This window comes from Stenotrophomonas sp. GD03794 (assembly GCF_029842145.1).
Lineage (GTDB): Bacteria > Pseudomonadota > Gammaproteobacteria > Xanthomonadales > Xanthomonadaceae > Stenotrophomonas > Stenotrophomonas riyadhensis.
Genome location: NZ_JAOCFV010000002.1, coordinates 57,672 through 115,342, shown reverse-complemented (window position 1 = coordinate 115,342; position 57,671 = coordinate 57,672). Strand labels below are relative to the sequence as shown.

The following is a 57,671-nucleotide window of genomic DNA, read 5'->3' as shown; positions in this document are numbered from 1 at the left end:
CGCGTGCCCGCAGGAGATCGACCAACGCCGGCCAGGCATCCATCACCCAGCCGTCCTTGCCCCTCTCCAGTACGAACACCACGCGGGTCTCCGCATGCCCCCTGATCAGGCTGCCGTCGCGATCCCGGCACCCGGTTCCGATGTCTCGGGAAAACGCCGGTTCCAGATCCAGCCGGGCGGCAATCCCGGCGCCGACCTCTGTTGGGTGCTGCACGCGCAGCGAGATCCTGTAGTCGTAGCAGTACATATCGGTTCCATCCGAACGGAATGGCCATCATGCCGCACACGCCGTCGCAGCGACTTGGAGGGGGCCATTTTGCCGATTCCGCTGCCATGACCTGTGGCCCCTGCCCCCGGCCCTTGCGGCTGCTACGCTTGGCCGGTTTCCTCTTCTGGTGCCGTCCGCCCATGTCCCGAGTGCTGCCCCTGTCCCTCCTGCTGTCGGCCGTGCTGGCCGCACCGGCTGCGCATGCCGCGCCGACGCCGATCACCATCGAACAGGCCATGGCCGACCCGGACTGGATCGGTCCGCCGGTCGAAAAGGCCTGGTGGTCGTGGAACAGCCAGCAGGTGGAATACCAGCTCAAGCGCAACGGCAGCCCGGTGCGCGATACCTTCCGCCAGCCGGTGGCCGGTGGCGTGGCCGCACAGGTGGCCGATGACCAGCGCGGCACCCTGGACGTGGCCGAGCCGGTCTACGACCGCAGCCGCAGCCGCAGCGCCTTCGTCCGCAATGGCGACGTGTTCGTACGCGACCTGCGCAGTGGCGCGCTGACCCAGCTGACCCGCAGCAACGAGCGCGCGGGCAACGTGAACTTCGCTGCCGACAGTGGCGTGATCTGGCGCGTCGGCCAGAACTGGTTCCACTGGACCGCCGCCAGCGGTGTGCAGCAGGTGGCCAGCCTGAAGGCCGAGAAGGATCCGCGTACGCCGCCGAAGGCCGACGTGCTGCGCGACCAGCAGCTGCGCACGCTGGAAACCCTGCGCCGCGACCGCGACCAGCGCGAAGCACTGAAGGACCAGGACCAGCGCTGGCGCCAGGCCGACCCGACCCGCGCACCGGGTCCGGTGTACCTGGGCACCGACGTGGAGATCGCCGACAGCGTGCTGTCGCCGGACCTGACCCACCTGATCGTGGTGACCAAGCCGAAGGACTTCGATGACGGCCGCGGCGGCAAGATGCCGCTGTACGTGACCGAGTCGGGCTACGAGGAAACCGAAGACACCCGCACCCGCGTCGGCCGCAACGGCTTCGAGCCGCACACCCTGTGGTACGTGGACGTGCGCACCGGCAAGGCCGAGAAGGTTTCGCTGGCCGGCCTGCCTGGCATCAGCACCGATCCGCTGGCCGAGCTGCGCCGCAAGGCCGGCAAGGACGCGCTGAAGGGCGAGCGCAGCCTGCAGGTGATGAGCGACTTCATGGGCGGTGGCATCCGCTGGAGCCCCGATGGCCAGCAGGCCGCGGTGATGCTGCGTGCCAACGACAACAAGGACCGCTGGATCATCAGCGTCAACGCTGCCGATGGCCGCGTGCAGAACCGCCATCGCCTGACCGACAACGGCTGGATCAACTGGGGCTTCAATGATTTCGGCTGGATGGCCGATGGCCGCACGCTGTGGCTGCTGTCGGAGGAATCGGGCTTCTCGCACCTGTACACCCAGGCCGGCACCGCCAAGCCGCAGGCACTGACCAGCGGCAAGTGGGAAACCTCGGCGCCGGTGCCGTCGGCCGATGGCAAGGGCTTCTACTTCCTGTGCAACCAGCAGGCCCCGCATGACTACGAAGTCTGCGCGGTCGACACCGGCAGCCGCCAGGTGCGCGAGCTGACCAGCCTCAACGGCGTGGAAGACTTCTCGCTGTCGCCGGACGGCCAGCAGCTGCTGGTGCGCTACTCCGGCGCCTACCTGCCGCCGCAGCTGGCCGTGCTGCCGAGCACCGGTGGCCAGGCCCGCGTGCTGACCGACACCCGCACCGCTGACTACAAGGCGCGCCAGTGGATCCAGCCGAAGCTGGTGGCAGTGCCATCCAAGCATGGCGCCGGCGTGGTCTGGGCCAAGTACTACGAACCGGAAAACAAGGAACCGGGGAAGAAGTACCCGATCGTGATGTTCGTGCACGGCGCCGGCTACCTGCAGAACGTGCACCAGCGCTACCCGGCCTACTTCCGCGAGCAGATGTTCCACAACCTGCTGGTGCAGAAGGGCTACATCGTGCTGGACATGGATTACCGCGGCAGCGAGGGCTACGGCCGCGACTGGCGTACGGCGATCTACCGCAACATGGGCCACCCGGAACTGGAAGACTACAAGGACGGCCTGGACTGGCTGGTCGATACCCAGCAGGGTGACCGCGATCATGCCGGCATCTACGGCGGTTCCTACGGCGGCTTCATGACCTTCATGGCGCTGTTCCGCTCGCCGGGTACGTTCAAGGCCGGCGCCGCGCTGCGCCCGGTGGTCGACTGGCACCAGTACAACCATGGCTACACCAGCAACATCCTCAACACCCCGGACATCGATCCGGAGGCGTACCGCGTGTCCTCGCCGATCGAGTACGCGCAGAACCTGCAGGACAACCTGCTGATCGCCCACGGCATGATGGATGACAACGTGTTCTTCCAGGACTCGGTGAACCTCACCCAGCGCCTGATCGAACTGCACAAGGACAACTGGTCGATCGCACCGTACCCGCTGGAGCGCCACGGCTACGTCCGCGCCGATTCCTGGCTGGACCAGTACAAGCGCATCCTCAAGCTGTTCGAGCAGAACCTGAAGTGAGCAACGCCGCGGCCACGATCCACATCGTGGCCGCGGTCATCCTGGATGACCGCGGCCGGGCGCTGGTGGTGCGCAAGCACGGCGCCACCCGCTTCATCCAGCCCGGCGGCAAGCCCGAACCCGGCGAAGCGCCACTGCAGGCGCTGGCCCGTGAGCTGGACGAGGAACTCGGCGTGCAGCTGTGCACCGATGCCTCCATCGCGCTGGGCACGTTCCAGGACTGGGCGGTGAACGAGCCCGGCCACCGCGTGCAGGCCCAGGCCTGGTGGGTGCAGGTGGACGGCATGCCACAGGCACGCGCGGAGATCGCCGAACTGGCCTGGGTGCCGTTGCAGCCACCGCACGGCCTGCCCTTGGCACCGCTGAGCGAACACCATATCCTGCCGGCCGTCGCCACCCGGGTGACGGCCCGCTGATCGCGCGGGCACCGATTGCAAGGACACCGGATGTCAGTGCCGCTCCCGCCGCCCTCGTTGCAGCCTTCGCCCTACCACGCGTGGATTCGGCCACTGGTCCAGGCCTCCTTCTGGCTGTCCGCGTTGCTGACCGGCTATTTCGCGCTGCAGGGTCTGCTGGTGTGGCCGCTGCACGACGCTCCACTCTGGCAGCAGCTGGCGGGTGAAGCACAGCATCGGCAGATGCACAGCCTGACCTGGCTGCTGGCGCACCCGGTGGGTGCCTCGATGATCACCGCACTGCTCTGCCTGGTCTCGGCCGTGGCCAGCTGGGGGCTGCTGCGCGAGCGCCGCTGGGGCCTGTGGTGCTTCGTGGTGATGCTGCTGGTGAGCGCACTGGCCAATTTCGCGATCACCTGGTGGTTGGACGTGTTCATGCGCGACATGATCGTGCTGCTTGCCGACGAGCCGGAGATGCAGCAATCGCTGCAGCCGCGTCGCTGGATGATGACCTTCACCCTGCTGGGCACTTCGGTGCTGTTCCTGGGCCTGCAGGGCTGGCTGGCCTGGCGCCTGTTGCGACCCGACATCCGCTCGCGCTTCCACTGAGCCCCGTCCCCTTCTCGCACGACAAGGACCGTCGCATGCGCTTGCTGACTCTTTTCCCTGCCCTGTTGCTGTTCGCCGCGCTGCCTGCCAGTGCCGATGCCCTGCGCTGCGGCGAGTACCGCAGCGTCGACGACGGCATGGCCCTGGTGTTCACCACCCCCAGCAGCGGCTACCGCGACAACGGCATCGGTGAGCCGGAGCCGCTGTGGGTCGATCGCAGTGCGGCACAGACGCGCCTGGTCATGCTCGACGATGGCGTGGCGGAGCCGATCCGGATCAGCGCCGATGGGCGGCGCATCGAGGACGACGTGTTCGTGGTCTATACCCTGCGCCAGCCCAGGGCCTGCGCTGTCGAGCCCAGCGCTGTGGCCGGCAGCTGCCGCGCTGCTGGCAGTTACTGCATGGTGCAGCTGCCAACGGCCTCGCCCGGCCAGGCCCGGCGCGCCTGCGACGAGGGTGTGGGCGCCGGTTGCTCGGCGCTGCTGCAGCAGAGACTCGAAAGCAACACCGCGGCAGCGACCGATGGCGCCGGCAGTGCGCACTTCGAGCGCCCGCCAGCCTGCCGCGAGCACGCCCCCACCCACGATCCTCAGGTCTGCGAAGCGCTGACCGACGATGATCTGGCTGCCGCCATGCGACGGGTTGATCAGCGCCTGGAACAGGCCGAGAAGGCACCGAAGGGACCGCCGTTGCCCCTGGCGGCGCTGCAACAGCTGCAGCAGTTGTGCCTGCAACACCGTGGTGGCCGCTTCTGCATCGAAGTAGCCGCGCAACAGTTGGACGCGCTGCAACCTGCGTTGGCGGTGCAGGCCCTGCAGGTGGTCTGCGATGCTGGACGCGTCAGTGCCTGCGAACGTACCGCACCGCTGCGTGAACTCGGCGCCGACCTGCACCTGGTGGCGCTCCAACATGTGCCGTGTGGCCGCTACCAGGCCGACGGTGGCCAGTTCGACAGTTTCGACTTCGGCAATGGCACGCAGGCCCGCCTGCACGAAGGCGCCGTCCAGCTGCAACAGAACGGCGAAACGTTCGTACTGCGCCAGCTCGGCAACGGCGACCTGCTCGGCATGGACAACCAGACGGCCTACCAGCGTTACCAGCCCGTGCCAGGCACGGCACAATGCATGCCCCCGCGCGAGGGCCGTGGTTCGCCGTAGCGCCTGGAGTTTCCCGTTCGATCGTCAAGGAGACGACATGCATTCACCCGCACCGCGCCGCCGCTGGCTGGCCTGGGCGTTGCTGCTGGCCGCGCCGATGGCCTCCGCACAGTCACTGCAATGCGGCCTGTTCAAGGCTGATGAAGGCAGCAGCACGCTGCGCATCAGCTCACCCAACCGTGGCGAGCAGAAGCACTTCGGCAGTGCCCCGTCTCCGGTCGTGTTCCAGCAGATCGACGGGAAGCTGCAACTGGTGAATCTGGAGTACGGCCTGCCCAGTGCGCTGCAGGTTCGCGATCGTGGCCGCACGGTCGAGGTGGATGGCACGGTCTACCTCCTGCAGACCCCCGCACAGTGCGCCGCAGCGGCCATGCCGGCTGAAGGCAGCTGCCTGGCCGATGCGGCGGCGTGCCTGGACAACCGTCGCGAAGCGACCCCGACCGCGCAGGAAGCGGGGTGTCGCGAGGGCGTGCCCGGCATGTGCCTGCAACTGGCTGATCGTTGGCACGAGGAGGCTAAACCCACGGTCGAGGCCGATCCCGCCCTGGCAAAGGCAGCGCTCGACGCGGCCCTGTCGGGCATCAAACTCCCCGCCGCCTGTGACGATGGCGGCTTCGAACAGGGAACCCCGGCGTGTGCAGCCGCACTCGAGGCCGACCCCGCAGTGCAGGAGCAGCTGGTCAAGGCCGCGATGACGGCCGCCATGACCGAAGCCATGGTGACGATGGCTGGCCCGGACTCACCGGTGATCATGCCTGTACAGCGACGCCAGCAACTGCTGCAACTGTGCCGGGAGACAGCGCAGGCCGGCTTCTGCGAGCGCGTGGCCGAACTGTCCTGGGAGTCGGGAGATCTCCTGCAGGCGGTGCAGGCCCTGGCGGCGGCCTGCACCGCCGGCAACGAGCGCTCCGTCTGTGAGCGTCTGCCCGCACTGCAGGCGGTGGGCGCATCGCTGCGACCGCAGCCCGCGACTGCATTGCCCTGTGGCAACTACCGGGCCGATGGCGGCCTGATGGACACGCTGGATTTCGGCGATGCCGGCCTGGTTGGCGTGGGCTGGAGCAGCCATCTTCGCGCACGCGTCGAAGAGGGCGACATCCGCATCCGCCACGACCGGGGCGGCGACTTCGTGCTGCGCCCGCTGCCTGGCGGCCAACTGCTGGGCCTGGATACCTGGACCCGCTTCCAGGTGTTCGTCCCCACTGGCGAGGGCTCGAGCCGCTGCAGTGCACCGAAGCAGTTCAAGGTGCTGCCACTGCCACAGGATTGCCCGCTGGCGTTGGCCAACGAGGATGGGGCCGAAGCCTGCTGCGCACAGGGCAAGCTGCAGGGCTGCAACATTCTCGGCAACCGCCTTGCGCTGTCCGGGAACTGGCTGCAGGCCGCCGAGCACTACACCACGGTCTGCCGCGCCGGCGTACGCGAAGGGTGCGAGAACCTGGTGACCGCGCAGGGCAACGGCGCGGAACTGGACGCACGGGCAACCCTGGAGCAGCTGTGCAAGGCCGACCGTAGTGGCCTGCATGTGGCCTGCGACGTGCTCGGCACCCAGAACTGGGAGCTGATCACGCTGGGCGGTGCTCTGCAGAAGGCGGTTGACGAGGCAGCCGAGGACGACGCTCCGGCGCCGCGCAACTCCAACCGCAAGCGCTGAGCCCGCCAGGGCCTGCCCGCAGCTTTGGGCAGGCGCTGCGGTAAAGTACGCGCCATGAACGAATTCGAGCGCGTGCGCGCCTACCTCACCGACCTGCAGGACCGCATCTGTGCGGCGATCGAGGCCGTCGATGGCCAGGCCCGCTTCCAGGAAGACCTGTGGCAGCGTGCCGAGGGCGGTGGCGGACGTACCCGCGTACTGCGTGATGGCGCGGTGTTCGAGCAGGCCGGCATCGGCTTCTCCGACGTGGCCGGCAGCCGCCTGCCGCCGTCGGCCTCGGCCAACCGTCCGGAACTGGCCGGCGCCTCCTGGCGTGCCACCGGGGTGTCGCTGGTGTTCCACCCGCTCAACCCCTACGTGCCGACCACCCATGCCAACGTGCGCTTCTTCCAGGCGCAGCGCGACGGCGAAGTGGTGGCCAGCTGGTTCGGCGGCGGCTTCGACCTGACCCCGTTCTATCCGTTCGACGAGGACGTGCAGCACTGGCACCGGGTTGCGCGCGACCTGTGCGCACCGTTCGGCGATGAGCGCTATGCCGCACACAAGCGCTGGTGCGACGAGTACTTCTTCCTGCGCCACCGCAATGAAACGCGCGGCGTCGGCGGCCTGTTCTTCGACGACCTGCACGGCGATTTCGAGCGCGATTTCGACTATCTGCGTGCGGTCGGCGATGGCTTCCTGGATGCCTACCTGCCGATCGTGCAGCAGCGCAAGGACACCCCCTACGGCGAGCGCGAACGCGAGTTCCAGCTGTACCGTCGCGGCCGCTATGTGGAATTCAACCTGGTCTACGACCGCGGCACGCTGTTTGGCCTGCAGAGCGGTGGCCGCAGCGAAAGCATCCTGATGAGCCTGCCGCCGCGGGTGCGTTGGGAGTACGGCTTCAGTCCGGAAGCGGGCAGCGCCGAGGCACGCCTGGCCGATTACCTGGTGCCGCGCGACTGGCTCTGATCTTCCAGCGCTACGCCTGAGGCGTGGTGCTTTCCCCTACCTGGTCCGTCCTGTATCGGACCGGTCGTGTTTTTCTTCTTCAAGGATGACGTCATGCCTGCTGCTGTTCCCCTCCGTCCCCGCGCTGCGGGCTGGCGCTTCCTGCTGTCGCTCGCACTGGCCTCGGCCAGCCTTCCGGCGGCCGCGCAGTCGATGGCCTGCGGCACCTACAAGGACAGCGGCGGCACTATCACGCTGACCATCGAGAGCGAAGGCCACGCCTTCCTGTCCGGCCCCTACCAGGCCACCGAGGAACTGCGCATCGCCCGCCAGGAAGACGTGCTCGGCACCGGCAACCTGTCCACGGGACGCCTGGAAAACTGGTTCTTCTCGGACAACGACCGCACGATCAACACGCCCTACCGCGAGTTCACCCGTGATCACGCCGCCGCCTGCAAGACGATGCCCGAGCCCATCGAAGATGGTTGCGTGATGAACACCTCCGAGTGCCTGGAGGCGCTGCCGGAGGCCGCACCGGTGAAGCTGCACGCGTGGTGTGCTGAGGGCGTGGGCGCGGCCTGCACGCAGCTGCTGGAGACCTACCAGCAGCAGGCCAAGGACGCAGCGCCGAAAACGTCCGAACCGCCGATGCCCGAGATCTGCAAGGAGGAGTCACCGTCGTTCGACGCCGAGGGCTGCACCGCAGTGGCCAGGAAGATCGCTTCGGAAATGATGGGCAAGGCCCTGCTCGGCCTGCAGCATTCGGTGGATGCGCCGCTGCCGCCCGCACAGCTGGATGAGCTGACCGAGCTGTGCCGCGTGCAACAGGGCGAAACATTCTGCGCCGACGTCGCCGAAGCCTTGTGGAGCGGTGGCCGCCTGCAGCAGGCCCGCGATGCGCTGCAGCGTTCCTGTGCTCAGCGCGCGGATGCCCCGGCCTGCGGGCCTGCCAAGGACCTTGCCGTTCTTGCCAGCGCCTCCGCGTCCGCGCTCACGCCAGTGCCAGCCACCGCGATGCCCTGTGGCAGCTTTGAAGCCGAGCGCAGCGTGCTGTCGCAGCTGCGCTTCCTCGAGGATGGCGTGGTCGAGGCCGGAGGCCGCGAACAGCCACTGCGTGCGAGCCTGCGCGAAGGCCGCATCCTCATCCATCGCGATATCGGCAGCGACTTCGTGCTGCAACTGCTGCAGAACGGCAACCTGGTCGGCATCGACAGCGGCAACCGTTTCGCCTATTACGAGCGCAAGCCTGCTGCGGGCAACGCCCGCTGCACGCCATGAACGATGCCGCGTAGCGCCGAGCCCATGTTCGGCTGAAACCCAGTGCAGCCGAGCATGGCTCGGCTGTGCAAGGTCAGGTGCTCTTCCTGGGAATGATGGTGATGTGCCCGTTGATCTCCAGCAGGGCCAGCTCGACATCTTCCACGCCAAGGCAGCCCTGCTGGCGCATGGCGGCCTCGAAATCCGAGCGGGTGACCTGTTCCCGCCGCAGAACGGCGTCGAACAGGCGGCCATCGCGTGCGATCACCACCGGTTCTCCTTCTACCAGGCGTTCAACCCGCCGGCTGCGGGTACTCACCCAACCCACCCCGTAGTTGAGCAGGATCAGGGTCGCCGCCAGCAGCAGGCCGCCGCCCAGCGAGGTATCGGTGCCCAGCAGCGCGTTCTGCACCGCGTTGCCCAGCAGCACCACCAGCAGCACGTCGAACGGGGTGATCTGCCCCAGCGGGCGCTTGCCACTGAGCCGGACCATGCCCAGCACCACGACATACACCACCACCGCGCGCAGGATGAATTCCCACCACGGCATCGCCAGTGCGAACAGGTCGGGCATTGTCTTCCCCTGCGGATCGGTGGCCCAGCCTAGCATCCGGGGTCAGATCCCTTTGCCCGATGGGCAAAGGGATCTGACCCCATCCGAGGTTGTGACAGCACAAATAAAAAGCCCCGCTGACCAGGGGGAGGTCAACGGGGCCGGGGAACGGGCACTTGGGGAGGAGTCCCCGTTCCGAGATCTGCTCCAGGGGATGGGAGAGATCCACAACAGGCGTTGCGCCTGTCGAGAGTTATAGAAGCACTCCGAACACTAACGGTTCGTGAAGGGGCCCAATTTAATGAACTTCCATCAGGGCAACATTCATGATCGAGTCAGAAAGCTCCGACGGATGAACGAATTCACGTCGTTTTCGGCCTGAAGTGCACTCAGTGGGCTTCGTCCCAGTTGTTACCGACACCGGTATCGACCACCAACGGCACCCGCAGTTTGGCCGCTTGCGACATGCGCTCGACCACCTGCAAACGCAAGTCTTCAACGAAACTGCTTTCGGTTTCGAACACCAGTTCATCGTGCACCTGCAGGATCATCCGTGCCGGTGCGCCGCTGTCACGCAACCACTGGTCCACATCCACCATCGCGCGCTTGATGATGTCGGCGGCGGTGCCCTGCATCGGTGCGTTGATCGCAGCGCGCTCGGCACCGGCGCGCAAGCCCTGGTTGCGGGCATGAATGTCGTTCAGGTACAGGCGGCGGCCGAACAGGGTTTCCACGTAGCCCTGGTCGCGGGCCTGCTGGCGCATCCGCTCCATGAAGTCGCGAACGCCCGGGTAGCGACTGAAGTACAGCGCCACGTAGTCCTGCGCCTGGCCGCGGTCGATGCCCAGGTTGCGGGCCAGGCCGAAGGCGCTCATGCCGTACATCAGCCCGAAGTTGATCGCCTTGGCCGCGCGGCGTTCGTTCGGGGTCACTTCCTCCAGCGTGCGCCCGAACACCTCGGCGGCGGTGGCGCGGTGCACGTCGGCGCCCTGTTCGAAGGCACGCACCAGGCCCGGATCCTCGGACAGATGCGCCATGATCCGCAGCTCGATCTGCGAATAGTCGGCCGCCAGCAGCTGGAAGCCCTCCGGGGCGATGAACGCGCGGCGGATGCGGCGGCCATCCTCGGTGCGGATCGGGATGTTCTGCAGGTTCGGGTCCGAGGAGGACAGGCGGCCGGTGGCAGCACCGGACTGGTGGTAGCTGGTATGCACCCGGCCGGTGTCCGGGTTGACCATCTCCGGCAGCTTGTCGGTGTAGGTGCTGCGCAGCTTGGCCAGGCCCCGGTAGTCCAGGATCACCCGCGGCAGCTCGTGCTGGTCGGCAATCGCCTCCAGCGCCTCTTCATTGGTGCTGGGCTGGCCCTTGGGGGTCTTCACCACCGCCGGCAGCTTCAGCTCGTCGAACAGCACCGCCTGCAGCTGCTTGGGCGAATCCAGGTTGAAGCTGCGGCCGGCCAGCTCGGTGGCCTTCTGCTGCGCGGCCAGCATGCGCGAGGACAGGTCCTGGCTCTGCCGGCGCAGTTCGTCGGTGTCGATCCGCACGCCATTGGCTTCGATCGTGGTCAGCACCGGCACCAGCGGCATCTCGATGTCGCGGTACACGCTGTCCAGCGCCGGCTCGGCCAGCAGCTGCGGCTGCAGCGCGCGGTGCAGGCGCAGGGTGACGTCGGCGTCCTCGGCCGCATAGCGGCTGGCTTCGTCGATGCCCACCTGCGAGAACGGAATCTGCTTGGCGCCCTTGCCGGCTACGTCCTCGAACTTGATGGTGCTGTAGCCCAGGTAACGCAGGGCCAGCGAATCCATGTCGTGGCGGGTGGCGGTGGAGTTGAGCACGAAGCTCTCGAGCATGGTGTCGTCGTGGTAGCCCTGCACGTCCACGCCGTGGCGGCGCAGCACATGCAGGTCGTACTTGCCATGCTGGCCCAGCTTTTTCTTTGCCGGGTCCTGCAGCACCGGGCGCAGCGCATCCAGCACCTGCTGCATCGGCAGCTGCGCCGGCGCGCCCGGGTAATCGTGGCCGACCGGAATATAGGCGGCCTTGCCCGGCTCGACCGCCAGGCTGACGCCGACCAGGCGCGCGCGCATCGCGTCCAGCGCATCGGTTTCGGTATCGAAGCTGATCAGATCGGCCTGCTGCAGGCGCTCGACCCAGGCCTGCAGCTGCTCGCTGGTCAGCACGGTCTCGTATTCACCTGGCGCGGCCAGCGCCGGATCCAGCGTGCCAGCAGCGGGGGCCTCGGCGCTGCCACGGGCGAAACCGGCGGCGGTACCGCGCAGGCTCGGGGTAGCTTCGCTGGCCGCCGCGGGCGCCGGCAGTGGTGCACCCAGTTCCTTCAGCGCCTGGGTGAAGCCATAGCGCGTGTACAGCTCGGTCAGCACCGGTACGTCCTGCTCACGCAGGGCAAGCGTGGTCGGGCTGGCGTCCAGCTCCACGTCGGTGCGGATGGTCACCAGCTCGCGGTTCAGCGGCAGCCGCTCCAGCGCGGCGCGCAGGTTCTCGCCGATCTTGCCCTTCATGGTCGGCGCGGCCGCCATCACGCCGTCCAGGTGCTGGTACTCGGCCAGCCACTTGGCGGCGGTCTTCGGACCGCATTTCTCCACGCCCGGCACGTTGTCGACGGTGTCGCCCATCAGCGCCAGCAGGTCGATGATCTGGTCGGCGCGCACGCCGAACTTGTCCATCACCGCCGCATCCGAATCCATGCGGCTGCCGGTCATGGTGTTGACCAGTTCGATGCCCGGGCGCACCAGCTGGGCGAAGTCCTTGTCGCCGGTGGAGATGGTCACCTTCAGGTCCTGCGCCAGGCCCTGCAGCGCCAGCGTGCCGATCACATCGTCGGCCTCCACGCCGGGAATGCGCAGGATGCTGATGCCCAGCGCCTCGACGATGCGGCACATCGGTTCGACCTGGCTGCGCAGCTCATCGGGCATCGGCGGGCGGTTGGCCTTGTACTGCTCGTACAGGTCGTCGCGGAAGGTCTTGCCGGGCGCATCGACCACGAACGCCACGTAGGCCGGGCGCTCCTTCAGCGTCGAGCGCAGCATGTTGACCACGCCGAACAGCGCGCCGGTGGGTTCACCCTGTGCATTGGACAGGGGCGGCAGCGCGTGGAACGCGCGGTACAGGTAACTGGACCCGTCGATCAGGACTAATCTGCTCATGGGTCGATTCTACGCGCCCGTGCCTGCACCGCGGCGACACGGCACGTACGCGGCGATGGGGCATAATCGAGGCTCTTTCCAGGCAAAGGAACCCCACCCATGAAGACTCTGATGCTGGCCTCCCTGCTCCTGTTGGCCGGCTGCGCCAGCATGGGTGGCGCGGGCGCTCCCCCGGTCGACGTCAAGGGCGCGGATGTGTCCAAGCGCACCATGGACAACGGCGATGTCATCGAGGAATACCGCGTGTCCGGCCAGCTGCGCATGGTCAAGGTGACCCCGTCGCGCGGTGCGCCGTTCTACATGTACGACAAGAACGGCGATGGCCGCATGGACAACGACAAGGACGGCGTTTCGCCGGTGTACTGGAAGCTCTACAGCTGGTGATCTGACAGGGTCGGATCCCTTTCCGCAGGAAAGGGCTCTGCCCCATCGGGCGACGCCCCTCCACGCAGGGCGTGGGTCTATTCGGTGCGGCCCACCACCCGTCCCACTTCGTCCATGCCACCCGGCGCCAGGTCACGCAGCAGGGCGAGGAAGTCGCCACCGACCAGGCGACGCGCCCGCTGCAGCAGCAGGGGTACCGGGCTGGACGGTTCGCAGCGCGCGTAGTACTCGCAGATCTCGTCCAGCCGCCGGCGCACATCGTCGGCGCTTTCGATGCGTTGGCTGCGGCTTGAGACCGGACCTGCGCTGTCGCTGTCCTGTGACGCGTCATGTTCCTCGTCGCCCGCACCGGCCTGGCTGCCGCTGCGTGCCTGCCAGCGCGGTTGCAGGTAGCGATCCAGCGTGGCCAGATCGTCCAGAAGCGGTTTCAGGTCCGGAGCCGCCGGTCCCAGCTGTTCACCCAGCAACTGATCGATCGCACGTGCCGCCTGCAGCGACTGCCGCGCAGCCTCGGTGCTGGCCGCCAGCATCTCCAGCGGGCAATCCAGGCAGCAGGCGTCGATCTCCTCCAGGCCCGGCGAAGGCGGGGACTCTGCCGCCCCCTTCAACGTGCCTTCGGCCAGACGCAGCTCACGCAGGGCGAAGCGCCCCAGCCGCGGCGACTGCACGAAGGGCAGCACGCGCAGGCGACCAAGTGCCCCCAGCGGATCGGCCAGCGCCAGCACCGCGTTGACCCGGGCAGTCGGGTCGTCATCGTCTTCCGCATCCAGCTGCGGATGCACCCCGGCCCAATGCTGCTGCAGCAGGCCCTGCACCAGGCGCAGGCCATCGGCCCAACCCGCCCAGCCCTGCTGCCGGCTCCATGCCGTGGCCAGATGCACCGCCACCCGCAGGTCGCGGGTGCGCTGCAGCAGTGCCAGCGCCTGCTCGCCGACCCGGTCCCAGTCGGGTTCTTCAGCGGCCAGCACACTGTCGCCGACGACCCGCTCGGCGCGCGCCGCCGCCGCCTGGTCCAGGGCCAGGAAGGCCGGATCGTATTCGAGGTTGTCACCACAGGCGCTGCCCTCGGGCAGTGCCGCACACAGGCGGTCGAGCAGGTCGTTGCGGTCCATCAGAGCCTCCACGGCCAGTGGCCAGGCAGGGTGGGATTCACTGCGCGCACTCCGCGTCCGGGTCACCGCTGTCACAGGCCACGGTCTGGTCGGCCGGCAGGCGGATGCCGGGCTGGACGATGCCGAACGCGCGGTACTGGGCACTCAATGCGCCCATGTCGACATAGGCAACCCGCGGCAGCACGCTGCCCTGGGTCCGCGCGCCAACGATCGCCGTGGGCAGGTTGAGGCCGCCGCCCACCACCAGCGGCAGTCCATCCGTACCGATGCCATAGAAGTACGCCGGTGGGCGGCCGATGAAGTCCACCACGTGGCTGCTGCCGGCGCTGGTCAGATAGATCGGCAAGGGCTGGGTGCCGATGCTGCCGCTGGACCACCAGTGGCTGGCACCGGCCAGCACCGGCGTGGTGCCCAGCTGGCGGATGTCACCGCCCTGCACCTTCAGGTAGAACCCACTATTGCCCGCATCGACACTGAATGCGCTGCCGTTGAGCGAGGCAAGGGCCAGGGTACCGGCGTTGGTCAGGCTGAAGCCTGCGGGCGACTGGAAATCGCCGAGGGTACCGATGGCATTGGCCACGAACTGCGAGGCGTCGCCCAGCATCGTCGGCCCGGCGGCGCGTCCGCTGAGCTGATCAGCCAGCAGGCGTCCACCAGCACCGGCACGGATCGCGCCGGACGACTGCAGGCGCAGCTGGCCCGCCTGCACACTGCCATTGAGCTGCAGATCACCACCATGCACGTCGAGCAGGCCCTGCGCGCCAGCCTGCACATTGCCGGTCACCTGCAGCCCTTGCGTGGTCCGCAGCTCCAGGCCTTGGCTGCTGAAGTCACCGAGCGTGGCGATACGGTTGTCGCCGCGCAGGCTGGCCTTGCCGCCGGCGCTGCCCTGCAGGCGCTGTGCGGCCAGCACACCACCGCTCTGGGTCAGCGCGCCACCGCTGCCGAGCTGCAGTTCCCCCGCAGCCAGCACGTCCTGGCCGAGCTGCAGGTCCTGGCCGCTGCGCAGGGTGATGTTGTTTCCACGCAACGCCGCCGGCAACTGCAATGCGCCGCCGGCCAGCAGCTGCAGGTCACCGCCGCCGGTATCGATCACGCCGGTGGGCAGGTTCAGCGAGCCTCCTGCCTGCAGGCGAACTGCGGCGCTGCGGTTGTCGAGCGAACCGATGCGCAGGTCGCCCGCACTGGCCAGATCGATACCCACGCCAGCCAGCGACACCACGCCACGCAGCTCGTTGCCAGCCGATCCCAGTGCAATCGACGCATCACTGCGCAGGTCGGTGCTGCCATCCACGCGCAGCGTGCCGTCCTGATCGATGCCGTTGCTACCCGTGGCCTGCAGGTTGCCACCCACATGTGTCGTGCCGAAGTGCAGCTGCTGGCCCTGCAGCGTCACATTGCCGGCAACGTCGGCCGCGGACAGGGTCAGGCGTTCTGCACTGCGCGCGACCAGGCTGTCCGCCGTCACACCCTGCAGCTGCAGGGCGCCATCGCTGGCCAATGCCACCTGCTGGCCCTGCACGGCCACGGCATCACCGAAACGGTTGCCCGCCGCCTGCAGGTCGATGTCACCGCCGGCACTCAGGCGAGTCGCGCCCACCACCTGCACGGCACCCTGCTGGCGGATGTCGCCGGCGCTGGCCAGTGACAACGTGCCGCCCGCGTTGACGCTGCCCAGCAGCAGCGTGTCGGCGGCCACGTTGATATCACCACCGGACAGGTTGAGCGCGCCACCGAAGCGGTTGCCGGCGTTGCCGAGGGCGATGCGCCCGCTGCCTGCGTTGACCTGCACCACACCCGCAGCCTGCACGCTGCCGCCCACGCCGTTGGGCGCAGCGATCTGCACGATGTCCGCATTGCTGCTGGACAGGGTCAGTGAACCACCGCTGCGCAGGTCACCGCCCAGCCGCACGCCATCGCGGCCTGTCAGCGTGACGTTGTTGCCGGCCAGCAACGCATTGGCCTGCAACACCCCGCCATCGGCGAGCAGGGCCAGGTTGCCGGTACCGGCATCGATGGCAGAGGTGGGCAGTTGCAGTCCTCCGCCCGCATGCAGGCGTATATCGGATTGCCCGGCGTTGTTCAGACGATCAATCTGCAGATCGCCCGCGGCGCGCAGATCGACACCCTTTCCGTCGAGTCCGACCGCACCTGTGAACCGGTTGTCAGCACGATCCAGCACGATGGCGCCCTGCGTGCGGATATCGCTGCGGCCGCCGACCTGGACTGCCGCCTGCTGGGAAACACCGGCGCTGCCAGCGCGTGCATCCAGATTGCCGCTGGCGGACACCCTGTCCAGCAGCAGACCGCCGCTGGTGGTGACAGCCACGTTGCCACCGTCCAGTCCCACGCTGCCGTCGAAACGATTGCCGGCCTGGTCCAGGGTGATGTCCGAACCCGCCTGGAAGCGGCTGTTGCCTGCCACCTGCAGCGCAGCAGACTGGGTGATCGCTCCGGTGCTGTTCACCTGCAGTGTTCCCTGCACGGAGGTGGTCCCGAGCCGCACGCCGTTACCCGCCAGCACGGCATCGCGCGCCGCCTGCAGCTGCTGGATATCCAGTGCCGTGCTGCTGGACAGGGTGATGTCACGGCCCTGTACCTGCAGTGCGCTGCCCAGTTGATTACCGGTTCCGTCCAGCACGATATCGGTGCTGGCCGTCAGCTGGCTGTTGTTGCCGATCGCCAGGCTCCCACTTCCCTGGCGGATCGCACCCGCGTGTGCGGTCGCCAACAGCGTGCCGCCGATGGTGGCTCCATCCAGCAGCAGGGAGGCCCCTTCGATCGTGGCATTGCCCGCGATGCCGGCGGCGCCCAGGCTCAAGTGGCCACCGCTGCGCGCGATCAGGCTGTCCGCCGTCACCCCCTGAAGCTGCAGGGGGTCGGTGCTGGCCAACGTCACCTGCCGGCCCTGCACGGCCACGGCATCACCGAAACGGTTGCCCGCCGCCTGCAGGTCGATGTCACCACCGGCACTCAGGCGGGTCGTGCCCGCCACCTGCACGGCACCCTGCTGGCGGATGTCGCCGTCGCTGACCAGCGACAACGTGCCGCCCGCGTTGACGCTGCCCAGCAGCAGCGTATCGGCGGCCACGTTGATATCACCACCGGACAGGTTGAGCACGCCACCGAAACGGTTGCCGGCGTTGCCCAGGGCGATGCGCCCGCTGCCTGCGTTGACCTGCACCGCACCCGCAGCCTGCACGCTGCCGCCCACGCCGTTGGGCGCAGCGATCTGCACGATGTCCGCATTGCTGCTGGACAGGGTCAGTGAACCACCGCTGCGCAGGTCACCGCCCAGCCGCACGCCATCGCGGCCTGTCAGCGTGACGTTGTTGCCGGCCAGCAGCGCATTGGCCTGCAACACCCCGCCATCGGCGAGCAGGGTCAGGTTGCCGGTACCGGCATCGATGGCAGAGGTGGGCAGTTGCAGGCCTCCGCCCGCATGCAGGCGTATATCGGATTGCCCGGCGTTGTTCAGACGATCAATCTGCAGATCGCCCGCGGCGCGCAGATCGACACCCTTTCCGTCGAGTCCGACCGCACCTGTGAACCGGTTGTCAGCACGATCCAGCGCAATGGCGCCCTGCGTGCGGATATCGCTGCGGCCGCCGACCTGGACTGCCGCCTGCTGGGAAACACCGGCGCTGCCAGCGCGTGCATCCAGATTACCGCTGGCGGACACCCTGTCCAGCAGCAGACCGCCGCTGGTGGTGACAGCCACGTTGCCACCGTCCAGTCCCACGCTGCCGTCGAAACGATTGCCGGCCTGGTCCAGGGTGATGTCCGAACCCGCCTGGAAGCGGCTGTTGCCCGCCACCTGCAGCGCAGCAGACTGGGTGATCGCTCCGGTGCTGTTCACCTGCAGTGTTCCCTGCACGGAGGTGGTCCCGAGCCGCACGCCGTTACCCGCCAGCACGGCATCGCGCGCCGCCTGCAGCTGCTGGATATCCAGTGCCGTGCTGCTGGACAGGGCGATGTCACGGCCCTGTACCTGCAGTGCGCTGCCCAGTTGATTGCCGGTTCCGCCCAGCACGATATCGGTGCTGGCCGTCAGCTGGCTGTTGTTGCCGATCGCCAGGCTCCCACTTCCCTGGCGGATGTCGCCGGCGCTCGCGGTAGCCAGCAGGGCTCCGCCAATGCTCACCTGGTCGAACAGCAGGGACGTACCGTCAAGGACCGCAGTGCCGGCAACATTGGCATTGGCCAACGACAGCGCCCCCGCACTGCCCGCATCCAGCGCCGCAGCCGTCACCCCATCCAGTGCCAGGCCCGGCTGCGCGCGGATCCGCACCTGGTTGCCGCTCAACGCGACCTTGCCGGCAAAGGTGTTGGCCGTTGTATCCAGCATCAGGTTGCCACTGCTGCCGGCACTGAAGCTGGCATCGCCGCCGACAGTGAGCGTACCGCCCTGGGTGAACCCGGTGGTGCTGCTGACGTCAAGCCGGCCACTGGTGCGGATCGCCTGCGCGATCACGCTTGCCCCCTTGAGTTCGAGATTGGCCAGCCCCGCGCCGGGCGTGGTACCCGCACCGGACTGCAGTTCAAGCGCGCCGTGCGCGTTGAGCGCCAGGCTGCTGCGGCCATCGCTGCTGCCGTCGATACGACCCGCCAGCAGGTTGCCGTTGTTGCTGCGAACGCTGAACAACCGGGGGGTGTTCGAAGCCAGGTTGACGTTGCCCAGCCGGATCGCGCCGTCGGCCGTGATGTTGCCGCCGAGCTGGAGCGGACCCGCACCACTGATGTCGAGACTGGCGAGCGCCTGATTGCCGCCCACGTCATCGGCAAACACCACGTTGAGCCCGCGTGCGAGCGTCAGTGCGTACCCACCATCGATGCGCCCCCGGAAGTTGATCTGGCCAAGCTGGCTGTCCAGCACGCTGTCGCGGGTCAGTACCACATTGCCCTGGAAGTACTGCAGGCCGATGCTCCTGCCGCTGGCGGGAAGCTGCACGACATCCGCCGTCGCCAACAGGCTGTCCACATCGAAATCGGAGAAGGCCAGCGTGCCCGCAGCGGAGATGTAGCTGCCGCGACCCTTCAGTGACACCTCACCGCCAAACCGGTTGACCGGCTGGCCCAAACCGTTCGCCCTGTCGAGATTGATGGGACCGCCGGCGTCGATGCGGGTGGTACCCCCGATGTTCAGCGCGCTGCCGCTGGCCTGCTGCAGTCCGCCAGTGAGATGCAGCCCGAGGCTGCCCTGCAGCGAAGTACTACCCAGCAGCAGGTCGCCTGCGCGAAGTTCGGCGTTCCCGCCCTGCAGCGCGACTTCACCGCTGAAGCGGTTGCCTGCATCAGTCAGTGTGATGTCTCCCTGGCTGCTGAACCGGGACAGGCCGTCGACCTGGTAACTGCCGGTCTGGAGCAGATTGAGCCGGGAGTCGATGCCGAGGTTGCCCTTGCTGACGATGCCGCGACCGCTGAAGATCAGTCCGCTGATGTCGACATCGGCGGCACTGATGTTGCCGTTGACCTGGATCCGGTTGCCGGTGCTGATCGTCAGGTTGTAGCCACTGCCGATGTTGCTGGAAATGCCATCGGTGGTGATGACGCCATCATTGGTGCTGACCAGCTGCGTGTTGCCGTCCAGCCGGATGTCGCCCTGCAGCAGCATCTCGCGTCTGCTGGCAATGCGACTGCCCAGGGTGATGGTATCGGCACTGGCGTACAGGCGATCCACCGGTCCGGTGGCGCCCACTGCGCCGGCGAGCGTGAGCTGGCGCGCGCTCAGGCTCAGATCGCCACCGTCACCGTCGACTGCCCCGCCCAGCGTCATGTTTCCGCCCAGCGAAGTCAGGCGGCGCGATCCGTATACCTGCAACGGACCGGTGAACGCGAGCATGCCAAGGGTGGTGACGTCGCCGGACAAGCGCGCACCGCTGCCGGTGGCGACATTCAATCCCTGCAATGCAGTGCTGCCACCAATGGCGCCCAGGAAGGTGGTCACTCCGCTGGCGGCGACACCCAGGTAGTAGCTGCCATCAACCGTGCCGTCGAACCGGATCGTTCCGCCCTGCAGCGTCGAGTTGCCCTGGAGTGTCACTGCGGACCGATAGGCCTGGTCACCGGACGTGGTGATCGTACCGCTCAGGCCAAGGCTGCCGCCCTGCGCATCCAGGCTGCGCGCATCGATATCGCCCAGGTTCAGTGCACCGATGCCGACCAGACTGACATCGGCCCCTTTCGCGCTGACCCGGTTGCCGAAACTGTTTCCGGCATGGGTCAGGGTGATGTTGCCCATAGCTGCGTCGAGCGTGGTATTGCCACCTACCGACAGCGCCCCGCTGTTCGCCAGGCTGGTCGAGGTGGCCAGGGTCAGGTCGGTACCGACATGGCCGCCAACGCGGCTGATGGCATTGCTCGCCTGTCCCAGGGTCACTCGGCCCTGCGTGTCCAGTTGCAGCGCGCCCTCCAGCGAACCCGCGGTCTGGGTGATGTTGTTCGCGTCGATTCCGATCGAGTCTGCCTTGATCGAGCCTGACAGCACCACGTCGCCGTTGATGCCGCCATTCAAGTTCACGGTCGTGGCGTCGATGCTGCCGCCGGTCATCTGGATGGCGACCGGCCCCCCCATGACAGCCGATCCCACCGTGGACATCGCGTTGGCCGTGATGATGGCATCGTTGATCGCCACCGGTGCGGAACTGCGGATGGTGAGGCTGCCGTCAGCGCCATCAATCGCATTGGCGATGATCGTGCCACCCGCGTTGATACCGGTGGAGGAAAGACCAGGTCCCATCAGCGCCGTCATGCTGATGTTGCGTGCACTGAGGGTACCGACGTTGCTGATACCGGTTCCTGCCATGCCACTCGCTGCGGTGGTGACGAACGCCAGGCTTGGCATGCCGGCCGATGACACGCCGGTCACCGCGGTGACCGCACTGGCCGCCGCCAGATCGATATTGCCGAGCGGTGCCGCGATGTAGCCGTTGTTGAACACCGAACCGCCGACCAGGCTGATGCCTCCGGCCGTCGCCGTCAGCGTGCCTCCCAGGTTGCTGACCGCGGCATTGGTCCCTGTGCCGCCCAATTCGAAACTGGGCGGCAACACACCACCATCCAGCGGAATCCCCTGTGCGCCGGGCATCAGGGTGCTGGCCAGCAACCCGCCCACGTTGACGCTGGCAGTGCCGGTGAACGTAATGCCCGCCGGATTGAGCAGGAATACCTGCCCGTTGGACAGCAGCTGGCCGCTGATGATGCTGGCGGACGGGCCGGTAACCAGATTGATCGCCGTCGACCTCGAGCCCGCCTGATCGAATCTGACCGTGTTGCCGGAGCCGATGCTGAAGCTGCTCCACTGGAACAACGCAGCCTGGCTCTGCTGGGTGACCGTCATGGTGTTGCCATTGACGTTGATGATTCCCGAGCCCGACGTAATGGTGCCGTTCTGTGGCAGGGTCTGCGCCGTGGCCTGCAGGCTGCCGGTCAGCAGCAGCGCCGCGGTCAGGGGTGCCAGCCACAAGGCGGCGCGCGATCGCCCCGGGACACAGCGACGCGGCCCGCGCGCGAACTCCGCAGCAACCTGCACCTGGCCCAGCGAAGGATTGAAGACGAGTCGGTAGATACGGTTCATGGTCGCTCCTCAGAAGGTCAGGCCAAGCCGCGCATACACGCGGACATCGCGGCCGTCACCCGGTCGCAGGGCGCTGGTCGGCTTGGCCGCCGCCACGCGCAGTTCGAGGTTCTTCCACTGGCGCAGGCGGAAGGTCGCGCCCATTCCCACCGATGCCAGATCGGCCGGCGCCTCCAGCCCATCGACATCGAACACGCGCGCCTGGTCGGCGAACACGTCCAGCTCCAGTACTTCGCGCCACGGCACCCCGCGGAACGGCGAGGCGACGTCGCCGAAACCCGGCGCATCGACGTGGTACTCCAGCGCTCCGTACCAGCCACGATCGCCCAGCGTCTCGCCCTGCGCATACCCCCGCACGCTGTCGTTGCCACCCACCTGGAACTGCTCCAGCGCCGGCAGCGAGTTGTTGCTGTACTGGCCATTGAACTTGAACAACAGGCGTTGGCTGCGGCTGAGGTACTGCAGCCGCAGCAGGCCCAGGCGCACCACGTTGAACCGGCTGTCGCGGGTCGGGTTGATCGCATCGAAGTCGGCCGAGCGATCGCGCAGCGACTGGCGCACGCTCAACTGTGCCAGGTTGATGCCATGCCAGCGCGCATCGTTATGGCGCAGGCTGGCGCCCACCTCGGCCACGTCGTACTTCTGCTTGGACAGCACCAGGCCCAGCGCTTCAAAGCGCGAGCTCTCGCGGATATAGCGCGCCGAGCTGGTCACCTGCAGGTCGGGGCGGTTGATGAACTTCCAGTCGGCGCCGGCATAGGCCTGCGAGGCCGGGCCCTTGAGCTTGAAACCGCGCAGGATGCCGTCGTCCACTTCCAGCTCGCTGCGGTTGGCGCCGGCCAGCACCGACAGTCCCTGCACCGCCTGCAATGGCACGCTGTAGGACAGCGCGCCGGCGCGGCTGGCCTGCGGATCGAACGCATAGGTTCCACTGGCCGCGAATACATCGCCCAGGCCCAGCGGGCTGTTCCAGGTAACGCCCAGCTGGGCGCGCCCGCGCCCGGTCAACTCGGTACCGTGATTGTCCACGCTGGTACTGACCTCGTACGGCCGGCCACTTTCACGCGCGACCAGTACCAGATCGGTTTCACCAACGTTCTCACCGGGCTGCAGTACCGAAGATACCGATACCCCGGGCAGGTCACGTGCATACAGCAAAGCGCTGTCGATGTCGGCCTGGCGCAGCGGCTGCCCGCGCAGGCGCTCGGCCACGTTGCTGAGCGTATGGGTGCGGTAACGCTGGTTGCCCTGCACCACTACCTTGCCGATGCGCCCTTCCAGCACGCGTACTTCGATGCGGCCTTCAGCGTCGGGTTTCTGCGGTGGCAGGTAGGCGACGCTGACCAGGAAGCCCGCCTTGCGATAGGCCGCAGTGACCGCATCGGCCGCCCCCTGGAGCTGCGCAAAGTCCATCGCGACCGCATCTGCGCCATGCGCCAGGCGGGCAAAGTAGGCATCCAGCACGGCCTGCACCTGCGCAGGCGTGATGCCACGCTGCGGATGCTCACCAACGTCGCTGGCACGGAAGCCGCGCACCTGCAGGGTCTGGTTGCCGGTGCGCGCGGCCATGTCGGGCAGCGCGGTGGCCGGCCCCCCTTCGACCTGCTGGGCCATCGCCGCGACTGGCAGGGCTGCCGACAGCAGCAACGCAAACGACGAACGCTTCAATGGCATGGCTCTGTCCTCCGATGACAATGGATGCCGGGGCGTCGCGTCCTCCGTACGGCCCCTCCCCGGGCGGCACAGACAAAGAAAGATCCGGGCACGGCGACGCGCCCCTGGCGTCCAGGTGGCCATCAGCCAACTGCCAAGACATAGATGCACAGCAACAACCCCATCGTCAGCATGACATACAAAATGAGAACCAGCGCACTTCGTGAGCGACCGTTCGTCGGACCCGGCGAGACCCCGGCAGCAGGGTCCGCAGGCCGGTGCCTCTGGGTCTGCAGGCAGCGTTCACGCACGCCCTGCAGCACCCGACGGCGCCGAGCGCGGTATTCCTGCAGGTCGATCTGGCCGCGCTGGTGGGCATCGGCCAACGACTGCAGGCTGCGGTTGGCGTGCTCTTCCCAGCCGCTCACTTCAGCTCCCTCAATACCCGGAAGCCGACATCCGGCTGCGCCGCACCCGCCAGCGCGCGGTGTGCCTGCACCGTGCAGTCCGACCAGAAGCTGGCGTAGCTGCCACCACGTACGCTGCCATTGCTGGTCCATTCCCAGACGTTGCCGGTCAGGTTGACCAGGCCCCACGGATTCGGCTCGCGGCCGCGTACGCCCACCGGCACACCGCTGCCAGCGCTGGCACTGGGCGGAATGCAGTTGCTGTCCGGCGCCTGCCGCCATTGTTGCTGCGCCTGCGCGGCGTGCAGCCACTCGGCATCGCTCGGCAGGCGGTAGCGCCAGCCGCCGCTGGCGCGGGTCAGCCAACGCGCGTAGCCCTGCGCCTGGGCGAGGCTGAGATTGCGTGCGGGCCATCGCCCCTGCTCGCCGGATGCCGGCTGCACACTGCAACGACCACTGGCCCGGCAGTACCGGTTGAAGTCATCCACCGCGATCTCCCCGCGCGAAAGCGCATACGCAGGCCCGCCCGGCACCCCGGGCACCACCACCAGCATCGGCCCACGGGCATCGGCAAGCGCGTCGTAGCAGGGCTGTGCACGCCCGGCCAGACCTGCACAGGGATCGGGGCCGTCGGGCACCGGTGGCAACGGCGCATCATCCGCATCGGCCGCCGCGGCGACGGCAGCGCTGACCGGCGTTGCCGCAGGCGGACGCGGTGCATTGCGCGCTGCATGCGTGCCGCCAGTGGCCGTTGCCGCTGAGGCCGGTGGCGGTTGTGCGGCCACGATCGCGCCCTTCTCTCCCTGCAGCAGCGATTGCAGCGAATCGCCCTTGAGACGCCCGTGCGTTCGCAGCGCTTTTTCCAACCGCTCCATCGCCTGCGGATCACGGCGGTACTGTGCATCGAGTTGCTGGCGCAGCCGCTCGCGCTCGCTGTCCTTCGTCGATGCCTGCGTGCTGGCGGCCAGTACCGCCGCCACCACGTCCAGGCGTGCACGTGCCGCCTGCAGTACGGGACGCGCGCCCATCACCTGCAGCGCGCGCGCCAGCAGTGCGTCAGCGGCTGCCGGATCACCCTGGGCGAGCCGCAGCACCGCCTGGTCCTGGGTAGCCTGGTCCAGCAGTGCGGGCGCCTGCTCACGCACGAACGGGGCATCGGGCTGCACCACATGCAGCTGCTGCCAGGTGCGTTGTGCCTTGTCCAGGTCTCCAGCGGCGATCGCGCGCCGCAGCGATTCACTCTGCGCAGCCAATGCAGCATCACTGCGGCTGTCGGCCAGCGACTGCTGCAGTGCCTGCTGGCGCTGCTGCAGCTGACTGGCAGCCGCCGCCAACGCGGCCGTGTCCGGTGCCTGGCGACGTGCGAAGTCGAGCAGCACAAGGTCATCCGGTAGCTGCGTCGGTTCCCGGTGTCCTCCCAGGATGGCAGCCACGGCAGTGGCCAGCGCGTTCTGCGCCGCAGGCAGTTCGGCGCCGGCATCGCGCCGGATCACCTGCAGTGCCGCCGCAACATCGGTCTGCCAAGCGGCATCGGCGCTGGGGTTGGCCAGGCGTTGCTGCAGGCGCTCCCGCGCCTGCGCGACTGTGGCGGGCAGCGCGGTCACCTGTAGATCCGGCTGCGATGCCACCCGCAGTTGCGCCGCCTGCAGACGCAACCCCAGCGCATCGGGGAAGCTGCGCTGCGCCTGCTGCAGCCGTGATTCCGCCTGCGCGGTGTCACCCTGTCCCAACGCACTGGCGATGGCCTGTTCATAGGCCTGTTCCAGCGCAGGATCACGCAGCAGCGGATTGCGCGGATCGATCGCGGCAATGGCTGCCAATGCTCCCGACAGGCTGCCGCTGCCATGGCCGAACAGATCCCCCTCGGCAATGTGCCGCTGGCGCTGGGTGTCGAGCGTGTTGAGTGCCTGGTCTCGCTCGGCCTGCAGGCGCTCGCGCCGCGCATCGAGCGTGGGTGAGTACAGTCGCAGGCGATCGCGCAGCGCGAACACTTCCTGCGTCCCCGGGTAGTCGTAGCGGCCGGCGGAGGGCGCCCACAGCGCATCCAGGCGCCGCAGCAGGAAGCCTTCGATCAGTCCCGGGTGGTCCAGCAGAAGTTTGGCACGCTGTTCGTGATCGAGACTGGAAAGACCTTCCCAGGCCTGCGCGGCGTCTTCATAGCGCTGCGGATCATCGGCTCCCAACCGCGCACTCACTTCGGCCAGGCGCTGCTCGTGCACATGGCGGTTGACCAGTACACCGGCGCCGGCCAGCACCACCACCGCCGCAGAGGCATAGCCCACCCGCGGCAGTACGCGTTCACGCCAGCTGCGCGGACGCAGGCCTTCAAGCAGTGCATCGACGTTGGCCAGCCGTTTGTCCGCAGGCAGGGCCACCGCCGCATAGAGGGCACGGTACGGGCGTCGCCCAAGGCCGCGCAGCGCAGGCGGGCGCCGACCCTCGCGCAGTGCTACTTCGGCGCTGGCCTTGTCATAGGGATGGCGGCCACCGAGCAGTTCGAAGCAGACGCAGCCAAGCGCATAGACATCGTCGGCCGGTGTCGGCGGCTGGCCACGCAGCATCTCCAGGCTGGCGTACGCCGGTGTCAGCGCTCCCAGCGAGGCGGCATCGAACACGGTCTGTTCGCCCGCCACATCCACCGCATGCTTGCCGGCGCGGGCAATACCGAAGTCGAATACCTTCGGTACACCTTGCGCGGTGACCATCACGTTGCCGGGCTTGAAGTCGGAATGGACGATGCCCGAGGCGTGCGCGCGGCGCAGTGCGCCGGCCATGCCCTCGATCAGCGGCCAGGCACGAGCCATCGGCATGCCATCAAAGGCCTGCTCGCGGATCAGCGTGCGCAGGTCCTGGCCATCGACGTACTCCATCGTCATGAACACGATGGCGCCATCCTTGTCGAAGTCATACACGCGCACGATGTTGTCGTGCCCCAGCTGCTGCGAGCGTCGCGCTTCGCGCTGCAGTGCCACCAGCGCATCGGGGTGGCGACGGAACTCATCGCTGAGCACCTTCACCGCCAGCCAGGGGTCGCGATCACGCGCCTCCACCTTGCGCGCATCGCGGGCCAGGTACACCACCCCCATGCCGCCGCGGCCCAGTTCGCGTTCCAGCTGGAAGCGTCCCTTCAGCAGGCTGCCAACCGTCACTGTCTGGCCCGCGGCTGCCGCAACCTGCTGCCATGCCGAGAGGCTCGAGCTCTGCGACGCGGTACCGCCGGTGCGACCCTCGGCAGCCGCATCCGTGCGCGCGACATCCTCGCCGGGCTGCACACGTGTCATCTCGTCCGGCACGGCGCTGCGTGCGGGCTTGACCACGGTGGCATCGTCATCGCGCGACAGCGTGCTGCCACTGGCATCGCGCAGATCCTGCAGACGCTGCAGCAGGGTATTCATCGACACCTCGTCGATCGCCTGCTGCTGGCGCATGCGCCACAGCGTGTCCACACCGTTGCGATAGTCGGCATCGGCCACGTGGTCATGCCGGGCCAGCGCCCGCAGCAGTGCAGGCAGGTCCAGCGCTCCCCTGCTGAAGGCGGTTACCAGTTCAACCACGGAGGTCGTGTCCTCTTGCACGTCGTTCACTCCTGCCTGCACACGATGACCGCCGACACGTTGTCGCGGGCGGCGCGTCCCAGGGCCAGTTCGAACAGCCGCGCCAGCAGCACGCGTGGCTCGCGCTGGCGACGGCACTCCATATCAAGCTCGGCATCGGGGATTTCCTTGTTGACCCCGTCGCTGCACAGCAGGAACGGTGTGCCCGCGGCATGGCTGGCAACGATCCAATCGATCAGCAGGCCCTCCTGCGCGCCGACAGCCCGGGTCAGCGTGCCAGGCGCGGCCACGGCGGCAGAGCCGGCGAACTGGGTGGCGTCGTCCTTGATGCCGTGCACATGGTCACGGGTAAGCTGGCGCAGGCAGCCGTCTTCCATGCCATAGGCGCGGCTGTCCCCCACCCAGCCGCACAGCATGAAATCGCGGTCCTGCACCAGCACCACCACGGTCGAGCCGATCAGGTCCACACGCAGGTCATGCGCGCGTCGCAGCAGCTCCTGGTTGACCTGCTGCAGCGTGTCCTCGATGGCCTCGATGAAATCGACCACGTCCTCCTGCCGTGGCAGGCGCGACAACCGCTCGACGATCAGGCCACTGGCGAAATCACCAGCGGCGTGGCCACCCAGGCCATCGGCAACCACCCAAAGACCAACGTCGTCACGCAGCAGGATCGCGTCCTCGTTGAGCCGGCGTACCTTTCCGGTGTCGGTGTGGCCGGCCGATGCATAGCGGGTACCCATGGCATTCATGGCGCACGCTCTTCGAGGATGCACGGGGCATCGACCGCGTGCGGCAGTACACCGCCAACAGGCAGGCCCGGCAGCGCGCTGGGGGCATGCGCGTCGCGCCACCACAGGCTGCCACGCTGCGCCCAGCACGTCTGCCACGCGACAGGGCCGGCCTGTCCCGGCCATGCCCGTGGCAGTTCGTGACAGGCGCTGTCCAGCGCATCCGGCAGCTGCAGCGCGCCCTGCCTCACCTGTGCCTGCAGCGCGTGCAGCGCGTCGAACCAGCACGCACAGGGAAGTAGCGGAGCCTGCATCGGGTCCTCAGTGGTCAGCGGCAACGCCAGCAGCAAGGGGAAGGCCCGGCCCACCCGATCACGCGATGGCGCCACCACGCCCGCCCAGCCCTGCACGTCGCAGAGCCCGGCGGCCAGAGCGAACGACCAGCCGTTGCCAGCCGTCCCTGCCAGCTGGGGATGACGGGACAACTGCAGGCTGGCATGCGCATCCCAGGCCTGCACGAGCGCATCGGACAGGCGGCGCCGCGCGAAATCGCCGATACCAGGCAACTTGCCGTGGAAGCCAACCACCGGCGCCAGCGACGATGCATCAGCTGCCACAGCGGAACCGTGCCAAGTCGGCGTCATTGAAGGGATGGCGCAGGTTGCGGGCCTGCAGCGGCAGCGCCGTGGGGTGGCCACCGATGTCCAGATGCAGCACGTAGCGCAGATCCGAGCGCGCCTCCAGCATGCCCGCCTGCAACGCGCGGAACAGTGCCCAGTCGCCCTGGAACTGCAGCGCGCCCAGTGGCGTGCCGGCTGCGTCGAACGCCGCTACCGAAACATGGCCGGGAGTCGGGCCCGGCCATCGCACCGGCAGGCTGGCTACGGCGCCGGCGGTGTAGTCCAGCGTCTGTCCCTCGATATCGATCTGCAGCCGTGCCACGCCTTCATCCAGCTGCGGTGCCAGCAGGGTGAACTCGACCAGCGGCTGTTCGCCGCCACGGAAGTATTTCTGGCGGATCGCATCGGCCAGCTGCATGCGCGCCGGCAGCGCCGGGTCACTGCCGGGGGGGGCATCCTCTTTCCACCGCCAGGTGGGCGTACGCGTATCGAGCAACGGCGCCAGGGTCTGCCGGAACAGGCCATCAAAACGCCCGCCGTTGCCGAACAGTTCGGCGAAATTCTGCAGCGGCGTGTCCTCGCTGGCACTGCGATCGAATGGATAACGGTGACCGGTGAATTCACCACAGACCTGGCCCACGCTGGTGGCGACACGCTCGTCGAGCACGGCCTGGTCCTGCGCGCCGATGGCTGCGGCGCTCTGGCCGGTCAGCGCCAGCAACCAGGTCGAAACGGGTGGGGGCAGCTGCGCGGCCTGCTGCCTGGCCTGCTGCAGTCGGGTATCAACCGAGCCCGCCGCAGGGGGCGCCAGCAACCGCTCGCCCAGTTGCGCGAAGCTGGCCAGGGCCTGGTCAAGCGGCGTCGCGCCGGGAGCGCCCGCACACAGTTGGGCCAGTGCGGCGAAGTGATCGCTGATCGCTGCTCCGGCAGGGCGTGCGGCCGCCTCCCCCACGGCCGGTGCCAGTGCAGCCTGCAGCGCAGCGCCGCCGGCCCCTGCCCTGGCCAGCGCCGCCGCACCTACCTTGGCCTTCGCGGCATCTGCCGTTGCACGGGCCGCATTGCCGGCGGGCACACGCAGCAGATCCTGGGTCTGATCGCGCAGCAGCACCAGCAGCAGGCGCAGCGGCGAGGTCGGGCCTGCAATGCGTGCCAGCTGGGCGGAAGCCTCCGTATCATCGGCACCGGGTCGCAACTGCAGGTCGGCCAGCAGTTCATCCCAGGCCCGGATGTAGTCACGCTCATAGTGACGCAGGACCTGCTGTACCAGCCGCGCCCGCGCCAAGGCGTCGATCCGTTGCGGACCAAGCACCCAGTCATCGGCAACGAAGCGCGCAACGGCGTCGTCCACGCCTTCGCGGGCAAGCTGGGCAAACACGGGTTGCGTGTAAAGCGCCGGCCACGGCGACGACAACGGTACGCCACTACGCCGCTCGAACGCGTCGGCCTGCAGGCCCAGCGCCTTGTCCAGGCGCAGCGTGGCAGGCTGCGCACGGGCCTGCAGGCTCAGGTCGCTGTAGACCAGCGTCGCCAGTTCCGCTGCACGCAGGCTGGCGCGCGCCTGTTCCACGCGCACCGGATCAGGACGGATCGCGCGCAGCTGCCCCTTCGCAGCCAGCAATGCCGACAGCTGCGTGTCATAGGCGTCGGCCAGCACCGTGTCGCCGCCGAAACGGTGCCGTGCGTCGAGCCCGGCCAGCAGGCCGAGCTGCGTCGGCTGCAGGCGCGCAGGCTCGCCCAGCATCAGGTAGCCCTTCAGGTAGTAGTAAAGACGCTGCGGATCGGACGCGCTGTCGCCAAGACCCTCGCGCAGCTGCGCGGCCACACCAGGCAACAGCGTCGCGTTGAGTTCGCGCAGGTAGGCCTCACGCAACGTCCGCTGCACGGCATCCCCCTGGTACAGGCCCCAGCGCATGCGCCACGGCACCGGCTGCGTGGGGGCAGCAGCCGTCACCGCAGCGGCACTTGCCTGGCCTCGCTGCACCGCCCGCTCCAGATAGCCGCGCAGGTCGGTCGCTGCGCCCGGATCCGGCGTCTGCGGGCGCTGCTGCATCGCCTGCCGCGCCTGCAGCAGGTAGTCACGGTTGCCCTGGTAGCTGGCTGCCATCGCCGCCAGCCCTCCTGCAGACACCACCAGCACGGCAGCCTGGGCGGCCCAGTGCCAGCGCCGACGACGGCGCTGGGCCTGCGGCTGGAAGCCGGCCAGTCCGTGCTCGGGCAGCACCACTTCGCGCAGCAGCCGCTCGACGAAGAAGGTCCGTGGTGCAGCCGAAGGCGCAGGCGCGCGTGCTGCATCCAGTCCGAAGCTGCGTGCCACCGCACCGAGCATGCGGTCGATCGGCGTGCCTTCCTGCGTACCTGAAGTGAAGTACACCCCCCGCAGCAAGGGTGCGGGTGCGTAGGCATGCCCTGCGAAGGCGGACTCGATGAACTGTCGCGCGCTCTCGCCCAGAGCGGCGAACTGCGGCGGGAACGCGAGCAGCGCCGCCCGGCGGCCACGTTCGCGCTCATCGTGCAGGCGTTGCAGTACCCGCGCATTGAGCCGGTCCAGCAGTCGCGCATAGGCATCGGCGAAACTGCGCGCCGCGCTGCCATCGAGCGTCTTCTGCAACGGGAAGGTGGTGCCCCAGACCTGGCTGCGCTGGTCTGCACCCAGGTCGTCGAAGAACTCACCGAACCCCGCCAGCAGATCGCACTTGGTCAGCACCAGGTAGACCGGCACCTGCAGCTGCAGCTGCTCGGCCAACTCATCCAGGCGCTGCCGGATCGCACGTGCATGCTGCTCACGCTCGCCTGCATCAAGCTGCAGCAGATCGGACAGGCTCATGCTGACCACGACGCCATTCAATGGGCGCGCGCGACGGTGGCGACGCAGCAGCTGCAGGAAGTCCCGCCACCCCGCCGCGTCCACCGTACGGTCCGAATCCTGGGTGGTATATCGGCCAGCGGTATCGAGGAACACGGCCTGATCGGTGAACCACCAGTCGCACTGGCGGGTGCCGCCCACCCCACGCACCGCATCGTTGCCAAGTCGCGCGGCCAGCGGGAACTGCAGGCCGGAATTCTGCAGCAGTGTGGTCTTGCCCGATCCAGGCGGGCCGATCAGCAGGTACCACGGCAGCTGGCCGATGCCCCCCCCACGGCGCCGGCGCAGCAGGGCCAACGCCTCCTCGAAGCGGCGCTCAAGCTGGCTGCGCTCGCTGGCGAGGCGTTGCGCCGGGTCATCCCCCTGGCGCAGCGCTTCGCCCATGCGCTGCTCGCGGCGGCGCCTGCGCCAGCGGCGCACCAGCACGATTCCCGTCACCGTCAGCACCAGTACCAGCAGCACCAGCAGCCGCGCCATCACGCCCGCCAGCGGTACGTGTCCGGCAATGGCGACCCAGGGGCCGCCGAACCACACCAGCAGTGCCAGCAGCAACACGCCAGCGGCAACCACCCAGTTCACCCGGCGCAGCGCGCCCATGATTGCCTGCATGGTTCAGTCCCCCGGCTGGAACAGGATGTCGACACGGCGATTGCGTGCACGGTTGGCCGGCAACTGCGGCGGCGTCGCCAATGGTTGCGAATCGCCCGCGCCGACGGTCTCGATCCGGGCGTGGTCGCGCAAGCCGGCGCCCAGCACATCGGCCACCGCCCGCGCGCGTGCAGCCGACAGGACGTAGTTGTCCTTCCACAGCGCCGACCGCACGGGTTGGTCATCGGTATGGCCCACTACCACCACCCGACCCCGCAGTGGATCGATCGCACGCGCGATGGCGGCCAACAGCGGCCGCTGCGCGGCCTCCAGCTCGATACCTCCCGAACTGAACATGGCCGCAGCGTTCAGTCGTATGCGGGCACTGCCGTCAGCGGCTTCGTCCACGCTGAGAAGGCCGGCACGCTCCTCCGCTGCCAATCGCTGCTTCAGGCCCAGCGCCGGTACCTGCACGGCTGCGTTCGGTACATGGCTGACCTGCAGGCCCATCCGCGCCGCTTCGGCATTGATGGGTGCCGCCAGTGCATTCAAGCGCGCGTTCGCCCACAGGAACGCCACCAGCAGCACGCTGGCTGCAACCGCCACGCTGACCCACAGCGGCAGATGCCAACGGCCACGCCAGGTCCGCTCGGCCACGCCCTGCCAGCGTGGCGAAAGCTCTTCCGGCGGCGCGCCACGCTGACTGCGGATGCGGCGATACAGATCGTCCTGGATCGCCGACAGGCGCAGGCTGCCATCAGCCTCGATCTGGTAGCGGCCAGCGAATCCCATTGCCAGGCACAGGTACAGCAGCTCCAGCAGTTCCAGATGCCGGCCCGGATCCTGCAGCAACCGTTCAAGGATCACGAAGAACTTGGCGCCACCATAGGATTCACCGTGGAAGGCGGTCAGCAGGGTGCGCTGGGCCCATCCGCTGCGTTCGCCCCACGGCGCGTTGAGCACGGCTTCGTCGACCACCGCGCACAGCACGTAGCGTGCGGTCATCACCACATCGGCCGGATAGCGCGCTTCGCGCAGCCGTGTCTCCAGACGCCGGACCTGCAGCTCGGCCTGTTCCCGCAGGCGCGCAAGGTCAGGAACCTGCGCACTGTGGCGCAGCTGTACCGCCAGCAGCAGCAGCGGCGTTGCCGCCTGCACCAGCGGGTTGAGGCTGTCACCCAGGAACTCGCTGATCTCCGCGCGCGAATCCGGTGAATCGGCAGGCGCATTGCCGGGCCGATCCTGCATCAGCGGATTGCGCATGTCCCGTGCGTTCATCGGCTACCCCCGGATCGCCCACAGCTGCACACCCAGACCGGGAAACTCGTTGCCCAGATGCAGGGCCAGGCCACCGGCGCCACGCAGCGCTCGCCACAAAGGCGACTGCGTTTCGAACTCGAAGTAGACGTGGCCGGCGTGGTAGGGAATCTGCCGCGGTGCCACCGCCATCGGTGCCAGCCCGATGCCCGGCAACTGCAGATTGACCAGATCACGGATCTGCTCGACGGGACCAATCTTGGCGGTCGACGGCAGGCGCCGCCGCAGTTCCTCGCTGGGCAGGTCCGCGCGCACCGCGAGCACGAACTGGGCATTGTCCAGCAGGCCGGGATCAGGGATCACCGCCACCCATACCCCGAACTTGCGTTCCTGTACCGGGATCGCCAGTGCAGTCTGTTCCAGCACCGCGCTGAGGCTGCCACGCAGGGCCGCAATGATCGGTTCGAAGCTCTCGCGCAGCGCTTCGTGACGGTAAGGGGCGAACACCGGCGGGCGTTTCCCGGCTGCGGTGAACGTGCTCAGCTCGCCGGCCAGCGCCAGCAGCGCGCGATACAGTGCTTCCGGATGCAGCTGTGGCTGTGCCGCCCAGTGCGACAGCACCGGTTGCCAGCGATTGACCACCTGCAGCAGCAGGAAGTCGGCGATCTCCGCAGCGCCACCGCGATCAGTGACCGCTACCCGCGCCGCCAGCGCCTCACCGCGCTGATGCAACAGACCCAGCAGTTCGACCAGGAAGGTTGCCAGTCGCGGCGACGACGCGCTGGACGCCACGCTGGGAATGAAGGCCTCGTCGAGCACCACGCGGCGATCCGCCCGGGTTTCCACCACGTGCGCCACCGCGATCCGGGCCAATCCTTCCTGCGGTTGCGATTCGGGCAGCAGGCGCGCGTTGAGGCTGCCCACCTCCATCAGCACGCGCTCCTCCACGCTTCCGGATGCATCCAGCGCTTCACTTTCACGCACCCGGTAGCGGTACAGCTGATCACCGGGTGATTCAGGACGTCCCACATCCACCTGCGATGCCAGGCGCAACGGCAGGGTCAGGTAGATCGTCTGGTCGCGACCGTTGGGATCGAGGTCGAGTGCGGCCGGCAGTGGGTCATCGGCTGGCATCGCGAACGGCGTGCCATCGGGGAACACCCCGCGCGCACGACGCAGGCCGAGCTTGCCGACCGCCAGCAGGTCACTCTCCAGTTCCAGTTCGGTGAAACCCCAGGCGCGTGACGGCGGCTGCGCGACGCGCAGGTCGACGTAGCGCTCCAGGTAGCGCTCCTGTTGCTGCAGGTGCTGTGGCCGCAGGAACAGCCCCTCGCTCCATACGACCTTGTTGTTCTGGGTCATCCGTGCGGCTCACAGGTGGCGGCGGGACACGGCGCATGCGTGGGCGATGCGCGAACACGCCACGACCCCATGCGCCAGCTGCCCGCGATTGTCGGCAGCAACACCGGTGTCGGCCCGACAATTCGTCTCAGCCCGGGCGTGGACCACCGCTGCTGCGACTGCTGCGATAGCGAGCCAGCTGCGTTTCATAGGCCCGCGCGAACTCATCGCCGAACAAGCGGCGGAAGCAGTCATCCGGATCCTTGACCATGCGCTGGAAGTTCTCGCGATAGCGGTCCCAGTAGCGTCCCTTGCCAGCGAACGCCAGACGGCGACCGTTGCCATCGGCCTCCTGCTCGATCCGGTCGGGACTGAAGTGGAACAGCATTGCCTCGTAAGCGGCGCGCATGCCAGCCAGCATGGCCATCTGGTGGCAGCGGATGTCATCGAAGGCATCATCGAACGCCGCAGCGCCGCTGAGGAACGCACCACCGGCGGGCGCCGACAGCTTCTGCATCGCCTCCTGCGTGGTGGCCGCGAACTTCAGCGGGTTGTTCTCCGAACGCTGGATCACGGTGACTGGAAGGCGGAAGGTGTTCTTGATTTCCGCACGGGCGCGCAGCACGTCCATCACCCCTTCCACCACGATCGCAAACACCCGGTCCAGATCTTCCGGCATCGCTGCCCCCGGCGTGCGGGCGGGGGCAGCGGCGGGCGACGATGGCGCTGCCGCACTGAAGTCTCCCTGGGTCAGATCCCAGTCGTCGGGCAACCGCTGCGTCGCCTGTACCGGTGCGGGCGGACGGAAATGATCGTGGCTGGCGGCGGCGTGGTGCCAGCCATCGGCGTCACTGCGCGGCGGTGCGGGCGCTGCTGCACTGGCGGGCAGCAGACGCAACGGATCCAGTTCGTCCTGCGGCGCCAGTGCCAGGTCCGCCACCATGGCATCCGGCGCTGCGGAGGCCCCTCCCGTCGCGCGTCCCCACAGCACGTCAAACGGATCTTCCAACACAGGCACGGCTGCACCCTCGTGCCGTGGCAGCGCGGCCACCACCACCTGGGTCAGGTCGGGATTGCCGGCGTCTGCGCCCGGCAGCGGCATCGACGATGGCCCCACGCTCTGCAGGCGGACATCGATCTCGAAACTGTCCAGCTGCAAGCGGTCACCGTCGCCAAGTGCAGCCGGCTCGCCACGCACCAGCGCCTGGCCGTTGAGCAGCAGCCCGTTGGTGCTGCAGTCTTCGATGAAGTACATGCCGTTGAGGAAGCGCACCACCGCGTGGGTGCGCGACACACCCGAGGCAGGCAGCACCCAGTCACACTCGTCGGAACGGCCCAGGCTGCCCCCACCCTGCATGAAGACCTTCTGTGCCGCGGGCCCGAACTGCGCGGCCTGGCGGCCACTGACGGTCAGGATCAGATTGTGGATGGCATTCACAGCGGCTGTGCTCCGTCAGCAACGTCAACGTAGGCGTCATGGGTGGAACAGCGGTTCATCGCGCCGCGTCCAGCAGCGCCAGAGCCTGCTCGGCATAGCCACGCCTGCGTTGCTGGAAGGCCTGCGGCTGCTCGGCGGCAAGCAGGCCCAGCGCTGCGACGGCGGCGCACGCCACCAGATGGTCCGGCGGCACCACCACCACCGGTTGCCCCGCCGGTGCCAGACTGCCCTCGGCCCAGCCGGCACTGGCTGCCAGCCAGGCACCTACGCTGCGGTAGCCACCCGCATTGGCGAACTCGAAGGCAGCACGGCGGTTACCTTCACTGGGCTCGCGCAACCAGCGCTCGGCCAGCATGGCCCCCGCACGTGCTTCCGGCGCCAGCGTTTCACCACGTGCGCACTGGCACAGCCAGGCCACCACGTAGCGCTTGGGCAACAGGCGCGCGGCCAGCTGCAACGCGGCCTGCACGTAGCCGGCGTGCAGCAGCACCTGTACTGCCTGGGCCGGCGGCAGCCCGGGCGCCAGCACCGCACAGGCCTGCGCGTCGATCTGCATGTCCGCACAGGCCTGCGCGACCGTATCCATGTGCATGCTCATCCGATCGTCACCAGCGCGGCGGCCAGCTTGGCCAATGCGTCGCCGGACAGGGTCAGCATCGGCGCCTTGACCTCGGCCATCGCCCCACCCTGCACCTGCAGGGTGGCGTCGGAGTGCATCTTCAGGCTCGCCCCCGCACCGATATCCATGCTTGCGCCCGCCTTGATGCGGACTTCCACGCCTCCTTCGATCTCTACCGTGCTGTTGCCACCGATGCGCACGTTAACGCCCTCGACCGCGATGTCACCGGCGCTGTTCATCACGATGCGCGAGGCGCCGGTGACCAGCTCGATCTCCAGCCCAGCCTCCAGCCGGAAGCGCTGGCCGACGTGGATCCGCGCATGGGTGCCCACGTCCAGCGAGTCTTCATTGTCGACCTTGATGCTGCGGTCGTGGCGGATCGTGGCACGCTGGTCATGCTCGACCGTGAGGGTCTGGTCGTTGCCGATGGTGGCCTGCTGGTCATGGCCGACCTTCAGGGTGCGGTCATGCTCGGCCTCCACATGCAAGTCGCGTTGCGCGTGCAGGCGCAACTCCTCGGCGCCCTTGCGGTCCTCGAAGCAGATCTCGTTGTAGTCATCCGCGCCCCCATCGGGATGGCTGCGGCTGCGGATGCCCGAGCGCGTCCGCTGTTCCGGCAACGCATAGGGCGGCACGTGGTCCGCATTGAAGACGCTGCCGACAATGAGCGGCCGGTCCGGGTCGCCCTCGAGGAACGCGACCAGTACTTCCTGGCCGACCCGCGGCAGGCTCTGCGCCCCCCACCCCTTGCCCGCCCAGGACGTCGCCACGCGTACCGGGCACGAAACGCGACCATGGCTGCGGGCCGCGCGGCTCCAGTGGAAATGCACGTTCACCCGTCCCTGCGCATCCACGGCAATGTCCTCGTCGTTGTCGCCAGCCACGATGGCGCTCTGCAGGCCGGCAATGCGCGGCCACCGCGTGTCGGCCAGCGAACGGTACGGCACGCGACTGTCGAGTACCTGCAACCGGCACTGCAGTGATGGACCCGCACTGGCCGTTACCGAACCGGGAGCCGCCTCGACGACGTCAAGCTCGCTGGCCACCACCAGGTACTGCCGGTTGCAGCCGGCCTGCGGACAGCCTTCGAGTTCGAACAGATGGCCGGCACCCAGGTTCCAGGCGCGGGTGCGGCCATGCCACTGCGCACGTGCGGCCTGCTCGGCTTCAACGCGCACCTGTGCCCGCTGCCGGCCCTGTTCCGCGCTCTGCTGCCGGCCATGGCCGCGGTAGATGGAACGCGTACCGGCACCGTCATCGCGATCGGCCTGCGCCTCTCCCAGCAGCACCGCGCGCGGCTTCGCCGGATCGAACTCATCCAGCTGCCAGTGCGTCGGGCGCAGCTGGTGCTGCTGCTGCCAGTCGGCCATGCCCGGTGCTCCCAGCGCCGGCGGCTCACACTCGGCCTGCCAGGGCAGGCGCTCGAACGGTGCCACCGTGGCATGGGCGCCCAGGCCATCGGCAAGCACCAGCGTGTGGCGATCTGCAGCGTGCTCGAAGTAGTAGTAGAGGCCTTCCTGCTGCAACAGCCGATGGATGAAGTCCAGGCTCGGCTCATCGTACTGGACACAATAATCGCGCACGACAGGATGGCCCCCCAACTGCAGCCGCACATCGGTGCAACCGATCTCCGACAGCAGCGTGCGCACGATGTCCGCCACCGATTGCCCGGAAAATATGCGGCTGTCGTGCTGCTGGCCAAGCAGCCACAGACGCGGCACCAAGGTGACTTCGATCGCGGTGAAGCGTTCATCGCCCACCTCGCGCTGCCCCAGCAGGGCGACGGCCGCGACGATGCCATGCAGATGGCGGCTGCCATTGTCATGCACCAGGCTGATGCCGAACGGAGTGCCAAGCAGGCGGGAGGGATCCGGCGGATCTCCACTGCACAGTGCCGACAGCACATAGCGGTAGGGTTGGCCGAGCGACTCACGGCCCTGAAGCTGCTGGAAGCGCAGTCGTCCGCCCAGGTCCGACTGCAGGGAGATCGTGCGCGCCATGCCCGTCCACGGTGGAGAAGATTCGTCCGGCCCGCGCGGGTGCTGGCCGGATCCGCGACCGGATGCTCCCACGCGTTGCCGGCGCGCAACCGGCATTTCGTCTCACCGGCCGAGGCTGCCCGGCTCCCCCGGTTCCTTCAGCGCCCTCAGTGCTTCGTCGCGCACGCTGCGCTGCGATGTATTGAGCGTTGCCGGATCCCGTGCGATCACCGGATCGAGATAGTGCCGTTCGATGTCGGCCATCGCCTCGGTGGCATGCATGCGCTTGAGCACGGCGTAGAGCCGCGACGCGCTCTCCGTCGTATGCGCGTCGAGCACGCCGCGGCTGGACGCGCGCAGTTCCAATGCCTTGGCATGGGCATCGCGCGCGGCCGGCAAGCGGCCGGCACGGTTCTCGACCCGCCCCACCACGTCCCAGGTCGCCGAGATCAGGCGGTAGTCGTCCGGCATCAGCCGTTGGTTGCCTTCCAGCGCGGCATACGCCGCCTCGCGCGCCTCATCGTAGTGATCGGTCCTGGCCAGCATGCTGGCCAGCCCGCCCAGGGTGAACAGCGTGTCCGGATGCATCCGCCCAAGCGTGCGCGTGCGCTGCTGCAGCAGTTCACGCTGCAGCTGCACGGCACGCTCGAAGCGCTGCGGATCATCCTGCTTGGCCAGCACCCGGATCAGCTCCGCCTTGGTCTGCAGGGCATCCGGGTGGTCGGGCCCCAGCACGCGCTGCTGCTCGCCCAGCAGGTGCTCCATGAAGGCCTGGGTCTGGGTGAACGCCGGCTCGGCCTGTGCCAGGCGCACCATGTTGAAGCCCTGCAGGGCCGCCGCCGCAAGCGTGTCGGGATGCTCGGAGCCGAGGCTGCGCTCGCGCCGCTGGCGCACTTCGCTGGCCAGCGCCAACGAGTTTTCGTATTCGTTGAACGTGTTCTGCAGGCGCGCCAGCATCAGCATCGCCGCCAGCGTGCGCGGTGCGTTGTCACCAAAACGCGCGCGGAACCGGGGCAGCAGGGGCTCCAGCCGCGCCAGGGCCTCTTCGCGGCGGGTCAGCTCGCTGAGCGTGGTCACCATGCCCAGCTCCAGTTCCAACAGCGCGGGGGCGTCCTTCTCCAGCCGCGGCGTCCACGCCGTGACCAGGGCCTGCTGCCGCTGCAGCGCCTTCCCCAGTTCTCCCTGCCCCGCCATCACCTGCGCCTGCTGCGCGCCCACCCGCAGCCACAGCGGATTGTCCGGCGCCAGCTCCGGCCGCTGGAGTGACAGGGCTTCGTCCAGCAGGCCGCGCGCCTCGACCAGGTTGCCGCGGCGATACAGCGCATCGGCCAGATCAGCCAGCGCCGATACCAGGCGCAGGCCGCCTGCATGCTGCTCGCGCTGCACCGACAGCACCGACTGCAGCTCGCGCACCGCTGCCGGGTAACGGCCGATCGAAATCAGCACGCGGGCCAGCGACTGGCGCAGGTCCGCAGACAGGGATGGATCATCGGCAAAGTCCTGCTGCAGGCGATCCAGTGCATGGGCCACCACGTAGCGCTCCAGCAGGTCACGGGCGATGTCCGAGGCCGGAACCTTGGCCCGCAGTGCTTCCAGATCCAGCGGCGCGTCAGCTGAATCCTGCAACGCCCGCTGCATCGCCTCGCCGTTGGCCGCGGCCATCGCATGCCCCATCGCATCGACGTCCACGCTCTGCAGCATCTCCTGCTGGAATTCGACCATGCGCTCCAGTTGCTGCTGGCGGTGACTGGCCACGGCCTGTTGGCTGCGCGCCTGCTGCAGCGCCCACAGCGATGCCGCCAGGCCAACCACCACGCAGCCCAGGGTCAAGGCCGCCAGGACCACCGGCAACCGATGCCGCTGCAGGAACTTGCGGGCCACCAGCAACCGCTGCTGGCGTGACACCAACGGCGGAATGTTGCGACACCAGCGGTCGAGGTCGGCCAGCAGTGCCGATACACCGTCATAGCGCCCCGAGCGCTGCGGGTCGGTGGCACGACGCACGATGGCATCCAGGCCTTCCTCCAGAGCCCGCCGCAGTTCACGCCGGCTGCACTGGCAGGACGCAGCCATCCCGGCCTGCGCCTCGACCGTCAGAGCGAGGAACACTGCCAACGGCGACAGCGGCTCCGGCATCCGTGCCGGTGGCCGTTGCCCGCACAGCAGCTCATGCAGCATCGCGCCCAGCGAGTACACGTCACTGCGCGCGTCGATATCGATCTCCAGGCCTGTCTGCTCCGGGCTCATGTAGCCCGGCGTGCCGCCAGACCAGCGATCGGTATCGTCATGGCTGCCGGCAATGGCGATGCCGAAGTCGATGATCTTCGGCTGCGGTGCGCCATCCACGGCACCCACCAGCACATTGCTCGGCTTCAGGTCGCGATGGATCACACCCTTCTGGTGTGCATGCTGCACGCCCTGGCAGACCTGCATCATCAGCCGCACCCGCAGGTCCAGCGGTGCGCGACGCTGGGCGCACCAGCGGTCGATGCCCTCGCCGTCGATGTACTCCATCACCAGGTAGGGACGTTCGTCCTCATGCATCCCCGCGTCATAGATCTGCGCGATGGCCGGGTGATGCATCTGTGCCTGCATCTGGCATTCGAACTCGAAGAACGCTCGGCTTTTCTCATCCAGCCCCGGGTTGGCCATCATCTTGATGGCCACCTGCTGCCGATAGGCGCCGTCGGCACGATGGCCAAGGTAGACCCGGCCCATGCCACCCGTGCCGATCATCGCGTCTACCGCCCACGGGCCGCAGCGGGTACCCGGTGGCAGGATCGGGGGCGGTTCGCGGCCGATCTCGGAGACCGCCTGGCGCAGCGGCACCCGCAGGCGCACCGTAGCTTCGGCCTCCACCGCCAGCATCGCCTCCAGTTCGCGACGCAACGGCGGGTCATGTCCGACCTCCGCCTGTACGAACGCCGCACGTGCCGCGCCGCTCAGTGCGCTGGCCCGGTGGAAGAGACTTTCCAACTGGCGCCAGCGCTCCAGGCTCAGCATGACGACAACCGTGCGGCCAACCAGACGCGCACGAAACGCAGATCGCGCTCGGCGGTGGGAATGGAAATGTCCAGCAGATTCGCGGTTTCAGCCACGGTCAGCCCGACCAGTTCGGTCATCGCGAACGCACGCGCCTTGCGGGCATCCAGCCTGGCCAGCTCATCGAACGCCTCGGCGATGCTGAGCAGGTCCACCGGCTGCACGCCGGGATCGACCAGCTTCACCGTCAGCGTGACCTGCTGCCCGCGTCGCTTGCCACGATCGCGCATGCGCGCAAGGTCCACCAGAAGGTGACGCATCTGCAACGACGCCACTGCATAGAAATGCCCGCGCGATGCGAAGCCATGCTCGCGTGCCGACAGCCGCATCCAGGCCTCGTTGACCAGCTCGGTGGGCTGGAAACCATCGGCCACGCCACGTGCCAGGCTGCGCACCGCGATCTGGTGCAGTTCGTCGTAGACCAGTCGCGCCAGCGTATCGCTGGCCGGTGCTTCGCCGTCCTGCCAGCGCGCAAGCAGGTGGGTGATGCCCTCGGCGGGCGGCAGCGTGTCATTCATGGCAATCCCTCGCTCGACGCCGGACGCGCCGCCATGCAGGGATGCATGGCGAAACGCTGCCCGCCCGCAACGAAGAGACGTCGCGCTGGCCGCTGGGGCGACAGTATCGGGAGGGCGGTCATCCGGGACGTAGCCGCGGATCCCCAGGCGCGGCGCGGTCGATCCTACGCGAGCAAAGCGTGTAGAAATAGTCAGGACGTGACGCATATAGGCTGAATTCTCCGACCGTGTGAAGGAGTATCAGGCGGCGATTCGTCTCACTTGAACGCGATGACGGAGATTTGGATCGACCTAAAGTGGTCACGCATCACAGAAGCCAGCTGTACGGGCGATCTCCATATGTCCCGGCGATCGTTGCATCGTCTGACCGGGATTGACCCGAAGCCTTTGGGAAATGTCCGCAGATGTCCTGGTGGTGGCCTTCGTGCACCAGGTACTGGCGTGCTCAGCCCACCAGTACCGTGAAGCACCCGATTACGATCACACCGCCATGCGCGGTGCTGTCACCCAGGCGCGCCGCCGGTTGGCCCTTGATGAAGACCTTCACCGAGCCTTTGACGATGCTGTCCGGCGGGCCAACGCAGGTGCACAGATCGCCCACCCGTGCGGCAGGCAGGCCACCGATCAGCACGGTTGGCGCACCGGGTGCCGTGATCGGGCCACCGACATGCGGAACCACGCCGGTGACCATCGGGCAGGTGTGGAGATCGGTGAGGCGGGCGGCGGGTTGCATGTGAACTTCCTTATCTGGCCCGCCAGTCTCTCGCGACTGGATTCTTGGCCCAGGTTGGTTGGCTCGAACTCCAACAAGAATCTTCGCCTTCTGTCTGGATCCGCGTTCGCCATGAGCGATGAATCATGCATGCTATTTGACGATCGTCCATCCGTCGTGGTCCTTGGCTGTGACCGACTCGCCGCGCGTACAAGGCCCCATGAACTTACCGACTTGGCGGTTCCGATCGAGAAGCGCATTGACATGCCATATGTAGCCATCCAGCCCGAAGGTCACATGCATCCCAAATATCGAACCGGGCCCTTTGGGATGTTTTCGCCATTGGTGCAGCCCTTTGAGAACGATGAGGCTGATCTCATCGCTACTTTTGTAGTCAGCGAGCGTCATTTGCGCCTCTGCGTATGGCTTGATCGCCATGGCCGCTTCGAACAATCCCGTGATGAAGGCCTCAGTGTTGCAATGGCTCTTTATCCATTTGGTATACGGCGTCCCCGGCGCGATGATCTCATCTGAATTCCACGCCACGCCGCCGGAATAGGCCTTGTAGATTTCATTCTTTCCATCATGAAAGAGTATCGGCATGTCTATCTGCCATCGTCGATTGATTGAGTGAACTGCACATATATCCGGCGCTCGGTGCGGGCCTCATGAACCTTTTTTCGGGTGGTTCTGCTTGAACACCCGGTTATAGGTTTCATCATAGATACGATTCCAGGCGGCCTCCTCATCGCGCTCTGCATTGTCTTCAGAGTTCTTCTTTCTCCGACCAGCATCGCGACCATGCGCCGCCCTGCCATGTCCCTTAAGTTCAGCCGACCGGAACGCTGCATGCTTTTCTGCAGCCGTTCTCGCAGCGATGTCACAGATATCGCACATGGATTCCTCCTTCCTCTTGATGCCTTCAAGTGGCCAATTTTCAATGGATACGCATTCCGCGTGCGTCCCGGAAATCAGACGAACGTGTATTCAAAGTCCGAACGTCCCGTACCTATCCTGATCCCCGCCATAACACTTCCGTCGACCGCACTGCCCAGCATGTTTCGACTGATCGCCGGCAACATCGAATTGGTCAATATCGCGTCGATCATCCGCCCACCCGATTCGCCTTCGGTGCAGCGGCTCACTACCAGCTCCACCACCGAGTCGTCGTACTCGAATGGAATGCGATAGCGCGCCTCCACCCGCTTCTTGATGCGGTTCAACTGCAGCCGCACGATGCGGCCCAGCATGTCCGCGCTCAGCGGGTAGTACGGAATCGCCACCAGCCGCCCCAGCAGCGCCGGCGGAAACACCTTCAGCAGTGGCGCACGCAGTGCCTTGGCCATGCTTTCCGGGTCGGGAACCAGTTCCGGATCGGCGCACAGGCTGGCGATCAGTTCGGTGCCGGCGTTGCTGGTCAGCAGGATCAGCGTGTTGCGGAAGTCGATGCGGCGGCCTTCGCCGTCTTCCATCCAGCCCTTGTCGAACACCTGGAAGAACAGTTCGTGCACGTCCGGGTGCGCCTTCTCCACCTCGTCCAGCAGCACCACCGAGTACGGCTTGCGGCGCACTGCTTCGGTCAGCACACCACCCTCGCCATAACCCACATAGCCCGGCGGCGCCCCCTTCAGTGACGACACCGTATGTGCTTCCTGGTACTCGCTCATGTTGATGGTGATCAGGTTCTGCTCGCCGCCGTACAGCGCCTCGGCCAGCGCCAGCGCGGTTTCGGTCTTGCCCACGCCAGAGGTGCCCGCCAGCAGGAACACGCCGATCGGCTTGTCCGGGTTGTCCAGGCCTGCGCGGCTGGTCTGGATGCGCTTGGCGATCATCTCCATCGCATGGTCCTGGCCGATCACGCGTTGGCCAAGCAACTCCGGCAGTCGCAGAACGGTGTCGATCTCGTTGCGTGCCATGCGCCCGACCGGAATGCCGGTCCAGTCGGCCACCACCGCCGCCACCGCCTGGTGATCGACCGTCGGCAGGATCAGCGGTGCCTCGCCCTGCAGTGCCGCCAGTTCGGCCTGTACCAGCTGCAGTCGTGCCAGCAGCACATCTCGGTCGCATGCCTGCACCGGTACCGAGGCCACCACGGCATCGCCATCGGCCTGTGCCGCCGCCGCTTCCAATGCGCTGCCGGTACCTTCCACGGGCACGTTGCCGCTGCGCAGCTGTGCACGCAGGTCCAGCAGTTCATCGACCAGCGCTTTCTCGGCCTGCCAGCGCTGCTCCAGCCCGGACAGGCGCTGCTCCTCGTCGGCCAGTGCCTGCGCGCAGGTCGCGCCGCGCTCGGCCACCACGATGCCGATCGCGGATTCGCGGTCGATGATCGCCTGCTCGGTCTGCAGCGATTCAATCCGCCTGCGGCTGTCGTCCACCTCCGCTGGCACTGCGTGCAGGCTGACCGCCACGCGTGCGCACGCGGTATCGAGCAGGCTGACCGACTTGTCCGGCAGCTGCCGCGCCGGGATGTAGCGATGGCTCAGCCTGACCGCAGCTTCCAGCGCTTCATCCAGGATCTGCACCTGGTGGTGCTTCTCCATCATGCTGGCCACGCCGCGCATCATCCGCACCGCACGCGCCTCGTCCGGCTCCTCCACCTGCACCGCCTGGAAACGCCGGGTCAGCGCAGGGTCTTTCTCGATGTACTTCTTGTACTCGGCCCAGGTGGTGGCGCCCACCGTGCGCAGCGTGCCGCGCGCCAATGCCGGCTTCAGCAGGTTGGCCGCATCGCCGGTGCCGGCCGCGCCCCCGGCACCCACCAGCGTGTGGGTCTCGTCCACGAACAGGATGATCGGCGCCGGGCTGGCCTGCACTTCGTCGATCACCGCACGCAGGCGCTGCTCGAATTCACCCTTCATGCTGGCGCCAGCCTGCAGCAGGCCAACGTCCAGCGCGCGCAGCTGCACATCCTTCAGTGCGAGGGGCACGTCGCCGCGCGCGATACGCTGGGCGAGGCCCTCGACCACGGCGGTCTTGCCGACCCCGGCTTCTCCGACCAGGATCGGGTTGTTCTGCCGCCGCCGCATCAGGATGTCGACCACCTGGCGGATCTCATCATCGCGACCGATGATCGGATCGAGCTTGCCATCGCGGGCCTGCGCGGTCAGGTCGGTGGTGAACCGCGCCAGCGCTTCCTGCTTGCCCATCGCAGCGGGTGCGATGGCACCGCTGGCGTCACCCGGTGCGGCGGCATTGCCCAGCGCGAAGCCATCGGTCGGTCGCTGCCCCTCTTCCGGCGAGCCCGCGATGATGCCGGCCAGGCCCTCGCTCAGCGCTTCCGGCCTGAGCTTGTCGAACTCGCGCGAGATCGCCGACAGCCCGCTACGCAGGCTGCGGCTGGAGAGCATGCCCAGCAACAGGTACGCACTGCGCACCTGCGCTTCGCCGAAACCCAGCGACGCCTGGATCCAGGCGCGTTCGACCGCCTCCTCCACCGCACTGGACAGATCGGTGACACCCCCCGCTCCGCGCGGCAGGCGCTCCAGCGCATCGGTGACGTCACGCGCCAGCCGCGCCGGGTCCAGCTGCGCATGGCGCACGATGCGGTGCAGGTCCGAATCCTGCAGCTGCAACAGCTGGTGCAGCCAATGCACCAGCTCCACGTTGGGGTTGCCGCGCAGCTTGCAGAACACGGTGGCACTTTCGATGGCACGGTAGGCAAGCGGGTTGAGCTTGCCGAACAGCGCACTGCGGCGGATCTCGGTCATGGCAGGGGTCCAGGTCGGTCGGTGAAGGCCATCGCGGCGCGCGGATGCACGACCACGTCATCGGCGTCGGCCACGCTCCAGGCGCGTCGACCCAGCCAGGTGTCCAGGCCAAGGCGCCCACTGCGGGCCAGGCGCAGCGTCGGCACCTGGTCGGCGCGCAGCAGCAGCTGCACGTCCCAGGCCTGGGTGTCGCCGCTGTGGCTGCGTATCAGGGCCGCCAGGCGTGGCAGCTGCGTGCCACCCGGCAACCAGTGGCGGAAGCTGGCCAGGTCAAGCGGGCCGATGCGCAGGCGGAAACGATGCTGGCACCCGCGCACCTGCGCGCCCAGCACCGCACTGTGGCCCAGCCGGTTGCTGCGCACCCCCAGGTGCAGCTGCGCGTCCTCGGGCAGGCGCATCCATTCGGCGATGAAGCCGATCACCTGCGCGGGCACCTGCAGCGCCGCTTCTGTCAACGCACGCAGGCCCCCGGCATTGCGCGCCATCGGCAGCAGGTGCCCGGCGTGATGGCGGCGGAAGTCATCGTCCAGCGCATCACGGCGCTGCAGTGCGGGGGATGCGATGCCGACCAACGCCCCCAGGTACAGGCGGAAGCGGTCGTCCTCTGGCCGGTCGGCCTGTACCACGGGTTGTGCATCGGCCCAGGCGCGGTAGAACACGCTCATGAGCCGGTGATGGAACAGGTCGGCGAACGCCACCAGGCTGTCATCGCGTGCGCTGCGCTGCCGCTGCAGTGCGTACTCGGTCAGGTGCAGTGGCAGGGGACCATTCGGTCCGAACAGGCCGAAGCCGAACATGCGCAACTGCGGTGGGCACGTGCGGGTTGCCGGAACCACCGCATCGACATCCCGGGGAGCGAAGGCCAGGCTCGGTGCCTGCCGCAGCCGCAGCGGATCCTCCTCCGGGCGTGTCGAGCACCCCCAGCGCGGCAGGTGCGGGTGCGTCCGTTCCAGCAGGCGCAGCGCGGTGAACGCCTCGAACGCGTGCGGTGCCGCGGCCAGCGCCTGCAGCAGCGCAGCGCGCACGTCTACAGCGCCAGCAGCGCGCCCGGTCTGGCCGTCCATCGGGCCACCTCATTGCGTTCAACGGTGCGCAGCACGGTTTCGGTGAAGGCATTGATCGAAACGTAGCGTGCGAAAAACTGGCGCATCACTGCCGCCAGCAGATAGGCTCCGGTTCCTTCGAAAGCAGCATCCTCGCAGGTCAGGGTGATCTCCAGCCCACGGCCGAAGGTGATCGGGCCGGGCACCGGGATGCGGCGCACGATTGAACGCGCTGAGACGCCCCGCAGTCCCTCCAGCTGGCGCTGCGCGCCGGCGTCGTGTGGATCGCAGTACAGCGCCAGCATTTCGCGCAACGCATCGGTACCGCGTGCGTCGCCGTCCTCGAACAGCGACAGGTAGTTCAGCTGCAGGTGGCTGAGCAGTTTCCAGGCACTTTCGCCGCCGTCGCCGGCCGGCCGTGGACGGGTCGGTCCGGCCACGCAGCGGATCGCGGTGACCGGTGCACCATCGTCCAGGCTGAAGTCGGTGCGTCCCTTGCCCACCGGCATCTGCAACGGCAGGTCACGGTTGCTGCACAGCAGCTGCAGCCCCAGCTGGCGCAGCCGGCTGGGGAAGGGTCGATCAGCAGCGTCGACCAGGCTGATGAATACCTCGCTGCCCACGTAGCTGGAGCGTGCGCCCTGCCGCCGCTGGCGAGCCGACAGCTGGCGCGGCTCGCGACGCAGCGTGTAGTACGCGCCTTGCGGATCGTGCCAGGTACGTGCCTGGCTGCCATAGAACGGTGCAAAGCGCTGCTCGGGCGACTGGCCGTCACCGTAGCCGTCCACGGCGGTGACGCTATGCACTTCCAGGTCCAGCGGCCGGGTACGGTCGGGCAGCACATGGTATTCGTGGCGTCCGGGCGACAGATGCACGCGGTCGGCCGCCTGCGGAAACAGGTTGATGGCCGGCGTGCAGTACAGGCGGACGTTGTCCACGCCCAGCGCATTGTGCAGGCCGGGCTCACTGCGATCGAACAGGATCACGACCTCCAGCTGGTTGCCGGTGGCGCGCTGCAACACCGGCTTCAGCCCGGTCAGTTCGACGAACAGGAACCGCTCCGGGCAGGCGAAATACTCCTGCAGCAGCCGGTAGCCACTGAACGAACGCCCGTCATACGGCAGCAATGCCTGCGTGTCGTCGAAACCGACCGGCTGCAGGGCTTCAGCGGGCTGCCAGTGGGCCGGACCTCCCGCACGCAGCCAGCAGCCACACGCGTTGCCCATCAGCTGCTCATACAGCCGCCGTGGCAGGCCATCGGTGCCGGCCAGGAACAACGGCAGGCGATCCAGCGACAACGTCGCCAGCGGTACGCCCGCCTGTGCCTGCAGGCGCAGGCGCAGCCCCGCACGCGCCGCGCTGTCGGTAGGAATTGCGACCTCCGCCGCCGCCAATGCCGCCGGATTCTCGAAATAGCGCGCTTCCACCAGCTGCAATGGCCACAGCGTCACCTCATGCGCGGTACGGTATTCACAGGCCGTGCGCTCGCCGGCCACTGGCGTGGCAACGAGGCGGCTGTGGCGGGGCACACGGTGGCCCGCGGCCAGCTTGGCGTCCTTCAGGTCCGGCTGCAGCTGCACGACCGCCATGGAAGGGACCGGCGCCAGGAAGTGCGGATACACCATCTCCAGCAGGTGCTGGGTGAACACCGGGAACTGCGCGTCCAGCTTCACCTGCACGCGAGCGGCAAGGAAGGCGAAGCCTTCCAGCAGGCGCTCGACATAGGGATCGGCACACTCCATGCCATCCATGCCCAGGCGCCCGGCGATCTTCGGAAACTCGCGGGCGAACTCCGCGCCCATGCCACGGATGTGCTGCAGCTCGCGGTTGTAGTGGCGGAGCAGGCGCGGATCCATCAGGCATTGCCCTCGACCAGGTCCATGCGGCCGGTCTCCAGGTCCACTTCGGTCTTCAGGTAGAGATTCAGCGGGATCGGCTGCGCCCACATTTCCGAGCGGATGTCGAACACCAGCGAGCGCCGGTCCATCCGTTGCGCGTTGGCCTGGACGGTCACCTGCAGCGTGTGTGCGATCAGGCGCGGCTCGAAGGCGAGGATGGCCTCGCGCAGCCGCCGCTGCAGCGTCGCGACATCCAGTCCGGCCAGCTCCAGCCCGGTCAGGTCCGGAATGCCGTAGTTGAGCACCGAACCGGCGACGTCGGTCATGTCCTCCAGGCGCGTGTTGGCCGCGAGGTGCACGCTGTTGAGCAGCCACGACAGGTCGCGCATCACGCACTCGCGCAGTCGGCTGGCAGAGATCACCCGCTGTTCGCGGCTTTCGTCGCGCTGCAGCGGTGCATCGTCGGTCAACCGGTCCAGCAGGGACGGCTGCAGGCGCTCGGTGGTGGTCAGCTCGGCCATCGGCGCATCTCAGTCCGCACGCTGCAGCCGCAGCTGCCGTATCTGCAGCAGGGGATGGTCACCGCTGTCGGTGGCCAGCATGCGTTGGCCACTGCCGATGCCGTGCTCGTCCCATTCACTGCGCCGGGCCAGCTGCAGGCCGCTGTCATCGCCGGCTTCGCTGCCCGGATAACGTACCGGCACGAACGCACGCAGCGCAGTACCCTGGCGCAGGTGCAGTTCGGCCGGTGCCCAGACCAGGTCACGCAGGTCTTCGGGAGGATCAATGCGCAGTTCAGCCAGGCCATCCAGCGGCAGCCACGCATAGCCGCTGGGGGTGATCACTTCCAGGCAGGGACCGAAACGCGGGTCGGCATCAGCGATCCACTCGAACGGCTCGCCATCACAGTCACCCGCGACCGCCGGTGCCTGCGAGAACGCCTGTTCGCGCAGATCAATGGCTGCGTCGATGTGGCCCTGCTGCTGCAGCTGCACGGCCTGCAGCAGCGGCGCCAGCCAGGGCTGCGGCGTGCCCAGTACGGGCGGCAGGCGCGTGCCGGCGAATACCTCGGCACGCACCTGCTCGGCACACAGCAGGGCGTGGCCGGCACTGCCCAGCAGCGACAGGCTGGCATCCAGCTGCACGGCCGCCTGCAGCTGGGCCTCGGCCCGTTGCCACTGGCCGAGCACGGCCAGCAGCTGGAACAGGAAGACACGTTCAGCGGCGGCGGTCGGTGCGGCACGCACACGTTCGCGCTGCGCCTGCAGCGCGCCGCCCAGGTCACCGGCCCGCAGCAGGTCCACGGCCGGTGCGGTATCGGTGGTGGGCGGCACGTTCATGCATCAGCCCTTGGCCACGGCCTGCATGTCGTAGGTGAAGGTCTTGGCCGCGCCGTCGGCGGTGCCGTCGGGCTTCTGCGGCTGGAACCCGTACTGGAACTTGCCGAAGTGCAGGGTGACGTTCTCGGTCAGGCGGTCCTCGCCACCGGAGCCGCCGGTGGATACCGAAGTGATCAGCACGCCGTTGGACAGGTGCAGGGTCACATAGTCGGTCTGCTCGCCGGTGGCGTTGGTCACGTACAACCACGCCTCCTCGAGGCGTGCACCGGTGCTGGCAGCCTGCAGCAGCGCGTTGGAGCTTTTGTCCACGTACTTGGTGATGGAGATGTCCTGGACGTGTGCCTTGCCACCGGAGCTGACCCCGCCGCTGTGCAGGTCGCCGCTGTTGCTGACGCCCCACGACCAGGCCAGTACCGGAATCTCGTTCTTGTGCTTGGCGTGGGTCGAGCCACCTTCGATGGTGACGCTGCCACCCTGGAACTTCAGATGCATGTCGAATGCCATGGAACTGCTCCTTCAATCGGCTGTCGAATCGGTTCGCCGGCCAGGGCCTGGCCGGCGCGGGAAGGGGAACGGGAAGATCAGGCCTTGGCCTGTGACGGCAGGCGCGAAACCAGCCGCAGCGAAACGGTCAGTCCTTCCAGCTGGTAGTGCGGTTTCAGGAAGAACTTGGAGGTGTAATAGCCGGGCGCACCTTCCACCTCCTCCACCACCACCTCGGCGGCGGCGAGCGGATGGCTGGCCTTGTACTCCTCGCTGGAGTTGGCCGGATCACCGTCGACGTAGTTGAGAATCCAGTTGCCCAGCCATTTCTGCATCTGCTCGCGGCTGGAGAACGAACCGATCTTGTCGCGCACGATGCACTTGAGGTAATGCGCGAAGCGGTTGCAGGCGAACATGTACGGCAGCCGGGCCGCCAGCGCCGCGTTGGCGGTGGCGTCGGGGTTGTCGTACTCGGCAGGCTTGTTCAACGACTGCGCGCTGATGAAGGCTGCCATGTCGGAATTCTTGCGATGCACCAGGGGCATCAGCCCCAGCTTGTCCAGCTCGGCGGAGCGGCGGTCGGTGATGGCCACCTCGGTCGGGCACTTCATGTCCACGCCGCCATCGTCGGTCGGGAAGGTATGGGTGGGCAGGCCTTCCACCGCGCCACCGGACTCGATGCCGCGGATCCTGGAGCACCAGCCGTACTGCTTGAACGAGCGGTTGATGTTGACCGCCATGGCATAGGCCGCGTTCTGCCAGGTGTAACGGCTCGAATCGGCACCGGAAGTGTCTTCCTCGAAATCGAACTCGTCCACCGGATCGGTGGCGGCGCCGTAGGGCAGGCGCGCCAGCGTGCGCGGCATCGCCAGCCCGATGTACTTGGAATCTTCCGAGTCGCGCAGCGAACGCCAGGCCGCGTAGTCGGGGGTGGTGAAGATCTTGGCCAGATCGCGCGGGTTGGCCAGTTCATCCCAGCCATCCATGCCCAGCAGGCGCGGTGCCGCCGCCGACAGGAAAGGTGCATGCGCGGCCGACGCCACCTGGGCCATGCCGGCCAGCAGCTCGACATCCTGCGGACTCTGGTCGAAGTAGTAATCGCCCACCAGGCAGCCATAGGGCTCGCCGCCCAGCTGGCCGTACTCGTGTTCATAGACCTTCTTGAAGATCGGGCTCTGGTCCCAGGCGGTGCCCTTGTAGCGCTTCAGGGTCTTGCCCAGTTCCTTCTTCGATACATTGAAGACCCGGATCTTCAGCTGGGTATCGGTCTCGGTGTTGTTGACCAGGTAGTGCAGGCCGCGCCAGGCACCTTCCAGCTGCTGGAAGTCCGGATGGTGCAGGATCTGGTTGAGCTGTGCAGTCAGCGTGCGGTCGATCTCGGCGATGTAGGCCTTGATCGTCTGCGAGACATCGTCGCTGACGATGTCCGCGCGGCTGAGCACCTGTTCGGCCAGCGTGCGTACCGCCGATTCCACTTCCTGCTGTGCGCGGTCGCTCTTCGGCCGGAACTGCTTGTTCAGCAGTTCGGCGAAGCCGCCCGATTCCAGTGCGGTGCCGGTATCGCTGCCGGCTTCGATCAGCTGTTCGGTCGACATGGCGTTACTCCCCGTCCTTGCCATCGCTGTTCGGCGCGGCGACCAGTGCCTGCAGCAGCGCCGGGTCACGGATCGCCTGTGCGATCAATGCCTCCGCACCGGCCTTGCCGTCCATGTAGGTATCCAGGTTCGCCAGCTGTGCACGCGCCTGCAGCAGCTTGGCCAACGGCTCGACGCGGCGCGCCACGGCGGCCGGCGAGAAGTCGTCCATGCTCTCGAAGGTGATGTCCACGTTCAGGCTGCCTTCGCCGGTCAGCGTGTTCGGCACGCTGAAGGCCACCCGCGGCTTCATCGACTGCAGCCGGCTGTCGAAGTTGTCGACATCGATCTCCAGCGCCTTGCGCTCTTCCAGTGACGGCAGTTCGCCGGCATTGGCGCCGGACAGGTCGGACATCACGCCCATCACGAAGGGCAGCTGTACTTTCTTCTGCGCCCCGTAGACCTCAACGTCGTACTCGATCTGCACCCGCGGTGCCCGATTGCGGGCAATGAACTTCTGGCTGTTCGCCATGGCCTGGCCTCCGATGGAAACGGGTCGTGCCGGGCGCCCGCGGGCGTCGGCCTCGATGCCGGGCAAGTCTGGGAGACCGCCGCGCAGGCCTCCCGACAATTCGTCTCAGCGTGGTCGTCAGGGTTCGCGGCGGGCCGATGATGGGTTTTCAGCGCAACTGTCGGTATCGACAGGACAGGCCCAGGGGATGGGCCGTGAAGACGCTGCCATGACACTCCAGCACTGCCCTTCGCTGGTCGGCGCACTTGCCGCCGACCTTGGTACCGCCGCCCTTGCTTCACTGCCGTCGGCGTCGACGGCGCCGCCGTCCGACCCGCGACTGCGGCGGATCCTCGATTTCATCGATGCGCACCTGGGTGAGTGTGAACTGGACGAGCGCATGATCCGCGATGCCTTCGCGCTCTCGCGGCCCACGCTGTACCGGTTGTTCCAGGCCTTGGGCGGGGTCGCCCGCTACATCCGCGAACGGCGCCTGTGGCTGGCCCACCGCCACCTCGACCGTGACCCCTGCTGCAGCGTCACCTGGCTGCTGTATGAGGTGGGCTTCGCCTCGGAACGCCAGTTCCAGCGGGCCTTCCAGGCCCGCTATGGGATGTCGCCGGCGCAGTGGCGCCGCGCCTGCCGCGGCCAGCCAACGCGGCTTTCATGAGAACGCTGGCCGCATCCACGCCCTGCATGGATGGCCGCTTGTGCAGCCCCAAAAAGATGACGCCGGCGCGCATCCTGCGGCCGGCGTCGGGTCCCCTCCCCGGGAACGCTTGAATCAGCGGGTATGGATCAGCGGATGACCAGCACCGGCAGGGTGCTGCGCGCCAGCACTTCCGCGGTCTGGCTGCCCAGCAGCACACGGGTCACGCCACGGCGGCCGTGCGACGTCATCACGATCAGGTCACTGTTGCGCTCACCCGCCGTCTCGATGATGCCGTCGGCCGCATAGCGGTCCAGCACATGCACCGGATTGGCGGTGATGCCCTGCTCGGCGGCCTTGGCCAGCGCCGGCTGCAGCACTTTCTGCGCGCCTTCCTCGCGGTCGGCCTTGTACTCGGGGCTGTTCATGTAGCCCACGCTCCAGCCCATGGCGTCGTACATGCCGACGGCCCATGGCTCGGAAACAGTCACGATATCGACCTCGGCATTGAGGTCCTTGGCCAGCTCCAGGCCCTTGGCCAGGCCCTTGTCGGCCAGCTCGGATCCGTCGGTGGCAATCAGGATGCGCTTGTACATGGTGGGGCTCCGTAGCGATCTGCCAGATGGGAACGACACCATTGCACACCGGATGTGCAGGCCGTGCCTTGAGCAGGATCAATCCGGCGCCGTGCAGCGGCGTGTGCGCACCGCCCGCTTGCACACCCCCTGACCGCAGCGCATGCTGGACCCGCGGCACCGCGCCGCCCTGGGAGAACGCCCATGCAGGACAGCAAGCCGACACCACGAAGCCCCCTCAGGATCATCCTCTGGAGCCTCATCGCCGCCTTCGTGCTGTTCTACGGCGGCTATCATCTGGGCAAGGATCTTGCCCAGCGCGACAACGCCCGGCAGTCAGCCGGCCGATAATGCTCTTCTGTAGAGCCGAGCCCATGCTCGGCTTCGGGTGCATGAGCCGAGCATGGGCTCGGCTCTACAACAACGTCGCTCAGGCGATCTGCACCACGCGCGCGTTCTGGCACAGCGGGTAGCTGGCCACGAATTCAGCGATCGCATCACGCATCGCCTCGAACGATTCGCCGTACATGTACAGCGCGGTCTCGGTCGGGCCCTGCCACCAGCTGCAGATTTCGCCCAGGCCGTCGATGTTCTCCGACAGCTGTTCGAACACGTGGTTGGAATCGCACTGTTCGTAGACGTCGTCCGGCAGGTTCAGGCCATCCAGGTAGATGCCCAGGCCTTCGGTCACGCCGAAGCCGCGGTCGGCTTCACCCGCACCCTGCAGCTGCGAACCCTTTGGTGCACCCAGCTGCTCCAGCAGATCGATCAGCTTCGGTACGCCACTCGCATCGATCAGTGCCACTTCGATATCGCCGTACTCGACCTCACCGAGATCGGACATCGCGGTGCCGCCGCCAGTCAGCTCACCTACCTGCGCCGCCTGCAGCAGCGCATCGAGCGGATCCTCGAACAGTTCGTGGCGATGCTCCGGCTGCAGCCGGGCGTTCAGCTTCACGGTGACGTGCAGCGTGGGTTCGGTCATGGAGGCGTTCCTGGAAGATGTCAGGCCCCATTGTAGAGTCGAAGGTAGCGGCAGGAGCCGCTGCCAACGTCGCTTGCGACGGCCCGAAGGGTGCCGGTCAGGACGACCGGCATAGCCATGCTCGGCTGTTCTTCCAGCCAGAAGCAGCCGAGCGTGGGCTCGCCTCTACAACAGCCCGTCAACGCAGAAACGGCGCCACCTTGCGCTTCAGCAGCTCCACCAGCACCGGGTCCATGTAGTCGTAGTCGTCCGGGATATCCAGGCAGATCACCCGCTTGCCCTTCAGCCATGCCTTGTAGCGGCTGGACAACCGGTTGCGATGCGCCTTCTCCATCACAAACACCAGGTCGGCCCACTGCAGCAGCTCGGGGCTGAGCACTTCCTCGGCATCGGCCAACAACCCGGCTGAGGCGGTCTCGATGCCCGGCCAATCGGCGAATACCTGCTCGGCCGTCGGGCTGCGCAGGCGGTTCTGGCTGCAGAGGAAGAGCACGTTGCGGGTCATGCCCGCAGCCTAATCGGGGTCGGATCCCTTTTCCAACGGGAAAGGGCTCTGACCCCAACCACGTGCATTCCGCGATGGGGTCAGAGCCCTCCCTGTGGGAGGGATCCGACCCCTCGACGGTGATCAGATCACTGTCAGGTTGGCGTAGGCCATCACCAGCCACTTGCTGCCGGCGTCGGCGAACTCGACCTGCACGCGGGCGTGTGCGCCGTTGCCTTCGTAGTCGGTCACCATGCCTTCGCCGAACTTGGGATGGGTGACCAGTGCGCCGAGCTTGATCGGCGGTGCCTCGATCGAGGCATGGCCCATCACCCGGCTCGCGCCCATCGAGGCCGGCCGCGAGACCTGCACCTTCGGCCGGACTTCGTGCAGCAGCTCACGGGGGATCTCGCGCAGGAAGCGCGACGGCAGGCTGTAGTTGTCCTGGCCGTGGATGCGGCGCGATTCGGCGTAGCTCAGCACCAGTTTCTGGCGCGCGCGGGTGATGCCCACGTAGGCCAGGCGGCGCTCTTCTTCCAGCCGGCCGCTTTCCTCCAGCGAGCGTGCGCTGGGGAACAGGCCTTCTTCCAGACCGGCCAGGAACACCAGCGGGAACTCCAGGCCCTTGGCCGAGTGCAGGGTCATCAGCTGCACGCCGTCCTCGCCCGCCTGCGCCTGGCCCTCACCGGCCTCCAGCGCGGCATAGGCCAGGAACGCGACCAGCTCGTCCATGTCCTCGCCCACTTCCTCGATGTCGTCGGCGCGGCGCACGAAGCGCGAGGCCACCGAGACCAGTTCGTCGAGGTTGTCGGTGCGCGATTCCGAGTCCAGCGCGTTGCGGCTTTCCTTGCTCCAGTGCTCGCGCAGCTGCGAGCGGGCCAGCACGTGGTCCACGCGCTCGGCCAGGGTCATGTGCAGGGTCTGCGCCTGCAGCTCGTTGACCAGCACCAGGAAGCCGGCCAGCGCATTGCGCGCACGTGCGGCCAGCGCGCTGCCCTGGGTGACCAGCATGGTCGCTTCCCACAGCGAAATACCCTGCGCGCGCGCCTCGCGGCGCACTTCGTCCAGCGTGCGGTCGCCGATGCCACGCGTCGGCGTGTTGACCGCGCGCTCGAACGCCGCGTCATCGTTGCGGTTGGACAGCAGGCGCAGGTAGGCCAGCGCGTCCTTGATTTCGGCACGCTCGAAGAAGCGCATGCCGCCGTACACGCGGTACGGCACCTGTTCGCTCAGCAGCGCTTCTTCCAGTGCGCGCGACTGCGCGTTGCTGCGGTAGAGCACGGCCACTTCGGTATAGCTGCCACCGTCACGCACCCACTGGCGCGCGCGCTCGACGATGTAGCGTGCCTCGTCCATCTCGTTGTAGGCGGCGTACAGGTCGATCGGCTCGCCGTCGCCGCTGTCGGTCCACAGCTGCTTGCCGATGCGGTCCGGGTTGTGCGCGATCACCGCGTTGGCGGCACCGAGGATGTTGGCGGTGGAGCGGTAGTTCTGTTCCAGGCGGATGGTCTGCGCGCCCGGGAAGTCGCGCAGGAAGCCCTGCACGTTCTCAACCTTGGCACCGCGCCAGCCGTAGATGGCCTGGTCATCG

42 protein-coding genes and 1 pseudogene (2 of these 43 cut by a window edge) are annotated in these 57,671 nt (G+C 67.6%); 10 read left to right on the top strand and 33 right to left on the bottom strand.

Annotation, left to right across the window (positions count from 1 at the left end; all coding sequences use genetic code 11):
• On the bottom strand, positions 1-247 hold the 5' portion of the coding sequence (locus N5D91_RS01945; RefSeq protein WP_180854163.1) for a hypothetical protein. 206 nt of this gene lie to the left of the window's left edge; only the first 247 of its 453 coding nucleotides appear in the window; it begins with the start codon at positions 245-247; its stop codon lies beyond the left edge, outside the window.
• A gap of 161 nt (positions 248-408) precedes the next feature.
• Between N5D91_RS01945 and N5D91_RS01940 the strand changes: the two genes are divergently transcribed.
• The 7 genes from N5D91_RS01940 to N5D91_RS01910 all read left to right on the top strand — a co-directional run bounded on the left by N5D91_RS01940 (position 409) and on the right by N5D91_RS01910 (position 8,801).
• Complete coding sequence (locus N5D91_RS01940) at positions 409-2,778, top strand: S9 family peptidase (protein WP_180854162.1); 2,370 nt, start codon at positions 409-411, stop codon at positions 2,776-2,778.
• A complete protein-coding gene (locus N5D91_RS01935; protein ID WP_071228602.1) occupies positions 2,775-3,194 on the top strand; it encodes an NUDIX domain-containing protein in 420 nt (139 codons plus the stop codon). The genes N5D91_RS01940 and N5D91_RS01935 overlap by 4 nt, the downstream gene beginning before the upstream one ends.
• A gap of 30 nt (positions 3,195-3,224) precedes the next feature.
• Positions 3,225-3,782: a hypothetical protein gene (locus tag N5D91_RS01930; protein ID WP_180854161.1), complete on the top strand. Its 558-nt coding sequence runs from the start codon at positions 3,225-3,227 to the stop codon at positions 3,780-3,782.
• Between the two features lie 35 nt (positions 3,783-3,817).
• Positions 3,818-4,939 (top strand): hypothetical protein, encoded by a 1,122-nt coding sequence (locus N5D91_RS01925; protein ID WP_180854160.1) that lies wholly within the window; start codon positions 3,818-3,820, stop codon positions 4,937-4,939.
• Between the two features lie 37 nt (positions 4,940-4,976).
• Complete coding sequence (locus N5D91_RS01920; RefSeq protein ID WP_180854159.1) at positions 4,977-6,593, top strand: hypothetical protein; 1,617 nt, start codon at positions 4,977-4,979, stop codon at positions 6,591-6,593.
• 54 nt (positions 6,594-6,647) lie between these two features.
• Positions 6,648-7,544: an oxygen-dependent coproporphyrinogen oxidase gene (gene hemF, locus N5D91_RS01915; RefSeq protein WP_180847353.1), complete on the top strand. Its 897-nt coding sequence runs from the start codon at positions 6,648-6,650 to the stop codon at positions 7,542-7,544.
• 93 nt (positions 7,545-7,637) lie between these two features.
• Positions 7,638-8,801: a hypothetical protein gene (locus tag N5D91_RS01910; RefSeq protein ID WP_180854158.1), complete on the top strand. Its 1,164-nt coding sequence runs from the start codon at positions 7,638-7,640 to the stop codon at positions 8,799-8,801.
• Positions 8,802-8,874: 73 nt separating this feature from the next.
• Here N5D91_RS01910 and N5D91_RS01905 read toward each other — a convergent pair whose 3' ends face one another.
• Positions 8,875-9,354, bottom strand: a complete 480-nt coding sequence (locus tag N5D91_RS01905) for a YetF domain-containing protein (protein WP_110714138.1) — start codon at positions 9,352-9,354, stop codon at positions 8,875-8,877.
• Positions 9,355-9,722: 368 nt separating this feature from the next.
• On the bottom strand, positions 9,723-12,497 hold the full coding sequence (gene polA / locus N5D91_RS01900) for a DNA polymerase I (RefSeq protein ID WP_164162193.1): 2,775 nt from the start codon (positions 12,495-12,497) through the stop codon (positions 9,723-9,725).
• 99 nt (positions 12,498-12,596) lie between these two features.
• Between polA and N5D91_RS01895 the strand changes: the two genes are divergently transcribed.
• Positions 12,597-12,881 (top strand): DUF2782 domain-containing protein, encoded by a 285-nt coding sequence (locus N5D91_RS01895; RefSeq protein WP_110714140.1) that lies wholly within the window; start codon positions 12,597-12,599, stop codon positions 12,879-12,881.
• A 77-nt stretch (positions 12,882-12,958) separates the two neighbouring features.
• Here the strand turns inward: N5D91_RS01895 and tssA are convergent, their stop codons facing one another.
• The 26 genes from tssA to tssB all read right to left on the bottom strand — a co-directional run bounded on the left by tssA (position 12,959) and on the right by tssB (position 53,408).
• Complete coding sequence (gene tssA / locus N5D91_RS01890) at positions 12,959-13,993, bottom strand: type VI secretion system protein TssA (protein ID WP_180854157.1); 1,035 nt, start codon at positions 13,991-13,993, stop codon at positions 12,959-12,961.
• A 37-nt stretch (positions 13,994-14,030) separates the two neighbouring features.
• Positions 14,031-21,569: a filamentous hemagglutinin N-terminal domain-containing protein gene (locus N5D91_RS01885; RefSeq protein ID WP_279907099.1), complete on the bottom strand. Its 7,539-nt coding sequence runs from the start codon at positions 21,567-21,569 to the stop codon at positions 14,031-14,033.
• 9 nt (positions 21,570-21,578) lie between these two features.
• The gene (locus N5D91_RS01880) at positions 21,579-23,183 is read right to left on the bottom strand and encodes a ShlB/FhaC/HecB family hemolysin secretion/activation protein (protein ID WP_228756495.1); all 1,605 of its coding nucleotides are present in this window, start codon (positions 23,181-23,183) and stop codon (positions 21,579-21,581) included.
• Positions 23,184-23,365: 182 nt separating this feature from the next.
• Complete coding sequence (locus tag N5D91_RS01875) at positions 23,366-23,650, bottom strand: hypothetical protein (protein WP_180854172.1); 285 nt, start codon at positions 23,648-23,650, stop codon at positions 23,366-23,368.
• On the bottom strand, positions 23,647-27,204 hold the full coding sequence (locus N5D91_RS01870; protein ID WP_180854155.1) for a bifunctional serine/threonine-protein kinase/formylglycine-generating enzyme family protein: 3,558 nt from the start codon (positions 27,202-27,204) through the stop codon (positions 23,647-23,649). Before N5D91_RS01870 ends, N5D91_RS01875 begins: the two co-directional genes overlap by 4 nt.
• Before the next feature lie 5 nt (positions 27,205-27,209).
• On the bottom strand, positions 27,210-27,923 hold the full coding sequence (locus N5D91_RS01865; protein ID WP_110714143.1) for a PP2C family serine/threonine-protein phosphatase: 714 nt from the start codon (positions 27,921-27,923) through the stop codon (positions 27,210-27,212).
• A 5-nt stretch (positions 27,924-27,928) separates the two neighbouring features.
• Positions 27,929-28,528 carry a type VI secretion system-associated protein TagF gene (gene tagF, locus N5D91_RS01860; protein WP_162622106.1) on the bottom strand — a complete coding sequence of 200 codons (600 nt, stop codon included), beginning with the start codon at positions 28,526-28,528 and terminating at the stop codon, positions 27,929-27,931.
• Positions 28,518-32,003 carry a type VI secretion system membrane subunit TssM gene (gene tssM / locus N5D91_RS01855; RefSeq protein WP_180854154.1) on the bottom strand — a complete coding sequence of 1,162 codons (3,486 nt, stop codon included), beginning with the start codon at positions 32,001-32,003 and terminating at the stop codon, positions 28,518-28,520. Before tssM ends, tagF begins: the two co-directional genes overlap by 11 nt.
• Positions 32,004-32,006: 3 nt before the next feature.
• Positions 32,007-33,230 (bottom strand): type IVB secretion system protein IcmH/DotU, encoded by a 1,224-nt coding sequence (gene icmH / locus N5D91_RS01850; RefSeq protein ID WP_258011522.1) that lies wholly within the window; start codon positions 33,228-33,230, stop codon positions 32,007-32,009.
• 33 nt (positions 33,231-33,263) lie between these two features.
• Positions 33,264-34,601, bottom strand: coding sequence for a type VI secretion system baseplate subunit TssK (tssK, locus tag N5D91_RS01845; protein ID WP_153856963.1), 1,338 nt, complete (start codon positions 34,599-34,601; stop codon positions 33,264-33,266).
• 127 nt (positions 34,602-34,728) lie between these two features.
• Positions 34,729-36,009 carry a type VI secretion system-associated FHA domain protein TagH gene (gene tagH / locus N5D91_RS01840; protein ID WP_279907103.1) on the bottom strand — a complete coding sequence of 427 codons (1,281 nt, stop codon included), beginning with the start codon at positions 36,007-36,009 and terminating at the stop codon, positions 34,729-34,731.
• A 64-nt stretch (positions 36,010-36,073) separates the two neighbouring features.
• The gene (locus N5D91_RS01835) at positions 36,074-36,616 is read right to left on the bottom strand and encodes a hypothetical protein (protein WP_153856964.1); all 543 of its coding nucleotides are present in this window, start codon (positions 36,614-36,616) and stop codon (positions 36,074-36,076) included.
• On the bottom strand, positions 36,613-38,637 hold the full coding sequence (gene tssI / locus N5D91_RS01830; protein WP_279907098.1) for a type VI secretion system tip protein TssI/VgrG: 2,025 nt from the start codon (positions 38,635-38,637) through the stop codon (positions 36,613-36,615). Before tssI ends, N5D91_RS01835 begins: the two co-directional genes overlap by 4 nt.
• Before the next feature lie 102 nt (positions 38,638-38,739).
• Positions 38,740-41,619, bottom strand: coding sequence for a protein kinase (locus tag N5D91_RS01825; RefSeq protein ID WP_153856966.1), 2,880 nt, complete (start codon positions 41,617-41,619; stop codon positions 38,740-38,742).
• Positions 41,613-42,176 (bottom strand): ECF-type sigma factor, encoded by a 564-nt coding sequence (locus N5D91_RS01820; RefSeq protein ID WP_110714151.1) that lies wholly within the window; start codon positions 42,174-42,176, stop codon positions 41,613-41,615. Before N5D91_RS01820 ends, N5D91_RS01825 begins: the two co-directional genes overlap by 7 nt.
• A gap of 445 nt (positions 42,177-42,621) precedes the next feature.
• Positions 42,622-42,909: a PAAR domain-containing protein gene (locus N5D91_RS01815; protein ID WP_110714152.1), complete on the bottom strand. Its 288-nt coding sequence runs from the start codon at positions 42,907-42,909 to the stop codon at positions 42,622-42,624.
• Between the two features lie 132 nt (positions 42,910-43,041).
• Positions 43,042-43,491, bottom strand: coding sequence for a hypothetical protein (locus N5D91_RS01810; RefSeq protein ID WP_164161686.1), 450 nt, complete (start codon positions 43,489-43,491; stop codon positions 43,042-43,044).
• 63 nt (positions 43,492-43,554) lie between these two features.
• Positions 43,555-43,785: a hypothetical protein gene (locus N5D91_RS01805; protein WP_180854150.1), complete on the bottom strand. Its 231-nt coding sequence runs from the start codon at positions 43,783-43,785 to the stop codon at positions 43,555-43,557.
• A 74-nt stretch (positions 43,786-43,859) separates the two neighbouring features.
• Positions 43,860-46,598: a type VI secretion system ATPase TssH gene (gene tssH / locus N5D91_RS01800; RefSeq protein WP_180854149.1), complete on the bottom strand. Its 2,739-nt coding sequence runs from the start codon at positions 46,596-46,598 to the stop codon at positions 43,860-43,862.
• Positions 46,595-47,662, bottom strand: coding sequence for a type VI secretion system baseplate subunit TssG (tssG, locus tag N5D91_RS01795; RefSeq protein WP_180854148.1), 1,068 nt, complete (start codon positions 47,660-47,662; stop codon positions 46,595-46,597). Before tssG ends, tssH begins: the two co-directional genes overlap by 4 nt.
• Complete coding sequence (gene tssF, locus N5D91_RS01790) at positions 47,626-49,497, bottom strand: type VI secretion system baseplate subunit TssF (RefSeq protein ID WP_180854147.1); 1,872 nt, start codon at positions 49,495-49,497, stop codon at positions 47,626-47,628. The genes tssG and tssF overlap by 37 nt, the downstream gene beginning before the upstream one ends.
• On the bottom strand, positions 49,497-50,000 hold the full coding sequence (tssE, locus tag N5D91_RS01785) for a type VI secretion system baseplate subunit TssE (RefSeq protein ID WP_110714159.1): 504 nt from the start codon (positions 49,998-50,000) through the stop codon (positions 49,497-49,499). The genes tssF and tssE overlap by 1 nt, the downstream gene beginning before the upstream one ends.
• A 9-nt stretch (positions 50,001-50,009) precedes the next feature.
• Positions 50,010-50,819 carry a type VI secretion system accessory protein TagJ gene (locus tag N5D91_RS01780; protein ID WP_110714160.1) on the bottom strand — a complete coding sequence of 270 codons (810 nt, stop codon included), beginning with the start codon at positions 50,817-50,819 and terminating at the stop codon, positions 50,010-50,012.
• 3 nt (positions 50,820-50,822) lie between these two features.
• The gene (locus N5D91_RS01775; protein WP_110714161.1) at positions 50,823-51,323 is read right to left on the bottom strand and encodes a type VI secretion system tube protein Hcp; all 501 of its coding nucleotides are present in this window, start codon (positions 51,321-51,323) and stop codon (positions 50,823-50,825) included.
• A 77-nt stretch (positions 51,324-51,400) separates the two neighbouring features.
• Positions 51,401-52,897, bottom strand: a complete 1,497-nt coding sequence (tssC, locus tag N5D91_RS01770) for a type VI secretion system contractile sheath large subunit (protein WP_110714162.1) — start codon at positions 52,895-52,897, stop codon at positions 51,401-51,403.
• Positions 52,898-52,901: 4 nt separating this feature from the next.
• Positions 52,902-53,408, bottom strand: coding sequence for a type VI secretion system contractile sheath small subunit (gene tssB, locus N5D91_RS01765; RefSeq protein ID WP_164161681.1), 507 nt, complete (start codon positions 53,406-53,408; stop codon positions 52,902-52,904).
• A gap of 328 nt (positions 53,409-53,736) precedes the next feature.
• Between tssB and N5D91_RS01760 the strand changes: the two are divergent.
• Positions 53,737-54,033: pseudogene (locus N5D91_RS01760) on the top strand (helix-turn-helix domain-containing protein); the annotation flags it as partial.
• A 152-nt stretch (positions 54,034-54,185) separates the two neighbouring features.
• Here the strand turns inward: N5D91_RS01760 and N5D91_RS01755 are convergent.
• Positions 54,186-54,632 (bottom strand): universal stress protein, encoded by a 447-nt coding sequence (locus N5D91_RS01755; protein WP_005411629.1) that lies wholly within the window; start codon positions 54,630-54,632, stop codon positions 54,186-54,188.
• A gap of 183 nt (positions 54,633-54,815) precedes the next feature.
• Between N5D91_RS01755 and N5D91_RS01750 the strand changes: the two genes are divergently transcribed.
• Positions 54,816-54,962 carry a hypothetical protein gene (locus N5D91_RS01750; RefSeq protein WP_180839159.1) on the top strand — a complete coding sequence of 49 codons (147 nt, stop codon included), beginning with the start codon at positions 54,816-54,818 and terminating at the stop codon, positions 54,960-54,962.
• Between the two features lie 79 nt (positions 54,963-55,041).
• On the opposite strand, the gene N5D91_RS01745 is transcribed toward N5D91_RS01750, so the two are convergent.
• From N5D91_RS01745 to uvrD, 3 genes are all read right to left on the bottom strand, one after another.
• Positions 55,042-55,596, bottom strand: a complete 555-nt coding sequence (locus N5D91_RS01745) for a hypothetical protein (RefSeq protein ID WP_110714165.1) — start codon at positions 55,594-55,596, stop codon at positions 55,042-55,044.
• 178 nt (positions 55,597-55,774) lie between these two features.
• On the bottom strand, positions 55,775-56,101 hold the full coding sequence (locus N5D91_RS01740) for a low molecular weight protein tyrosine phosphatase family protein (protein WP_110714166.1): 327 nt from the start codon (positions 56,099-56,101) through the stop codon (positions 55,775-55,777).
• A gap of 123 nt (positions 56,102-56,224) precedes the next feature.
• Positions 56,225-57,671, bottom strand: the 3' portion of a protein-coding gene (gene uvrD, locus N5D91_RS01735; RefSeq protein WP_049398649.1) for a DNA helicase II. Its footprint extends 746 nt past the window's final position; the window shows 1,447 of its 2,193 coding nt (coding positions 747-2,193); its start codon lies off the right edge, out of view; the stop codon is at positions 56,225-56,227.

Excerpts from the sequence above, each read along its gene's own strand:
- polA (WP_164162193.1), bottom strand. The coding sequence starts at position 12,497 with ATGAGCAGATTAGTCCTGATCGACGGGTCCAGTTACCTGTACCGCGCG.
- N5D91_RS01880 (WP_228756495.1), bottom strand. The coding sequence starts at position 23,183 with ATGGCCCAGCAGGTCGAAGGGGGGCCGGCCACCGCGCTGCCCGACATG.
- tssK (WP_153856963.1), bottom strand. The coding sequence starts at position 34,601 with ATGACCCAGAACAACAAGGTCGTATGGAGCGAGGGGCTGTTCCTGCGG.
- N5D91_RS01930 (WP_180854161.1), top strand. The coding sequence starts at position 3,225 with ATGTCAGTGCCGCTCCCGCCGCCCTCGTTGCAGCCTTCGCCCTACCAC.
- icmH (WP_258011522.1), bottom strand. The coding sequence starts at position 33,230 with ATGCAGGATCGGCCCGGCAATGCGCCTGCCGATTCACCGGATTCGCGC.
- tssB (WP_164161681.1), bottom strand. The coding sequence starts at position 53,408 with ATGGCGAACAGCCAGAAGTTCATTGCCCGCAATCGGGCACCGCGGGTG.
- N5D91_RS01865 (WP_110714143.1), bottom strand. The coding sequence starts at position 27,923 with ATGGGTACCCGCTATGCATCGGCCGGCCACACCGACACCGGAAAGGTA.
- N5D91_RS01775 (WP_110714161.1), bottom strand. The coding sequence starts at position 51,323 with ATGGCATTCGACATGCATCTGAAGTTCCAGGGTGGCAGCGTCACCATC.
- N5D91_RS01895 (WP_110714140.1), top strand. The coding sequence starts at position 12,597 with ATGAAGACTCTGATGCTGGCCTCCCTGCTCCTGTTGGCCGGCTGCGCC.
- N5D91_RS01820 (WP_110714151.1), bottom strand. The coding sequence starts at position 42,176 with ATGAATGACACGCTGCCGCCCGCCGAGGGCATCACCCACCTGCTTGCG.
- tssF (WP_180854147.1), bottom strand. The coding sequence starts at position 49,497 with ATGGATCCGCGCCTGCTCCGCCACTACAACCGCGAGCTGCAGCACATC.
- N5D91_RS01905 (WP_110714138.1), bottom strand. The coding sequence starts at position 9,354 with ATGCCCGACCTGTTCGCACTGGCGATGCCGTGGTGGGAATTCATCCTG.
- tssI (WP_279907098.1), bottom strand. The coding sequence starts at position 38,637 with ATGGCGCGCACGATCTCCCTGCAGTCGGACCTGGGCGGACGACTGCGC.
- N5D91_RS01885 (WP_279907099.1), bottom strand. The coding sequence starts at position 21,569 with ATGAACCGTATCTACCGACTCGTCTTCAATCCTTCGCTGGGCCAGGTG.
- N5D91_RS01745 (WP_110714165.1), bottom strand. The coding sequence starts at position 55,596 with ATGACCGAACCCACGCTGCACGTCACCGTGAAGCTGAACGCCCGGCTG.
- tssE (WP_110714159.1), bottom strand. The coding sequence starts at position 50,000 with ATGGCCGAGCTGACCACCACCGAGCGCCTGCAGCCGTCCCTGCTGGAC.
- N5D91_RS01835 (WP_153856964.1), bottom strand. The coding sequence starts at position 36,616 with ATGAGCATGCACATGGATACGGTCGCGCAGGCCTGTGCGGACATGCAG.
- tssA (WP_180854157.1), bottom strand. The coding sequence starts at position 13,993 with ATGGACCGCAACGACCTGCTCGACCGCCTGTGTGCGGCACTGCCCGAG.
- N5D91_RS01940 (WP_180854162.1), top strand. The coding sequence starts at position 409 with ATGTCCCGAGTGCTGCCCCTGTCCCTCCTGCTGTCGGCCGTGCTGGCC.
- N5D91_RS01910 (WP_180854158.1), top strand. The coding sequence starts at position 7,638 with ATGCCTGCTGCTGTTCCCCTCCGTCCCCGCGCTGCGGGCTGGCGCTTC.
- tssC (WP_110714162.1), bottom strand. The coding sequence starts at position 52,897 with ATGTCGACCGAACAGCTGATCGAAGCCGGCAGCGATACCGGCACCGCA.
- hemF (WP_180847353.1), top strand. The coding sequence starts at position 6,648 with ATGAACGAATTCGAGCGCGTGCGCGCCTACCTCACCGACCTGCAGGAC.
- N5D91_RS01920 (WP_180854159.1), top strand. The coding sequence starts at position 4,977 with ATGCATTCACCCGCACCGCGCCGCCGCTGGCTGGCCTGGGCGTTGCTG.
- N5D91_RS01805 (WP_180854150.1), bottom strand. The coding sequence starts at position 43,785 with ATGTGCGATATCTGTGACATCGCTGCGAGAACGGCTGCAGAAAAGCAT.
- N5D91_RS01815 (WP_110714152.1), bottom strand. The coding sequence starts at position 42,909 with ATGCAACCCGCCGCCCGCCTCACCGATCTCCACACCTGCCCGATGGTC.
- N5D91_RS01755 (WP_005411629.1), bottom strand. The coding sequence starts at position 54,632 with ATGTACAAGCGCATCCTGATTGCCACCGACGGATCCGAGCTGGCCGAC.
- tssH (WP_180854149.1), bottom strand. The coding sequence starts at position 46,598 with ATGACCGAGATCCGCCGCAGTGCGCTGTTCGGCAAGCTCAACCCGCTT.
- N5D91_RS01740 (WP_110714166.1), bottom strand. The coding sequence starts at position 56,101 with ATGACCCGCAACGTGCTCTTCCTCTGCAGCCAGAACCGCCTGCGCAGC.
- N5D91_RS01750 (WP_180839159.1), top strand. The coding sequence starts at position 54,816 with ATGCAGGACAGCAAGCCGACACCACGAAGCCCCCTCAGGATCATCCTC.
- N5D91_RS01810 (WP_164161686.1), bottom strand. The coding sequence starts at position 43,491 with ATGCCGATACTCTTTCATGATGGAAAGAATGAAATCTACAAGGCCTAT.
- N5D91_RS01780 (WP_110714160.1), bottom strand. The coding sequence starts at position 50,819 with ATGAACGTGCCGCCCACCACCGATACCGCACCGGCCGTGGACCTGCTG.
- N5D91_RS01925 (WP_180854160.1), top strand. The coding sequence starts at position 3,818 with ATGCGCTTGCTGACTCTTTTCCCTGCCCTGTTGCTGTTCGCCGCGCTG.
- tssG (WP_180854148.1), bottom strand. The coding sequence starts at position 47,662 with ATGGACGGCCAGACCGGGCGCGCTGCTGGCGCTGTAGACGTGCGCGCT.
- tssM (WP_180854154.1), bottom strand. The coding sequence starts at position 32,003 with ATGCAGGCAATCATGGGCGCGCTGCGCCGGGTGAACTGGGTGGTTGCC.
- N5D91_RS01825 (WP_153856966.1), bottom strand. The coding sequence starts at position 41,619 with ATGCTGAGCCTGGAGCGCTGGCGCCAGTTGGAAAGTCTCTTCCACCGG.